Below are 56,131 nucleotides of genomic sequence, written 5' to 3' on the forward strand. Positions count from 1 at the left end.
AACTTGCCTTACAAGAAGCGATTCAATCACTTGGTGAAAGAGAGCGGCTGATCGTGTACTTGCGGTTTTACAAAGATCAAACGCAATCTGAAGTATCAGAACGGCTCGGTATTTCCCAAGTCCAGGTTTCCCGTCTTGAAAAGAAAATTTTGGCTAGTATAAAAGAACAGCTGGAAAAGTAGCTTCTGCACATCGTGCAGAAGCTTTTTTTATTGCCTGTAATTACCAGCATGTTTTCCTGTGCTTTTCCCATACTAAGTACAGAAACCCTTCTTCATAGGAGGAGAGGTGTATTATGCCAGCTATTGTATATATCCGGTTCATCCGGAAGATCACTATTTCTCCAGAATCCGTGATCAAGCTCAAAGATATCGCTCATATCGCGAATGCTGGAGATTATAAGGAACGCATGCTCGACACCGTTATCTACCGTATAACTAAAAAAGACAGCAATATCGTTGTCCTCGATTGTTTCTCGGTATTTCAGCAGCTGATGAAGCTCTTCCCGGAGCATGAACTGCAGCTGATCGGCGCGGAACAAACGATTGTCCATGTCCAGCATGCAAAGAAACGCACTGTATGGCCTCTCGTCATTCTCATCTGGCTGCTTTTGTTCATAGGGTCGGCAATGACGATCATGAATTTTCATTTCGATGTTGCGATGGAGCCGGTGCAGCAGCAGATTCACTTTCTGTTGACTGGAGAAAGGCTTGTGCATCCGCTTTGGCTGCAAATTCCGTACAGCATTGGCATCGGAGTGGGAATGATTCTCTTTTTCAACCATGTATTCAAGAAGCGTTTGAATGAAGAGCCTAGCCCTCTGGAGGTAGAGATGCACAAATATCAGCGTGATATGGATGTTTATGTAGCTTATCACGAAAACGAATTGGAACAGCAGCATGTGGATCGCCACAGTTGAACTGCTGATCGGGCTCAGTGCCGGGCTTGCAACTGGAGCAGGATTTGTTGCTTTTCTGACTGTACTAGGTATTATTCCGAGATTGGTGCAGCTTAGCAAGACACAGAATTTCCTGATTTCATATGAAGCAGGTGTCACTGCCGGCGCTTTCGCCGGAACAATTCTTTCCTTCCACTATTTTCATTTTCATGCGCCGACTCTTCTGATCACGCTTTGGGGTCTTTTGCATGGTATATTCGTCGGAATGCTTGCTGCAGCTTTGACAGAGGTGCTGAATGTATTCCCGATCCTGACTAGACGAATTGGTCTGGATAGTAGTCTGATCTGGTTCTTTATGGCAATCGTCCTGGGGAAAATCACCGGATCCTTGTTCCAATGGCTTTTACTTTCCTACTAACTAAAGAGGTGACATCATGGATTCCAAGTTCAAGAAAGAAAATTACACCGATACAGCAAAAACGTATTATCCGAAAGTCCCATACGTCAGAAATTGTTTAAAAGCTTTCTTAGTCGGCGGTTTTATCTGTCTCATTGGAGAGCTGCTAACTAAATTTTACATGCAAGTCTTTGATATGTCCCAGCAGGAGGCTGGAACGCCTACTGTCACAACATTAATCCTTATATCTGCGATATTGACAGGACTTGGTGTATATGATCGGATCGCGCAATTTGCCGGGGCAGGATCAGCAGTGCCGGTAACAGGATTCGCTAACGCTGTGACAAGCGCTGCCTTGGAATATAAATCGGAAGGTTATGTGCTCGGTGTGGGTTCCAATATGTTTAAACTTGCTGGCAGTGTCATTGTATTCGGGGTTACGTCGGCTTATATTGTCGGCATTATCCGATATATATTCAACCAGCTGATCGGGGGATAAAGAAAATGGTGAAATTAGGCAAGCAATCCTGGACGCTGAATCAACAGGTTTATATTCAAGAAACAGGTACGAGTGTAGGACCCAAGGAATCAAAAGGTCCATTAGGAGATTCCTTCGATAAATCTTATGATAATTTATATTGCGGTGAAGATAATTGGGAAATGGCAGAAAGAAAGCTCTTGCAGGATGCTATCCAAATAACGTTGGAGAAAGCTGGTTTGAAGCAGCAACATATTGATATGTTCATTGCTGGAGATCTTCTGAACCAGAATGTGAGTGCCAATTACACAGCACGTGACATGGATATGAGCTATCTCGGTATGTTCGGAGCTTGCTCCACTAGTATGGAAACGCTGGCTGTAGCATCTCAATTGGTCGATGCAGGAGTGGCAGATCGCATTTTGACGGCTGTCTGCAGCCACAACGCAACAGCAGAGCGTCAATTCCGTTTTCCAACCGAATACGGTAATCAGAAACCAGCTACAGCAACTAGTACAGCCACTGGAGCTGGATGTGCACTAGTAAGCCGTGAAAAGAGTCAAATCCGGATTGAGGGAGCAACGATCGGTAAGGTAGTCGATTTCGGTGCAACGAACGCATTTGACCTTGGAAGCGCAATGGTTCCGGCAGCATATGACACGATCAAGCGGCATTTGAGCGATTTTGGCCGTACACCTGCTGATTATGATCTAATAGTTACTGGTGACTTATCGAGCGTTGGTTCTCCTATCCTAAAGGATATGCTCCGGAGTGATGGAATCAATATTGATGCCGTACATAAGGATTGCGGCAACTTGCTTTATAACAGTGATCAAGGAATGCTCGCCGGGGGCAGCGGTACAGCCTGTTCCGCCATTGTGACGTATAGCCATCTTTTGGATGAGATGCGGAAAGGGACCTACAAACGGATACTTGTTACCGCAACTGGTGCATTAATGAACCCAACACTGATACGTCAAAAGGAATCGATACCAGCTATCGCACATAGTGTCGTACTCGTAAGGGAGGAGGGATAAGCATGGACTTTTTTTGGGCATTTGTAGTCGGCGGCTTGATTTGTGTTCTCGGTCAGCTGCTTTTAGATGTTGCTAAACTGGATGCTGGACATGTGATGAGTACCTTTGTAGTTCTAGGCTGTGTACTGGATGGATTCGACTTGTATGATAACTTACTTTCTTTCGCAGGTGCCGGTGCTTCGGTTCCCATCACTAGTTTTGGACATTCCCTCCTTCACGGTGCAATGGAACAAGCTGACAAACATGGTTTTTGGGGCATTGCACTCGGAATGTTCCAGCTGACATCTGCAGGGATCGCTGCCGCTATTCTTTTCGGGTTCCTAGTGTCTGTAATCTTTAAGCCAAGGGGATGAACCCTTTATGAAGAGAGTAATTCTGATTACAGACGGAGACGCTTATGCAAAGCGAACAATCGACCATTTAGCTAAGAAAATAGGCGGGACGTCTCTATCTTATTTGGCTGATAATCCGATGACAGTGGAGGCTAAATCTATGGTCGATGCTATCCATGCAGCTGAAGCAGAACCGGTTTATGTCCTTCTCGATGATGGAGGTGTACCGGGTGTAGGCAGCGGTGAAATGCTGCTTCAGACGATTTCAGATGATCCCGAAATCAACGTTATTGGTGCATTAGCGGTTGCGGCTCATACGCAAAACCGGGAATGGAGCCGCGTCAACTTCTCTATTGATCAGGATGGGGAGCTGCAGCCATTTGGTGTAGATAAAGAAGGGGTCATTACAGAGGAAATCGGCCGTATCAACGGCGATACGGTGTACCTGCTTGACCAGCTGGATATTCCTTTAGTCGTGGCAATCGGAGATATCGGAAAGATGCACGGAAAAGATGCGATCGAAATCGGCTCCCCAATTACAGAACAAGCGCTTCGTATCATCCTAGAAAGGGAGGGAAGCAGAAATGGCTGATGAGCAAAAAATGCCCATACCAGCAAAGGTCGATGATGTAAATGAGTTTATGAAAGAGCGTGTTGGTGTCGGTGTCTCCTTCGACGTTGGTCACCGCACCTTGATCATTCTTAAGAAAAAAGTAGAAATCTACTACACCACTGGACTTGCTGATGCAGAAGTCGTACAGCGTGTGCTCTCGAAATTGATGAGTATCAATGATGACGAAAGAAATACTAACAAAGTTTCCGAAATCATTGAAAACCGACTGGTACACATGCAAGTGAAGCGGACAGAAAGCATCGATGATTGTGTCGATCAATTCCTTTCAGGATTAATTGTCGTATTCATGGACGGCTGTGATTTTGCTTTTGTTGTCGACACAAGGTCCTATCCGGGCAGACAGCCGGAGGAGCCAGACACGGAGAAGGTCATCCGCGGTCCGCGGGATGGATATACGGAAAATATTATCATCAACACTGCCTTGACGCGCAGAAGGATTCGGGATGAACGGCTGCGACTGGAAATGATGCAGGTAGGAGAAAGATCAAAGACAGATATTTGTATCGCTTATATCGAAGACGTTGCTAACCCAAATTTAGTAAAGCTTATTAAAAAAGAATTGAAGGAAATCGAGATCGACGGACTTCCGATGTCTGATAAATCTGTGGAAGAATATCTTGTAAAACAAGGCAATAGACCATTCCCGCTTGTCAGATACACCGAACGTCCGGACATTGGCGCGGTTCACCTTTTTGAAGGGCATGTCCTTATTATTGTGGATACGTCACCTAGCGTTATCATTACACCGGCGACTTATTTTTCCCATTTGCAGCATGCCGAGGAATACAGAGAATCACCAGCGCCTGGAACATTCATACGCTGGGTCCGTCTCACAGGGATCTTTGTATCATTGTTCCTCCTGCCGTTTTGGTATCTGATCACAGTTCATCCGGAATTGCTGCCAGGAAGCATCGATTTTATCGGTCCCAATAAGGATGACGGACATATACCATTATTTCTGCAAGTCCTCCTTGCAGATCTTGGTATAGAATTCCTCAGACTAGCTGCAATTCATACTCCTACGCCGCTATCCACGGCAATGGGTCTTATCGCAGCTGTCCTGATCGGTGAGATTGCCATTAACGTAGGCTTGTTCACGCCAGAAGTAATTCTTTATGTAGCGGTTTCTGCTGTCGGTTCATTTGTTACGCCTAGCTTCGAGCTTAGTGTTTCAAACAAAATAACAAGAATATTCTTCCTCGTAGCAACAGCAATTTTCGGGGTTCCGGGATTCGTCATCAGCATCACTTTAGCCATCTTGATTCTTGTAGGGACAAAATCACTTAACACACCTTATATGTGGCCGTTCATTCCTTTCAATATGAAAGCACTTCTGGAGATTGCTTACCGGACACCGGTTCCGTTGACAAAATATCGTCCCACCATTACCAACTCTCCAGATAAAACAAGAGCGCCGAATTCTTAGTTGCTAGAAAAATGAGAATATGGTACGTTTACTCTATCTATTTTTTACGACAGTACGGGTAGTGTAGCGTGTGAAGCGAAAGCTCATCTTCTTCCTATGCGGAAAGATGGGCTTTGTTTTATGCCTTATCCGATGAAGCCGTTGTTTGGAGGTTATTGTATGCAGCACCCTTTTGTAGTAAATGATCAGCACATTTTGGAAGTAGGCGGAGTAGATGCCGTCACATTAGCCAAAAAATATGGTACACCATTATTTGTGTACGATGTCGGCGTTATCCGGAAAAATGCTAAGGCATTTGTCGAGGCGTTTGAAACATTGGGAGTCAAAGCTCAAGTCGCATATGCGAGCAAGGCTTTTTCTTCGGTCGCAATGGTGCAGGTAGCGAAGCAGGAAAAACTCAGCTTGGATGTAGTTTCCCGCGGAGAACTGCATACTGCATTGAAAGCCGGCTTTCCGACTGAAAAAATTCACTTGCATGGCAATAACAAGAGCTATGAAGAGCTTTCAATGGCTGTAAAGCATGACATCGGCTGTGTGGTTGTGGATAACTTCCATGAAATTGCCTTATTGGAAGCGGTATTGAAGGAACAAGGAAAGCAGATGGATATCCTGCTGCGTGTTACGCCGGGCATCGAAGCACATACACATGATTATATTTTGACAGGCAATGAGGATTCAAAATTCGGCTTTGATATTAGTAATGGACAAGCTGAGGAAGCGTTTCGTAAGGTAAAGGATAGCGAAGTGATCAGAATGAAGGGGCTGCATTGTCATATCGGTTCCCAGATATTCGAAACCGATGGATTTCTGATGGCAGTAGGCAGGCTGTTCGAGCTTATTAAAGCATGGCAGAATGATTTTGGTTATGAACCTGCAGTACTTAATGTAGGCGGCGGCTTTGGTATCCGTTATACGGAGAACGACGAACCGCTTCCATTGTCAGATTATATCCATGCATTGGTAACACGAATCAAAGCGGAGGCCGAGGAAGCATCAATTGAGATGCCGGAAATCTGGATTGAGCCAGGGAGATCAATTGTTGGGAATGCGGCAGTAACGCTTTATACGATCGGTTCTGTTAAAGAGATTCCTGGTGTACGTAAATATGTGTCTGTTGATGGTGGGATGACGGACAATCTTCGTCCAGCACTTTATAAAGCTGTTTATGAGGCTAAAATTGCTAATCGTGCAGATGAGAAAGCAATAGAAACAGTCTCCATTGCCGGTAAATGCTGCGAATCAGGAGATATGCTGATTTGGGATATCGATTTACCAAAAGCAGAGGCTGGAGACTTGCTCGCAGTTTTCAGTACCGGCGCCTACGGTTACGCGATGGCAAACAACTATAACCGCTTTGGCAGACCAGCGGTTGTCTTTGTCGAAAATGGAGTCGATAGACTTGTCGTCAGAAGAGAAGAAGCTGAGGAACTAACAAGGCTTGATCTTTCTTATGAATAAAAAAATCCTGTATGCATGATGCATACAGGATTTTTTTATTCTTCGTCGAAAACTTCTACAGTTTCCATTGTATCGCCGTTTCTCATGTTGCGAGCGATTTCCAAACCGGAAGTTACTTTACCAAATACAGTATGAACACCGTTCAAGTGCGGTTGTGGCTCGTGTACGATAAAGAACTGGCTGGAGCCTGTATCTTTACCTGCATGCGCCATGCTCAAGCTGCCGGCTTCATGCTTATGAGGGTTTCCTTCTGTTTCACATTTGATTGTTGTACCGCTGCCGCCAGCGCCAGTGCCAGTCGGGTCGCCACCTTGGCTCACGAAGCCTGGGATAACGCGGTGGAACGTTACGCCATTATAGAAACCGGAGTTCGCGAGCTTCTCGAAGTTCGCTACTGTGTTTGGTGCTTCCTCCGGATATAGTTCGAATTCAATTTTATCGCCATCCAGCATTAGGATGTAACCTTTTTTAGCCATTTGCTTGTCCTCCTAGATTAAAATGAGTATGTACTCGTGATGATTCTACCACATAAACCGTCACTCTCGCCAGATTCTGCTTCTATCCTTTGTATGGAGCGAGGGATGTAGGAGAAACTACCATAGAATTCTTTGTTGTAGTCCGGGAGTAAGTATATGGGGAAAATGCGTGAAAGTAAAGTTGACAAAAAACGTAGATAGGTTTTAAATAAGACTACGTACGGCAGGAGTTGAACACAGTTGCAGGATAGTGACAAACAAGAGAAGGTGCTTTTCTGGGTCATGATGGGAGCAAGCTGCTTATTCCTTCTGTCCTTGATCGGAAAGTTATTTTCTTAATGAGGGGTTATTATGCTAATACGATACAAGAAGTCAATGGAAAAAATCGCAATGGGACTTTTATCTTTTATGCCCGATGTAAAAGAAGTAAAAAAATTGCAGCAGACAATTCAGGAATACAATAACAATCCGAATTGGCACTTGTTTCTTTGGAAAGATGAAGATGATATCCTCGGGGCACTGGGAGTCGTGATCGATGAGGATAAGGCCATCGTGCAACATATTTCGGTCGATCCATCTCACCGAGGCAATGGCATCGGCAAGCAGATGGTTTGTGAGTTACGTAACATGTATTCGCCTATGCATCAAGTCACTGCGACGGATGAAACAAAGAATTTCCTTGAGAAATGCGAAACAGAAGCTTAAAATAAAAACCAGCCTCCTAAGAAGGCTGGTTTTCTTTATGCGCTCGGCTTATAGCCAAGCAGCACCTACGATAATTAGAAGAATGAAAAGCACAACGATCAAAGCAAATCCTCCGCCGTAGCTACCCATGGTGAAATTCCTCCTTTATAAAATGTGACTCAGATAAAAGCCAGGATGTCTGAACATTTATCCTACGGTATAAGGTATGTCGGGAATTAAGTCAGGGTATGGGCGGTAGTGAACTTTTTTCGGAAGGAGGAGATTATATGCAAGGATACAGTGTGAAACTGGATGGGTTTGAAGGCCCGCTTGATCTGCTCCTGCATTTGATTAACCAATATGAAATCGATATCTATGACATTCCGGTGGCAGTGATCACCGAGCAATATATGCACTATATACATACGATGCAGCAATTGGAATTGAACATTGCCAGTGAATATTTAGTGATGGCGGCAACGCTTCTTGCAATGAAAAGCAAGCTGCTTCTGCCGAATCAAGCAGCACTCGATGAAGAAGCCGCAATGGAGGAGGAAGATCCTCGAGATGAGCTTATGAATCGCTTGATTGAATATCGTAAGTTCAAGGAAGCAGCGGAAGAATTAAAAGAAAAAGAGCTGTCTGCTGACAAGCTTTATACAAGACCGCCAGCACCGCTTCCGGATAAACCGGAATTGAAACCGCTCGAGCCAGGTGAAGTTACGGTCTATGATATGGTAGCTGCCTTGCAGCGTGTTTTTCGCCGAAGAGAATGGAGCCAGCCGCTCGATACGAAAATCCAGCGTGCAGAAATTTTGCTGGAAGATCGAATGGGAGAGGTACTGCATTCTCTTAAAGCCAGAAAAGAAGGGGTCGATTTCTTTGAATTATTCCCGGAACGAACAAAGCAGCACATTGTCGTCACCTTTATGGCTATATTAGAATTGATGAAAAAACAGCAAATTTTCTGCAAGCAAAAACAGCATTTTGATGAGTTAATCGTATTTGAAATGGGGATGCAAGATGGAAGTACCGTATAACAGTATTCTGGAAGGGCTGTTGTTTGCAGCCGGCGATGAAGGTTTGACAAAGAAACAGCTTATGCATGCATTGGAATTAGGAGAAAAAGAAGTTGAAGAGGAATTGGCAGCACTTAGGGTGGCCTACGAATCTCCAGACCGCGGTCTATCTATTATGGAAATGAAAGGTGCCTACCATCTGACAACAAAATCAGAGCATGCAGCTTATCATCGTAAACTGCTGGATTCTCCGCAAAACAGCAAGCTATCGCAAGCGGCCCTTGAGACGCTGGCAATCATAGCATATAAACAGCCGATCACAAGAATCGAGGTTGAGGAAGTTCGCGGTGTTAAGAGCGAGAGGCCGATTCAGACACTTGTTGCCAGAGGCTTTATAGAAGAGAGCGGCCGCAAGGAAGGCATCGGAAGACCGATCTTATATGTTACGACACTTGCTTTTCTTGCTTACTTTGGTTTACATACATTGGATGACCTGCCTCCTTTACCGGAAGGAACCGATGACCCTGAAGGAGCAGCAGATCTGTTCTTCGAAGATTTTCCAGCCGAATCGGATTGACAAGATTCCCCTAGCTGTACGGGTACATATGCTAGGGCGAGGTGAGTGATCTTGAACAGCAGAAATTATCTGGAAGCATTGTTAGAATGGAGTAAGGCAATGCAAGAACATGCAGGAGAGGCTTTAGAGGAATGGGAACCTGATCTACGTGAACTGCAGCATAACCTGCAGCAGACGCTATCATCTGCAGAAACTATTTCACAGGAAGCTGTGTTACAACTTCGTCAGGATGCAGAGAGATTAGCAGCCCGAGCGGAGCAGGTCAGTCGTCAGAATAGTGTCCGATGGGGTCAGCATAGACTGCCGCCACTTCCTTACCGATTTGATGCATTAGAGCCGCACATAAGCAGAGAGATAATGAAACTGCATTATACAAAACACCATCAATCCTATGTCGATGGACTGAATAAAGCAGAGGAAATGCTGTACGTGAATAGAGGGAACAAAACAAGCTCGGACTATAAGCATTATTTAAGAGAGCAGTCCTTCCATGGTTCTGGTCATTTCCTTCACACGATTTTCTGGTACAATATGTCGCCTAATGGCGGCGGAGAACCTTCCGGACAGCTCGCGCAGCAGATCCGAAAAGATTTTGGATCCTTCCAGAGGTTTAAGGACATGTTCTCCAAGGCTGCAGACAGTGTCGAAGGAGTCGGCTGGGCTATCCTTGTCTGGGAGCCGAGGTCACAACACTTGGCTATTCAGACACTTGAAAAGCATCAATTTTTCAGTTTGGCAGATACAATTCCTTTATTAGTCTTAGACATGTGGGAGCATGCTTATTATCTGCAATATAAAACAGAAAAGAAGCAGTATGTGGAAAACTGGTGGAACGTCGTCAATTGGGCGAATGTGACACAAAGATTTCAAACTGCCAAGCAAGTGAACTGGGCGCCATTCTGAGTGAAAGACCCCTATCCATATGGATAGGGGTCTTTCACTTGTTCATAAGCTTGTCTTCTGTGCATACACTGATGATAGATGACTAAGGGAGGGTTTGAAACATGTTCAAGCGCGTTCTGGTTGTAATGATAGTTATAATCCTCTGTGCGATGCTCCTGCCAGGGCAAGCGGCCGCCAAACCTGGAGTATCTGCAGATGCTGCTATCCTGATGGAGCTTTCTACGGGCAGGATTTTATATGAAAAAAATGCATCTGATCCGAAAAGGATCGCCAGTATCACAAAAATCATGACCGCTATCATCGCTATTGAATCAGGCAAGATGGATGAAGAAGTCCATGTCAGTAAAAATGCAGTATATACAGAGGGATCCTCCATTTACCTGGAGGAAGGAGAGGAAATACCGTTGAAAGATCTTGTATACGGGCTGATGCTTCGATCCGGAAATGACGCAGCCGTAGCCATAGCTGAGCATGTGGGCGGCAGTGAAGAAGGATTTACGCATTTGATGAACGAGAAAGCAGCATGGCTTGGCATGCAGGATTCTCATTTTGATAATCCGCACGGTCTGGATACCGAAACACATCAAAGCTCCGCATATGACATGGCATTATTAACGAAGTATAGCATGCAAAATGAGACCTTCCGTAAGATCAGCGGGACGAAAACATACAAAGCCGATTCTAAGCTGTATGCCTGGGGCAATAAAAATAAGATGCTCACGCGTTATTATGATTACTCTACCGGCGGTAAGACAGGCTATACGAAAAAGGCGGGCCGGACACTTGTTAGTACTGCAGAAAAAGATGGAATGGAACTGGTTGTTGTCACGATAAACGACCCGGATGACTGGCGTGATCATATGAATCTTTTTGAATGGGGATTCGATGAATATGAGCTTACCAAGCTGAAACAGTCTGAAACAGGCACGTCCCTTATTTATCCGCTTTCCGAGCAGGAAAAGAAACAAGCGCATACTATGACCCAGCTCCTGAAAGAGGACAAGCAAAAGGAAAACCAGCAGATTGGTGCCGATGTTTATTATTTGAACGAAAAGAAAATCGGTACAGTGCCAATTTTCGCAGTCCCGCAGACACCGACGCTAGCTGGTTCTACAAAGCAACTTTTTGATGAGCTGGCTGGTGTCCGCTTATGGTGAACTATATATGGGCAATCATGGCGATCGGCGGCATTATTTATGCCATGATCAATGGCACGATGGATGAAGTAAATAAAGCTATCTTCAAAAGTGCAGATGACGCAGTTGTGCTTGCCATCAGTTTGATTAGTGTGATGGTATTTTGGCTCGGAATCACAAAAATAGCAGAAGCCGCCGGACTTTTAAAGGGTCTAGTCCGGCTGGCTAAGCCATTCATTGCTCGATTATTTCCGGACATTCCGAAGGATCACCCGGCAATGGGATATATCCTGTCCAACTTGACTGCCAATTTCTTTGGTTTAGGAAACGCTGCGACACCGATGGGAATCAAAGCGATGGAAGAGATGAAAAAGCTCAGCGGCAGTCCGAAAGCAAGCCGTTCCATGATTACGTTCCTTGCAATTAACACATCGAGTTTGACGCTTATTCCTACGACAGTGCTTGCTGTTCGGATGAAATATGATTCGCAATCACCAACTGAGATTGTCAGCGCAACTTTGCTGGCTTCTATCATCTCATTCATCGGAGCCATTCTGATTGATCGGCTTTTCTATGAAATCAGGCGACGGAAGGAGCGTCATCTATGAGTCTGCTTGCGACCGCCAGCATGTGGATCATTCCTTGTCTCATCCTTGTCGTACTAACTATCGCCACAGCAAAACGACTGCCGACTTACGAACTGTTTGTAGATGGCGGCAAGGAAGGCATCGGTCTGGCTATCTCGATTCTCCCTTTTCTGCTAGGGATGCTTGTCTCGATTGCGATTCTTCGGGCTTCTGGTGCATTGGATGCCATAATCGGTCTGATTACGCCTTTTTTGAGTTTTATCGGAATGCCTGCTGATATTGTCCCTCTGGCGCTTGTAAGGCCGATCAGCGGGACAGCCGCACTCGGGATGACTACCGAGCTGATTGCGACCCATGGACCTGACTCCTTCATTGGCCGGCTGGCTTCGGTTCTTCAGGGGAGTACGGATACGACCTTTTATGTACTGACAGTTTATTTTGGTGCTGTCGGTATCCGGAAGATGGGAGATGCATTAAAAGTTGGACTGTTAGCTGATGTTATTGGTATAATGGCTTCAATCATAGTAGTAACGATTATATTCGGAGCATGAGAGGCGTTGACAACCGTTAACGCTCTTTCTTTTGTTCCTGATGATAAAAAGTGAGGATCAGTACATGGATAAACAAGCAGAACGCCTGCAGAAAGTAATCGCCCACAGTGGCATTACATCAAGAAGAAAAGCAGAGACGATGATTTTGGAAGGCAAAGTTAAGGTTAATGGCAAGGTTGTAAAGGAACTTGGCATAAAAGTAACCGATAGAGACACCGTAGAGGTAAATGGTATACCGCTTGAAAAGGAAAAATCAGTCTATTATATGCTGTACAAGCCACGCGGTGTCATCTCAAGCGTACAGGATGAGAAAGACCGGAAAGTTGTGCTTGATTTAATGCCGGATGTGTTGGAAAGAGTCTATCCGATCGGCCGTCTGGATTATGATACATCAGGCTTGTTGCTTTTGACGAATGACGGAGAATTTGCCAACATGCTCATGCATCCAAGCCAGAAGATTGACAAAGTATATGTTGCCAAAGTTAAGGGCATACCTTCCCCCGAAGAGCTGAAACAGCTGAAACGAGGCATTATGATAGACGGGCATAAATGCAAAGCTGTCTATGCGAAGCTGATGAGCGCTGATAGAAAGAAGAATACGAGCCTCGTTCAAATTATCCTTCATGAAGGACGTAACCGTCAGGTGAGGAAAATGATGGAGAGAATTCAATTTCCTGTTCAGAAGCTGAAGCGCGAAAGATACGGTTTCTTAACACTTGAAGGGCTTCAGCCAGGTGCGTATCGTAAGCTGACTCCTGAAGAAGTACATCGCATTAAACAGGAATACAAAGAAAATCGTAAATAATTTGTCAAAATTGGCAGCCGGCGGACGTGCTATACTTGGCAAAGAGGTGAGGATACGTGACACCTATTCGTAAACGGCGCTTCATTGTACGCCTGACTGTGCTTGCCATACTGGCTTGCTTTGTTTTGATAGCATGCTGGCAGCTGTTGGGAGAAGGGAAGGCGTCAAAAGTGGAAGCAGGACAGCAGACTCCTGATTTCATGCTGAAGGATTTACAGACAGGTCAGGAATTCAAGCTATCCGAAAAGCGCGGCAAAGGTGTTATAGTCAATTTTTGGGCAACCTATTGCGAGCCTTGTAAGCAGGAAATGCCTTTATTTGAAAAGGCATCCCATACATATGAAAATAAGGATGTAATCTTTGCTGCTGTCAATGTGGACGAAAGCAGCGTTGTTATTGAGCGTTTCCTGGATCTGTATAATTTGTCCTTTCCAATCTTATTGGATAATGGACAAGTGATGGAAGCATATGGAGTAGATGCGTTGCCGGCTACGTTTTTCATCTCCGCTGACGGAACAGTCAGCAGGACGGTTTATGGTCCGTTAGAGACGGAGCGGCTGGAGGAATATGTGGATGAGATTGTGCCTTGAGAAAAGAGGCGATGTATTTGCAGAAATGTTCTATTTGTAAGCATGAGAACAATCTGGATAGCGAAAGATGCCATAATTGTGGGAATGTATTGATAGAAAAGCTGGATATGCGCTATGAAGGCGCAGACCGGCGCTCCCAGCAGCGTACCCAGACGATAATTGATAAGATCTGGCGGTTTTTCGCTTCTGTGCGGAACGGAATGTATATTCTTCTGCTGGTATTGCTTATAACGGCGATCGGGACCATTCTTCCACAGCGGGCATACATTCCAATTGGGAGAACACCTCAGGAATTTTACGAATCAGAATATGGTGTGTTTGGGAGTCTGTATCTTGACTTAGGTTTTGATCAGTTATACAGCTCATGGTGGTATATGACGCTGCTCGGATTACTTGGTGCCAGTATCTTGATTGCCAGTATCGATCGCTTTTTTCCGTTATACCGTGCTTTGAAGCTGCAGCCAGTAAAACGCAAGAAACATTTCCTCATACGTCAAGTGTATGTGAGATATAAGGAAATAAGTAATCAGGAGCGCTTGTTGAAGCAAATACGAGGCAGAGGTTATCGGATTCGTCAAGATGGTGAAGATTATCTGGCAGAGAAAAACAGGTTTGCCAGATGGGGACCTTATGTGAATCATATCGGATTGCTGCTAGTGCTGCTGGCTGCTTTTCTCCGACTGTTTCCTTATTTCTATCAAGATGAATTTGTCTGGATAAGAGATGGAGAGACAGCGGTAGTACCCGATACCGATCAATCATTGTTTATCAAAAATGAGCAATTCAGTGTAGATACATACGATAATGACGATCCAAAATTCGAAGCTGCTATCGAACAAGAAGGTAGATCGATTCCGAAAAGCTTCTCAACAGATATCATCGTCTACAAAGCTGAGGATCATATAGCAGGTGAGACCCCTGATTTGGATGTATTGAATCAAATGACGGTGTCTGTGAATCATCCTGGCAAAGCTGCGGGATTTACGATTTATCAATCAGGCTATCAGCTGAATGAATTCAGCAGCTTGACTCTCCGCGCTGAAAATGAAGAAGGTGTAACAGCTGATTTTAAGATCGATACCGAAAATCCCCAAGCAGATTATGAGCTTGATAATGGCTTGCAAGCTAAATTGGTTGATTATTATCCGGATTATCGATTAGACGGGGACAAAATCATCACCGCAACGAAATTTCCTCGTAATCCTGCATTCGTTTTCGATATTTCAGAAGACAATCATACGGAGAGGCTTTTCATAGCAATTGATGAGGCTGTATCGAAAACGGGAACGAACAATTACAGCGTACGTGCAGTGGATTATGATACGCATAATGTAACTGGATTGTCAGTAAAGCGTGATTTGACCTTGCCGGTATTCCTGCTCGGTGGACTCATTTTCATGATCGGTCTTATCCAAGGTCTTTATTGGCAGCATCGCAGAATATGGCTCCAAAGACAAGCAGATGGCTCCTATCTGATTGCGGGACATACGAATAAGCATACGTCCTCCTTTGAAAGAGAAATGGATCGTATCTTTGACATCTATGATAAAGGGGAGAGCAGCTGATGGATAAGTTATCTATTTTAAGCGGACATTTACTGGAAGCTGCTTTTATCAGTTACCTGTTTGGTATCGTTCTATTCACTTGGTCAGCAGCCAAGCAGCGGCATGGCGTCACTGAGCGTATTGCCTGGGGAGTCACTGCTGCCGGGTGGATTGCACAGCTCGGTTTCTTCATCCTTCGGTGGGTGTACAGCGGACATGCACCAGTAAGCAATTTATTTGAATTCATGACTTTCTTTGGGATGATGCTAATTTTGGTGCTGTTGGTCATGTATCGGTTTTATCGCTATCCGCTTTTAGCGGTGACGACATTGGTGATCAGCATTCTGATTATTGGCTGTGCTGCCATGTTTCCGCGTGAGGTGGCACCGCTAGTACCCTCGCTGCAAAGTCATTGGCTGTATATTCATGTAACAACGGCTGCACTTGGAGAAGCAGTACTTGCTGTCAGCTTTTTCGCAGGTTTTCTTTATATCCTACATGAAACGGACCAAGAGAAACCGGATAGAAGGGTATGGCTCATCGAAGCTATAATCGCTCTTATCTTATCGGTTGCAGGGTATATGCTGCTCGCTATTCTTTTCCGAACTTTCGGATATACTGCGACTGTGATGACTGCAGATGCAAGCATCATCTATCAGCTGCCGCCTTTCTTTGTTCCAATTGATATGGTATCTTCACCATTTCCGTTCAAGGTCTCTGTTCCGGACTGGATGCGCGGTGAAAATGCGGCACTGAAGCTTAATACAATCTTCTTATCCTTGCTCTCAGGGTGTGTGTTGTATATTCTCATTCGATTCTTCACTAGAAAAAGGATTGGCGCAGCACTGCAGCCGTTCGTGCAAAGGATGCCAAAGGATATGCTGGATGACATTGGCTATCGTTCAGTAGCAGTCGGTTTTCCTATCTTCACACTTGGCGCCCTAATCTTTGCAATGATTTGGGCCCAGCAGGCATGGGACCGCTTCTGGGGCTGGGATCCGAAGGAAGTATGGGCGCTGATCACTTGGCTTTTCTATGCTGCTTATTTACATATACGTATGCTGAGAGGTTGGCAAGGAATTCGATCTGCCTGGCTTGCAGTTATCGGTTTTTGTATTATCATGTTCAATTTGCTGGCAGTAAACTTGCTTATCGTTGGTTTACACGCGTATGCTTAACCTAAAAAGAGAAAAGGGGAAGGACCATGGAAACAGAAGCACATATTCTTGTAGTAGACGATGAAGAAAGAATCCGCAGACTCGTGCGCATGTATCTGGAGAAAGAAGGCTACACGCTCGATGAAGCTGCTGACGGAGACCAGGGACTTCAAATGGCAAACGAAACAGACTATGACGTTATCTTGCTGGATGTAATGATGCCTGGCAAGGATGGAATCGAAGTTTGCCAGGAAATCCGCAAGGAAAAAGGAACACCGATCATCATGCTGACAGCTAAGGGAGAAGAAGCTGACCGCGTGGAAGGCTTCGAAGTCGGAGCGGATGATTATATTGTAAAACCTTTCAGTCCTCGTGAAGTTGTTTTGCGCGTCAAAGCGTTATTACGACGGTCTTCCACGACTAAGTATTTGCATACCGATGCAAAAGCGAAGGATTTGCTTGTATTTTCCCATCTTACTATCGATAAAGATGCCCATCGGGTGACAGCGGATAACCAGGAAGTAACACTGACACCTAAGGAATATGAACTGCTGCATTTTCTTGCTTCGACACCAGATAAAGTGTACGGAAGAGAAGAGCTGCTGAAGCAGGTTTGGAAATATGAGTTCTTCGGAGATTTGCGTACAGTAGATACTCATGTCAAAAGACTACGGGAAAAACTGAGCAAGGTTTCAGAAGAAGCAGCTAGCATGATAGTGACAGTGTGGGGTGTCGGATACAAATTCGAAGCGGATAAAAGCTGATGCTGTGGGGAAGTGTTGTTAACAAACTATGGCTGACTATCTTGGTTCTTGTGTCAGTCGTCCTTGGTCTGCTTACTTTTCTGCTGCTGGAGTTCTTCGGTAATTTTCATATTGAAGAAGCAGAGGAGAGCCTTATGCAGACAGCTGCGAAGGTGTCTATTTTGCTGGAAGAAATCGATGACCGCAGTACCGTCTACGATACTGCGGAGCGTGTCCAGGATCCGAATTCCCGCATTGCTATCCTTCAGGATGATGAGCTTTGGATATCTGAACCGGATGAGGCGGAGCCATTGCCTGATGTTGACCAGCAATGGCTGCTGGATGATGCTGTATTAAATAAAGCTGTAACAGAAGGAGAAGATGTATCCAAACAGCTTATCTTGCCTAATACCGATAGAAGTGTAATAGTTGTCGGTACTCCACTGCAGGATGGGTCTGGTGCGGTTTATGTCTATCAATCGTTATCTGTTGTAAAAGAGACAGGTAATCAGACGACACAAATCATCCTGCTGGGAGCAGGAATTGCCTTTGTCCTTACAACCGTTTTTGCCTTTTTCTTGTCATCGAGGATCACGAAACCACTTATAAAGATGCAGGATGCAGCACTAAACGTTGCTAGAGGAGAATTCGGGACCAAAGTACCTGTTGTCACACATGATGAGATAGGTATGCTGGCGACTGCTCTTAACAAGATGGGAAAACAGCTGGAATTCAATATTAATGCCCTCAGTCAGGAAAAAGAACATCTTGCCCGCGTGGTTAATGCAATGGTAGATGGTGTTGTCATGATCAACCGGCAAGGTGAACTAACCGTGACGAATCCGCCGGCTGAAGAATTTATCCATGATTGGCAGTTTGAAAATGGCGAAACATTCCATGAAGTGCCAGGCGTCTGGCTTGAAATCATGGAAAGTGTTGTCTCAACTGCATCGGAGGTTACCCGTGAAGTAACGATCCAAGGACGGGAATGGGTGATTATTGCTACACCTCTTTATGATGATGCGGCAATTCGCGGTGCGGTTGCAGTTGTGCGGGATATGACTCAGGAACGCAGATTGAATAAGCTTCGCGAAGACTTTATTACGAACATTACGCATGAACTGCGCACACCAATTTCCTTGCTGCAAGGCTATAGCGAGGCAATTATTGATGATATTGCTGACACTATTGAAGCGAAAAACGAGCTTGCTCAAATCATTCATGATGAATCCTTACGAATCGGAAGGCTCGTCAACCAGTCGCTTGATCTTGCTCGGATGGAAGCAGGCGATACAAATCTAGTAATGGAAGAAGTAGAAATAAATCCATTTCTGGAGCGGATCGTCCGTAAGTTTCAGGGTTTAGCTGATGAACGGGAAATCAAACTGGGACTCGTCAATGCAGTAGATAAACGGACCTACCAGTTTGCTCCCGATGCAATTGAACAAGTACTTACTAATTTAATTGATAATGCGATTACCCATACTGAAAATGCAGGAGCTGTCCAAGTGTTGGTATCTGACGATAAAGATCAGCTTGTTATGATTGTGAAAGACTCGGGAAGCGGGATCCCTGAAGAGGATTTGCCTTTTGTGTTCGAACGATTCTACAAGGCCGATAAATCTAGGACGAGAAAAACTGTCAGAACCGGAAATGGATTAGGACTTGCGATTGCTAAAAATATCATTCAAGCACATGATGGAACAATCAAAGTAACTAGTAAGCTTCATGAGGGGACAACATTCACTATTCGTCTCCCGCGGGATACAAACCTGACATAATATGATAAAATAAGCTGGATTCAAAGCGTACAAGGTGTCGAACAGACTTGATAGGGAACGCGGTGTGATTCCGTGACTGTCCTCGCAGCTGTGATTACCGCCGAAAAGAACATAACCACTGTCCAATTGGATGGGAAGGGTTCTTAGTAGATAAAGGTATCAGTCAGCAGACCTGCCCTGTGTGCTTGTGTTTCACCGCTTCGAGGACTGAGCGGGTGGAGCGGCAGCTTCTAATGCTCTTTCCTTTAATAAAGGGAGGATTTTTTTATGAAAAAAGCACTACATATGTTATCAGCTTTATTGCTGACAGCAGGCGTCCTGGCTGGTTGCGGGACGGAAGAACAGCCGCAGCAAAACCAGCAAGCAGAGCAGCAGGCCGAACAGCAGGTCACAGTAACATTATCTGAAGACGGAGAAGAGATTTCATCCAAGGAAGTCAGCTTTGAGAAAGGCGATATTCTGTTGGATGTGATGAAAGAGAACTTCGACATCGAAGAAGATGGTGGATTTATTACTTCTATTGATGGCCACGCTCAGGATGCAAATACCAACAAATATTGGCTTTTTACCGTGAATGAGGAAATGTCACCAGTCGGAGCGAATGAGGTTGAACTGAAAGACGGCGACGAGGTTATCTTCAATCTGCAGGAATCTTAATGTTTACCACACGTAAGCTGACTCTTTTAGCAATGCTGACGGCACTTGCTGCGGTAGGAAGGATATATGCGAATGTGCTGTTTCCTTTCTTGCCGAACATGCAGCCGATGACGAGTGTCATCATCATTTGTTCGCTTTTGCTTGGCCCGGCTGCAGGTGTCATTATCGCTGTATTGTCCACGCTGTTATCCAATATGATACTAGGAATGGGATTATGGACATTGTGGCAGATGCTGGCTTGGGGACTGATTGGTCTGACTTTCGGTCTCGTGGGCAAGCTATGGAAAAACCCCCCGCTGAGTGTCATGACAGCTGCCAGCGTTTTGGCAGGATATGTGTATGGCTTATTGATATCATTGCCGAATGTGTTCATAATGGAACATTTCCTGGCGTATTATCTTGCTGGTATAAGTTTCGATACGATGCATGCGATCGGCAATGGAATTTTCTTTTTCATCTTATATCCTGTACTGCGCAGGTTGTTCAGCAAGTGGATTCCTGCAGAAGGAAAAAGAACCACTTCCTCTTAACGGGAAGTGGTTCTTCATATATGGGATAATGCATCCTTTGCAATAACCAAATCACTCAGCTTGATCGACTCGGTCGGACACGCTTCAAATGCCTCTGTCACATCCTCCTGCAATTCCTCCGGTACAGAGAAGGTACCAGTATTGCGGTCGAGCAGGACAAATGCGAGACCTTCATCATCATAATCGTATACATCGGGCGCGACAGCTCCGCATGTACCGCAGGCGATACAAGTATCTTGATCGACATATGTATACATTGCCATCCCGCTTTTCCCCCTTCCGCTTTCACCAAAGCTGTTTCTTGCTTTATACTAAGTGTAGCGCGTACCGATACGGAATACAAGCTTACAGAAAGGTTGGTTAGCATGCTTCTGGCATCTATCATAATCCATGCCGCACAGCCCATACGTCAGGAACGGAGCGCGGCATCTATCTATCATCTGCTGCAAGGGAAGCGATCCGCTCAAACATTGCAGGATGCACATATGTACGGTCTTACCCATCTGTTCGGTATCTACCCGAAGCTATCGAGACAGGTATTCGACAAAGTAGCTGCCAATATCATGCAAGAAGAAGGACAGGATAATAAAAAAAATATGCCGTATTTCAATGGTATGGCCTATCAATCACAAACAGAGCCATTTCTGTATCGGCTGCTTCTGCTTGTCCAGCTGCTTTCCAATCAAACAAAAGGGGAGAATCGGTATATACCTGTAACGGATAACCCTGCTATTCAGCATTGGATAAAGCAGTTGTATCGACAGGAACAGCATCGCTTGGATGATTGGCGAAACGGAGTATATGAGGAATTATACGGCTTGCTGGAGGAACTGCCGCAGATACAGGCTGAGTTATTTGTAGATCGATTGACGGGATACCATCATATCGGGTTGACGACTGTACAGCTAGCAGAAAAATATCATGTGCATGATACGGATGTGCTCCTATACCAGACGTCAACTATTCACCATCTCCTGCAGCACGCAGAGACCGATACGGCAGCTTTTCCACACCTTGCTGCTCTTATGGATAGACCCCAGCACAAGATCCGCTCCATAACTTCCACGGCGCAAAAGACACGGACAATGCTTGAACGCGGCATGTCAGTAGAGCAGATTGCGCTTGTCAGAGGGTTGACGGAGAACACGATAAAGGATCATATAGTGGAAATAACTTGGCTTGATGGAGAAGCACTTTCCAGTAAGTTTATTTCTGATACCGATGCTGCTGTCATTTTAGAGTGCGCCATGCAAGCAGGTACTAATAAACTTAAACAAATCCATGCTTTGCTGGAAGATAAATATGACTATTTTCAAATTAGATTGGCTTTAGCTTTGCGGAAAGAGCAGGAGGTGAAAACATGAACGCAGATTTGCAAAAGGCATTGCAGAAGTTCTATGGGTATGACAACTTCCGGACCGGGCAGGAGGAGATACTTGAAAGTGTATTGAAGAATCGTCATACATTGGGAGTTTTACCGACTGGAACAGGGAAATCTATTTGCTATCAGCTACCTGCATTTATGCGGAGCGGACAAGTTATTGTTGTTTCCCCCCTGCTTTCGCTGATGGAGGATCAAGTGAAACAGCTGCGTGCCAGAGGATTCAAGCGGGTAGCTGCACTGAATAGTTTTCTCGATTATGAAGACAAACAGCAGATCATGCGAAAACTCCAGAATTACGATCTGCTTTATGTGTCACCGGAAATGCTCCAAAATGATTATCTGATCAATCGTTTGCAGTCGCTGCATATCCAATTGTTTGTAGTCGATGAAGCACATTGTATTTCCCAGTGGGGGCAGGAATTCCGGACCGATTACCTGCGCCTGGCAGAAGTGATTCGGAATCTAGGCAATCCGCCGGTACTTGCATTGACTGGAACAGCTACTCCAGAAGTCCAAGTAGATATTCAGCACTTGCTTGGTGATTTGGACATGGATAAGCATATCTATCCAATGGATCGGGAAAATATCTCATACTTTATCAGAGAAGTACAAGATCTACAGGAAAAAAATGAAACGATGCTAGCTTTACTTAGAAAGATTCAGGCTCCGACCATTATTTATTTTTCAAGCCGAAATATGGCTGAAAGCACTGCGGCCATAATCCGGGCTAATATGCCGGATATGCCATGTGCTTACTATCATGGAGGCATGGAGAACGAAGACAGGATATTGATTCAGCAGCAGTTCTTAGCCGGTCAGCTGCAGATTATCTGCTGTACAAGTGCATTTGGCATGGGAGTGGATAAAGAAGACGTACGCCTGATAATTCATTATCATTTGCCAAGTGACAAGGAATCTTTCATTCAGGAAGTCGGCAGAGCCGGCCGGGATGGCGAAGAAAGTGTAAGTGTGGTTCTTTATAGTCCGGGAGATTGGCAAATCCCGATCCACCTAATTGAGCAGGACCTTCCGGAGCAAGATTCGATTCAGCAAATGCTGCGTTTCCTTTATCAGCGGTTAAAAGCAGGACAGCTTGAACTGCCTTCCTACGAGCTGCTCATCCAGCATATTCCGATTAGTGAGACGCAATGGCGATTTTTACTTTATCAAATGGAGAAACATGATATAGTAAAGGGAAATCATCTGCATTATAAGGCAAATGCTTGGAAGGATTTCCTGGACCAGATAGAGAAGTTTGTTGGGAACAGGAAAAGACATAAGCTGAAGCAGCTGCAGCGTATGAAAGAATGGGTCTATACGGATTCATGCAGACGACAGGCACTTTTTGCTGACTTCCAATCTGAAGTACGACCAGCAAAAGGCCGATGCTGCGATAATTGCGGCGATACCCTTGCTGATTGGCAGTCGGTTTTGACGAATGTACAGCCGGAGCGTACTGGATGGCGGGAACAGCTGTATCATCTCCTGCAGCAGTAAAACGGAAATGGAAGGATGGACACTTCATGGCAAAGACAGAAGAGAAGGACCAGAATCTGGAGGAACTGGTGGCATCCGTGACACAGTCTCGCGGTGATGAAGAATTACCACCCGAGAAAGAAGAATCGGAGCCAGCAGTTCAGCGTATCGATGTTCTTAATTTACCCCCACGCCGAACAATCCATGACGGACAGCGGACAAGCTTCCGCCTGCGCTGGAATGGAGGTATTGCCAGGTTCATCCTCCTGACGGTTATCGTGCTGGCAGTGATAGTATTTATCCTGCTGTATACGGATGTGCCGCTGTCGATACCAGCCTTATTTTAGTCCATTTTCAGTTTGGACAACGAGGGTATTTTTAACTGAAAGATTAATATACTAACTATACGTACAAATCCTTTCTGTTCGAGACTAAAACCTATCATGAAAATGGACGCTCCCAATGGGGGAGTGCCGCGTACAAAACATAAAGCGAATCATATGCTATCTATATCTAGAGTGGCATCCAAGGGGGAAAAGTGATGAAGTTAGAGCGCGTATCATTAAATCAATTCAAGATCTTTCTTACCTTCGACGATTTAATCGAGAGAGGCTTGACTAAAGAAGATCTGTGGCATGATCTTCCGGGCGTTCATCAGCTTTTTCACGATATGATGTATGAAGCAAGCGATGAATTGGGCTTCGAATTGGAAGGCACACTTCTTGTTCAAGTGCATATTCTTCAAGCGCAAGGGATGCAGATCATCGTAACACAGTATCCGCAGACGGAAGACTTCGAAGAAGAAGAGGATTATATCGAGATGAAAGTGACACTTGACGAAAGCAGGGAGCTTATCTTCTCATTCACAGATTTTGAGGACATCATCAGCGTTTCACGTCAGCTGGACCAGATCGGCATTGAAGATGCCGCTGTGTATTTTATGAACGATCTTTATTATATGGAAATTCGCACGCTGCTCCATCCGGAGGCGCGTGAAAACTTGATTGCAGTCATGTCGGAATTCGCTAACCCGAGTATAGTCACCTCGGTTAGGCTGAATGAGTACGGCAAGAAGATTTTCGATAAGGATGCAATACGGCAGATCTGCACGTATTTTGCATAAGTTGCCGAAGATACCGGAGCATCCGCCGGTATCTTTTTGATTTTTGATTAAAAACACGGTTCTCATTATCTATCTGGCTGCTTTTTTGTTAGAATGGATGTGAAGATTTGATGTGGTAATATCGCTAAACAAGATGGGGAAACATTTAGGAGGTACAGAACAGTGGCCGACAACGCTGCGGAATCTACCAACAACAAGCATAGGGACGTATTAGAATCGACACAGAGAGTCGTACAATCGGCTTTGCAGAAACTTGGCTATCCCGAAGAAGTCTATGAATTACTGAAAGAACCGGTACGGTTAATGACAGTTCGTATTCCCGTTCGGATGGATGATGGCAGTACGAAGATTTTCACAGGGTACCGGGCTCAGCATAATGATGCAGTTGGTCCTACCAAGGGTGGCGTGCGTTTTCATCCGGAAGTAAGCGAAAATGAAGTAAAGGCATTGTCCATATGGATGAGTCTGAAAGCAGGTATCGTCGACTTACCTTATGGAGGCGGAAAGGGCGGTATCATCTGTGATCCCCGCGAAATGAGTTTTCGTGAGCTTGAAGGTGTAAGCCGCGGATATGTACGGGCAATCAGCCAGATTGTGGGGCCGACAAAGGACATACCCGCACCCGATGTGATGACCAACTCACAGATAATGGCATGGATGATGGATGAATACAGCCGGATGGATGAATTCAACAATCCAGGTTTCATTACTGGTAAGCCGATCGTACTGGGAGGTTCACATGGCAGGGAAACAGCTACAGCTAAAGGCGTGACGATTTGCTTGAAAGAAGCTGCCAAAAAGAGAGACATCAGCATCGAAGGAGCACGTGTTGTCATTCAAGGATTCGGAAATGCCGGCAGTTACCTAGCTAAATTCATGCACGAAGCTGGCGCGAAAGTAATCGGTATTTCAGATGCTTACGGGGCGCTTCATGACCCGGATGGTCTGGATATCGACTATTTGCTTGACCGGCGGGACAGTTTCGGTACAGTGACCAACTTGTTTAAGTCTACAATCTCCAACCAGGAATTATTGGAGCTTGATTGCGATATACTTGTACCAGCTGCGGTAGAAAACCAAATCACAAAAGATAATGCACATAATATTAAGGCCCAGATTGTGATTGAGGCAGCAAATGGCCCGACAACGTTCGAAGCGACCAAGATTTTGACCGAACGCGGTATCTTGATAGTTCCGGATGTACTTGCATCAGCAGGCGGCGTGACGGTTTCCTATTTTGAATGGGTGCAGAATAACCAGGGCTTTTATTGGACGGAGCAGGAAGTAGAAGAGAGATTAGAGAAAGTGATGCTGAAAGGGTTCCAAAATGTATATCAGACTGCCCAAACTAGGCGTGTTGATATGCGGCTGGCTGCATACATGGTAGGTGTCCGAAAAATGGCGGAAGCTTCCAGATTCAGAGGCTGGATCTAATCATAGTTGAAATCATGCTCTTATCCTGAAGCGAAAAGGATAAGAGTTTTCTCTTTTCTTGGGAAAAGGGATGGGAAGGAGCAGTATAATGCAAAAAGAACGAGTAATTATTATAGGAGCAGGTCCATGCGGGCTATCCGCAGCAATTGAGCTGCAAAAGGCCGGAATCGAACCGCTTCTTATCGAAAAAGGCAATGTTGTCAATTCAATTTATCAATATCCTACGCATCAGACTTTCTTCAGCTCCAGTGAGCGGTTAGAGGTAGGCGACATAGCATTTGTTACCGAAATGAAGAAACCTGTCAGGAACCAGGCGCTGGCTTATTATCGAACAGTAGCTCAGAGGCAGAATTTGCGTATACATACTTTCGAACGAGTGATGCAAGTGTCTGGAAGCGTTCATGACTTTACGTTAACTACGAAGACGATAAAGGAAGAGGAAAAACAATATAAGGCAGATTATGTAATTGTGGCAACTGGATACTACGATCAGCCTTACTTGATGAAGGTGCCTGGTGAGGATCAGCCGCACGTATTCCATTATTTTAAAGAAGCTCATCCTTATTTCGGAAAAAATGTGACGGTAATTGGCGGAAAGAATTCCGCCGTCGATGCTGTGCTGGAACTTCATAAAGCCGGTGCGAATATTACAGCACTCTATCGTGGCAGTACATATTCCAAAAGTGTAAAGCCGTGGATTTTGCCAGAATACGAATCATTGGCTCGAAATGGATACATCGACCATAGATTCAATGCACATATTAAAGAGATCACCGAAACACAGGTTATATATGAAGTGGAAGGCGAGACTCATTCAGTCGAGGCTGATTTTGTTTTTGCAATGACTGGGTACCGGCCTGATCTGAAGTTGCTACAAAGCATGGGTATTTCAATTCATCCAGAAACAGGAAAGCCTAACTATGATCCTGAAACGATGGAGTCAAACGTACCGGGTATTTTTATTGCGGGTGTAATCGCAGCTGGGAATAATAATAATGAAGTATTCATTGAAAATGGACGTTTCCATGGTGGACAGATTGCCCAATCAATTGCATCTCGCAGCAACTGAAAGGAAGGAAATAAATGATAAAAGGGAAAGTCGTATTGATTACTACTGGTGGCACAATTGCCAGTGTACCAAACGAAGAGAGCGGAAAACTTGCTTCCGGAGAAATGACTGGCGAGGAATTGCGCAGCCAAATTGACCTGCCGGATCATATTGAAGTCAAAGTGGTGAGTGCACTTCAAAAACCAAGTATGCATATCACATTTGATGACTTGCTTTCATTAAAAGATATGATCGAACAGCAATTAGAGGATCCAGAAGTAAAAGGGATTGTGGTTACGCATGGAACGGATTCTCTGGAAGAAACGGCTTATTTTCTGGATTTGACCATAACGGATGCCCGGCCAGTTGTAGTCACAGGTTCACAGCGAGCTATCCATGAACTAGGTTCCGATGTGTTCATCAATCTGCGGCATGCTGTTCTGACAGCTTATGATGATCAATTGCTGGAATGCGGAACTGTTGTTGTTTTCAATGAGCGTATTTTCCCAGCAAAATATGTTAAGAAAGAGCATGCCTCTAATATCCAAGGCTTCAATGCTTTTGGATTCGGATATTTAGGTATTATCGACAATGATAAAGTGTATCTTTATCAAAAACCGGTCAAACGGAATACGTATGAGCTGAAAAGCAAGCTGCCTGATGTGGATATTGTTAAGTGCTATCTGCAGGCGGACGGTAAATTCGTGAAAGCAGCGCGTGAAGCAGGCGTAAAAGGTATTGTTCTGGAAGGTGTAGGCCGAGGACAAGTTGCTCCGAATATGAAAGACGAAATTCTTCACGCCTTGCAGGCGGGTGTTAAAATTATCCTTACGACTGCATCTGAAGAGGGTAATGTATACACAACCTACGATTATGAAGGCAGTGCCTATGATCTGTATAAGGCTGGTGTTCTGCTAGGAAAGGATCAAGATAGTAAGAAGGCTCGTATCGAGCTTGCTGTAGCTTTGGCATCTGATCAGACAGATAGACTTCTATAGACCGCATGATTTATTTCCTGTTTCTTTCCAGTAACATATTCCAAAAAAATAGAGCACATGGTACGATAAGGAAAGATTGTTTGTTGGAAGAGGTGCTATCATGCTTACCATCCTTTCCGCAGCTATTGCACCAGCCCTCGCGCTCCTCACCTTCTTCTATTTGAAGGATCGTCTGGAGCCCGAGCCGCTCAGCATGGTGTTGCGGACTTTCCTATATGGCGCTTTGCTTGTTTTTCCGATCATGTTCATTCAATATGCGATGAAAGCAGAAGGAATAAGTGCGAATCCGATTGTTTATTCATTCTTCACTGTCGGATTCATGGAAGAGTTCTTTAAATGGTTCATCTTCCTGTATACCGCTTTCAGGCATACTGAAATGGATTCGGTTTATGATGGGATCATTTATGGTGTCAGTATCAGCCTAGGTTTTGCTACAGTAGAGAATGTGCTCTATTTATTTGCTCACGGAGTAGACTATGCGTTCACGCGAGCACTCTTCCCGGTATCTTCCCATGCGCTTTTTGGAGTATTGATGGGATATTACCTCGGCAGAGCTAAATTCGGCAGCTATCATCCTCGATTGCGTATTTTTGCAGCGATGCTGATTCCATTTTTGCTGCATGGATTATACGATTATATATTGTTGATTGTAACTTTTAATTGGATATACGTTCTTGTACCTTTCATGATCATCCTTTGGATAATCGGACTTCGTAAAGTGCGGGCAGCAATCCAGCATCCTATCGAACAGATACAAACAACGAAATAAAAGAGTCGGGCAGTGCATCTGCTTGACTCTTTTTTTATTGCATAATATGGGCGCACGAGAAGAAAGCTATTGGTATCAGATCATAGTAGGTTGGAGGAAATGAACAATGGAAAGTAACAAGTTTCGGCTTTGCAAATTGTTTTGTGCTGGTCTGATCCTGATAGGCGCAATACTATCGGCACCTGTGCAGACTAGTGCCTTTTCCGAACAGGTGATCCAGCATGGAGCCACAGGTGACGACGTAGTGGAACTGCAAGCCCGCTTACAATATGCAGGATACTATAACAAAACAATTGATGGTGTTTTCGGGTGGAGTACGTACTGGGCATTACGCAATTTCCAATATGAGTTCGGAATGGAGATTGATGGTGTTGCAGGTCAGCAGGCAAAAGACAAGCTAGCTTCCATTACGAAGTTTGATAAAGCCTTCGTTATGCGCCAAATCCAAGAAGGTAATACATTCACCTATTATGGCGGGACTCCTCAGGAAAATCAGGTGAAGAAGCGCGGTAATGGAGGGAATGGAGGCGGTGGTAATGCAAATGCGCCAAATACGTCTGCAGTCAATGTTCCGAATGGATATTCACAGAATGATATAAAATTAATGGCAAATGCCGTTCATGGAGAAGCACGAGGAGAACCGTATGTTGGTCAGGTTGCAGTAGCAGCAGTCATTCTGAATAGAGTAGAAGATGCTTCATTCCCGAACACAGTTTCTGGTGTGATTTTTGAGCCGAGAGCCTTCACAGCTGTTGCCGATGGCCAAATATGGCTCACACCAGATGAAACAGCAGAACAAGCTGTACTGGATGCAATCAACGGTTGGGATCCGTCTGGTGGAGCGATTTATTACTTCAATCCGAACACGGCTACTTCGCCATGGATTTGGGGAAGACCTCAGATTAAAACGATCGGTGAGCATATTTTCTGTATGTAGAAAGGAGAGCGAAGAATGTACAAATGGGTGATAATAGGTGTTCTGGCTTTGGCACTCACAGGAACAGCTTTTTGGGGCTATAATGAACGGCAGGAAAAAAATGATATCAAGATGCAAGCAGAGAATAATTATCAGCGTTCCTTCCACGAGCTGACGTACCGGATTGACACGCTGCACGACAAGATTGGATCGACGCTGGCGATGAACTCAAGGGATTCCCTGTCTCCTCAGCTAGCGGAAATCTGGCGTTTATCTTCTGAAGCACATACAGATGTCGGTCAGCTTCCGTTAGCACTATTACCGTTTGAAAAAACAGAGAAATTTTTAACGAACATAGGTGATTTTACGTATAAAACAGCGGTGCGGGATTTGGATAAGGAACCATTGTCTGAAGAAGAAATGCAACGTTTGGAGAAGCTGCATGATAATGCGGGACAAATCAAAGATGAACTGCGAAATGTCCAGAATACGGTGCTGGGAGATAATCTGCATTGGACCGATGTGGAGCTTGCGTTATCAGATGATGATCCAGATCACTCAGATAATACAATCATCTCAAGTTTCCAAACAGTAGAGGATACTTCAGGCGGATTTTCAGAAGAAAAAGATTTCAATAGCGGTGCGTTGCCTGCCTCCAATGAAGAGCATAAATTCGAAGGAGTGACAGGAGAACGTATCAATCAAAAACAGGCAAAGACTGTAGCAGCAAAAGCTTTTGATTTGAAAACGATCAGCGGCATTGAAGGCGGAAAATCAGGTAAAGGTTCTGATGTACCGCTTTATAGTCTCTCCTATCAAAAAGACGGCGAAAGCGGCTATGCGGATATAAGTCAAAAAGGCGGCCATGTTCTCACGCTTATGATGCAGCGGGATCGAGAGGAGCCGAAACTCGGATTACATGATGCCCAGCAAAAGGCACAAGATTTCCTGGAAGAGCAGAAGTTGACTGAAATGGAAATGGTACAGAGTAGTCAGTATGATTCTGTCGGTATCTTTTTCTTTGTACCTGTCCAAAACGATGTGCGTATTTATGCAGATATTGTTCAAGTAAAAGTGGCGCTCGATAACGGGGATATTCTAGGCTATAATGCCCGTGACTATTTTATGAATCACCATGAGCGGGATTTACAGAAACCAAAGCTAACGGAAGACCAAGCAACAGAAAAACTAAATCAAAACGTTAAGGTTCAGGAAACACATCTTGCTTTGATTGAAAACGATACACACGAAGAAACGCTAGTCTATGAAATCATGGGTACACGGAATGACGACGAAACTTATCGCATTTATGTGAATGCCGATACAGGAAGAGAAGAGGAAATCGAGAAACAGACAACAACTGAAGCGCGTTTCTTGCAAAGCACGTAAAGGGGAAAGGCAAACAGCCTTCCCCTTTTTGATTATTTTTGCAATAATAGGAATAAAGAACGATTCAGGGGAAGAGGAGAGGCGTTTGCTGAAAATTGGTAGTACTTTAGTATTAGAAAAAAAGGATATATCAAAAAATGAGGAATGGTCGCGTTATCGAGCGAAAGTAATCGACTTAGCTGATGATACAATTTATATAGACTATCCGATAAATGAACAGACAAAACGGACAGATATCTTTCCGGTAGGTACAGCTTTCAGAGCATTGTATGTCACAGAAGAGGAGAGCGCATTCACGTTTGGGACATCAATCCAAGGCAGGGAAATGATGAAGGTGCCGGCATTGAAACTGACAATGCCAAAGGAAAACGATATCCGGAAAATACAGCGCCGTCAGTATGTACGGATTTTGACGACTACGGATGTCGCACTTCATAGTGATGAAGCGGGAATCGCTCCAATCTCATCCATTACGCTTGATGTTAGCGGTGGCGGTCTATCCGTACTGCTCCCAGAAAAACATGGTTTCAAGGAAAGAATGAGCGTGACGCTTTATCTTGCATATTCCCTGCAAAAAGAAGGGGCTTCCTTTTTGACTGCATCCGGAAGCATCGTCCGAATCGTCCGTAATGAAAAAACCGGAAAAATCATCGCTAGTATTCAGTTCGATGAAATTCTGGAACGGGACAGACAAGCAATCATCCGTTTCTGCTTTGAGCGTCAGCGGGAACAGCGGAAAAAAGGGCTCCGGATCAGGTAGACTTCAAATAGACCAAGCCGCTATCCTGTGTTATGCTTTATTAGGTTTTATTCCAAGATTATGAAGAGAAAAAGGATTGAATTGAATGAATTCGAAAACTATCGCTATCGCAATTGATGGACCTGCTGCTGCAGGTAAAAGTACGGTATCTAAACTAGTAGCTAAGAAATTAAAATTTGTCTACGTGGATACTGGCGCTATGTATCGAGCGCTTACACTGACTGCACTCGAAGCTGGAGCTAATCTGGAATCCGAGAAAGCTTTACTTTCCTTGCTGCAAGGTATAGATATTGTCTTAATGCAGCATGAAGACGGTCAAAAAGTATTTGTAAACAGTAAAGATGTAACCGAAGCTATCCGCACAAATGAAGTAACAAATAATGTATCCATTGTCGCTAAGCATGCACTGGTACGCGAAGAAATGGTAAAACGTCAGCAGAGACTTGCAGCTGATAATGGAATTGTCATGGATGGCCGTGATATTGGGACTCGGGTCCTTCCTGATGCTGAAGTGAAGATTTTTATGATCGCTTCTGTCCAGGAACGTGCAGAGCGCCGTTATAAAGAAAATATCTCCAAAGGATTCGAGGCGGATCTGGAGCAGCTGAAAGAGGAAATACGTCTTCGTGACAAGCTCGACTCCGAAAGGGAAGCATCTCCGTTAGTAAAAGCGGCAGACGCTGTTGAAATTGATACAACTTCGCTATCGATTGATGGTGTTGTAGAAAAAATCCTCAAAGCCGTACACGAGGCTCTCGGAAGATAAGGAGTAGGGATTATGTCATTATATACCATAGGTAAAATGATCCTCAGTGCCGCCTTTTACCCGATGTTCCGTATAAAAGTGTATGGCAAGGAACATGTTCCTAAGGAAGGACCGGTTTTGGTCTGTTCCAATCATATTTCCAATTTTGACCCGCCCATATTAGGTATTACATGTCCACGTGATATAGCTTTCATGGGTAAAAGTGAGCTTTTTAAACCCAAGCCACTTGGCTGGCTCATGAAAAATCTAAATGTTTTCCCAGTAAAACGCGGTATGCAGGATCGAGGAGCGCTGCGTGTAGGTCTGGATATTCTGGCAGAAGGCAAGACGATGGGGCTGTTTCCAGAAGGAACAAGAAGTAAGGACGGAAAACTCGGCAGTCCGCTTCCTGGAATAGGTTTCTTTGCCATGCGCTCGGAAGCAAAAGTTGTACCTTGTGCGATTATCGGCTCCTATAAAGGGGTAAAAGCATTGAAAGTCATCTATGGCCCACCAATCGATATGGAAGAGCTGAAAGAGCGTAAAGCACCAGCTAAAGAAGTATCAGAAGTGATCATGGATGAGATTCAACTTCTAATAAACAAGCATGTCGGATAGATGCCCTATCACTTGACAAATATCTTCAAATGTTAGAAGTTAGAAAAAAGGACATTTCTATGTTTTTTTACTTATGTTTTGTCTCGTAAACTGAAGGAGGTCTCTTTGATGGATGAAATGAATGAGCAAGCTACGGATTTCAAGGAATTGTCTGTAGGCGATACTGTAACCGGTAAAGTGGTGAAAGTGGAAGATAAACAAGCTTTGGTAGACATTGGCTACAAAGTGGAAGGTATCCTGCCAATCAGCGAATTATCCAGTCTTCATGTTGAACACGCTGCTGATGCAGTGAGTGAAGGTGAAGAATTAACACTAAAAGTGAAAAAAGTAGATGACGAAGAAGTCGTTCTATCCAAGCGTGCAGTTACTGCTGAGCTTGCGTGGGATGACCTGGAAGCGAAATTCGAATCCGGAGAAATCTTCGAAGCAGAAGTCAAGGAAGTCGTTAAAGGCGGTCTTGTTGTAGATGTGGGCCTTCGCGGTTTCATCCCTGCTTCACTCGTAGAAACATATTTTGTTGAAGAGTTTGAAGGATACAAAGGCAAACCGCTTACGCTTAAAGTGGTCGAGCTTGACCGTGAACAGAACCGCGTCATCCTTTCTCACCGCGCAGTAGCCGAGGAAGAGGAAGCTTCCAAGAAGCAGGAAGTGCTTGACAGTTTAGAAGCTGGTCAGGTAATTGACGGTACTGTACAGCGTTTGACTGACTTTGGTGTCTTCGTCAGCATCGGTGGCGGAATTGACGGTCTCGTACACATTTCTCAGCTTTCACATGAGCATGTGGAAAAAGCATCTGATGTCGTGACAGAAGGTCAAGAGATCAAAGTCAAAGTACTTGGTGTCGACAAAGAAAACGAGCGCATCAGTCTATCCCTGAAAGAGACACTCCCTGGACCATGGGAGAACATCAGTGACCGTGCACAATCAGGGGATGTACTAGAAGGCGAAGTGAAGCGCTTAGTGAGCTTCGGAGCTTTCGTTGAAGTATTTCCTGGTGTTGAAGGCCTTGTACACATTTCCCAAATCGCTAACCGTCACATCGGTACGCCGCAGGAAGTGCTTGAGCCAGGTCAAACAGTGCAAGTGAAAGTTCTTGAAGTCAACGAAAGCGAAAAACGCATGAGTTTGAGCATCAAGGAATTAGAACAAGATGAAAATGATGCTGTCATCAAAGAATATGAAAAAGAAGAAGAGCATTCCGGCTTCCAGCTTGGAGATATTCTCGGTGACAAATTGAATAAGTATAAGCAATAAAAATTAAAAGACCAAGGCTGTCCTCTGGACAGCCTTGGTCTTTTTTTGTCATCCGTGTATAGTTTCACTCCTCACTTGTCATAATGCAGATAAAAGGAGGAGTGAAAAATGGACGGATTCTACTTTTTTTGGGCTACGTGGATAAGCTGGATCTTGGTAACCTTTTTCATGCGTCACTCATTGGCACGGGTACTTTTTGCATTTGCCATACTGCTTACTATTTCATTATCTGGTTTTTCCTTTAATTTTGCCGGCCATCGGATCTTTGCTACTGTTTTTCTGCTTGCTGTTATTGGCTTCCTATTTATTTTTGCCAGTAAGCGAGTGGGACGCGGAACATTTGGAAGTATTTGCTTAGGAATCGCTTATGCGGGAATGCTGCTTTGGGAGCTGACAAATCCAGTCGCACTGCTTATTCCGCGTATTCTTCTGTTCTCGCTGACATTATTTGCACTTGTCATTTATCTGACTCGGAATTTCCATTTACAGATTGGCATTATATCCTTAGGATTTTCCATCGGGGAAGTGGTTTATCTTTTACTATTAGATATTTATGGTCTCCAGCAAGATGCCGGCAGCTTTAAAGCTATGGATGTAATGGGAATAGTACTGCTGTTATTAATCTCGGCAAAGCTGCTTAGCATGCTTAGAAAGTATCTTCGAAATAAGTCGAAATGGACGCCCGGACGAACATGATGTCGAAAAATATTGTGTCCCTATGATGCTTTTGCTAGAATAAAACAGTTAGGTTGCAACAGAAGAACCAGCACATAAAGGAAAGTAGGAAAGGATGTTCCTTTCATGAGGAAATCAGTAGTTGCCATTGTAGGCAGACCAAACGTAGGAAAATCAACCATATTCAACCGTCTAGCCGGGGAAAGGATCTCCATTGTGGAAGATACACCTGGTGTGACACGTGACAGAATTTATACGGAAGCTGAATGGCTGAACCAGCCGTTTAACATAATTGACACCGGTGGTATCGAAATCGGAGATGCACCATTTCTAGTGGAAATCCGTGAACAGGCGGAACTTGCCATTGCGGAAGCAGATGTCATCATTTTCATGGTGAACGGACGCGAGGGTATCACAGGGGCGGACGAAGAAGTAGCTAAAATTCTATTCCGTTCTAATAAACCAGTTGTACTGGCTGTCAATAAAGTGGACAATCCTGAAATGCGAGATCAGATTTATGAATTTTACAGCCTTGGCTTTGGGGAACCATTCCCGATCTCTGGTACACATGGTTTAGGTCTAGGTGATTTGCTTGACGCAGCTGTCCAGCATTTCCCAGAGCGTGCTGAGATGCAGGAAGATGAAGAGACAATTCATTTCAGCTTGATCGGAAGACCAAATGTCGGTAAATCCTCTCTTGTTAATGCGTTGCTGAATCAAGAGCGTGTAATCGTAAGTGATGTTGCAGGAACGACGCGTGATGCAGTCGATTCATCTTTCACAAGAGAAGATCAAGACTTTGTTATCATCGACACCGCAGGTATGCGAAAACGCGGAAAAGTATATGAAACAACAGAAAAATACAGTATCCTCCGTGCGTTAAAAGCAATTGAACGATCTGATGTCGTCCTTGTGCTTATTAATGCGGAAGAAGGCATCATCGAACAAGATAAAAAAATCGCTGGTTATGCCCATGACGCAGGTAGGGCGGTTGTAATCGTCGTCAATAAATGGGATACGGTCGAATCAGATGAGAAGAAGATGAAAGAATTCGAAGATGAAATTCGGGCGCATTTCCTTTACCTGGATTATGCACCGATCGTCTTTTTATCTGCTAAGACAAAAAAGCGGATACACACACTAATGCCTGCAATTTTGACGGCAAGTGAAAACCACGCGAAACGTATCCAGACAAATGTATTGAATGATGTCATCATGGATGCTTTGGCAATGAATCCAGCTCCGACATACAAAGGCCAGCGTCTAAAAGTGCTTTATGCTACCCAAGTGGCAGTCAAGCCGCCAGCTTTTGCTGTATTCGTCAATGATCCGGAACTGATGCATTTCTCTTATGTTCGTTTCTTGGAGAACAGAATCAGAGAAGCATTTGGATTCACCGGTACACCAATAAAGATTTTCCCTAGAAGAAGATCATAAACAGGGACGAGGAGGATTTATATGACACAACAGATAGCAGCAGTACTCGGTGCCGGCAGCTGGGGAACAGCCCTAGCCATGGTTTTGGCGGACAATGGACATGATGTGAGACTCTGGTCTCATAATCCGAATCAGGTTGCTGAAATTAACGAGAAGCGCCAGAATGAGAAATACCTGCCTGGAGTGACACTACCTGAGGCTATTACTGCTTCTGCGGATATAGAAGAGGCTGTACGTGATGCAGCTGCTGTCATCCTCGTCGTACCTGCAAAAGCAACTCGTGAAGTAGCGGCGAAGCTTGCGGGACACATTCCTGCTGAAGCCGTTATTGCGCACGCTACAAAGGGAATAGAGCCAAAAACAAGTAAACGTGTCTCTCAAATGATCGAGGAAGAACTGGAGCATGTTACACATCGTCCTGTCGTCGTTTTGTCTGGTCCGAGTCATGCAGAGGAAGTAGCGAAAAGACAGCCGACTACGCTAAGTGCCTCTTCTGTCGAAATGGAAGAAGCTAAGAAGGTTCAAGAGCTGTTCATGAATGAAAATTTCCGTGTTTACACCATCACGGATATGGTCGGTGTGGAACTTGGCGGTTCCTTGAAGAATATCATTGCACTTGGAGCAGGTATTTCAGATGGTCTGGGTTATGGGGATAATGCAAAAGCGGCATTGATTACAAGAGGACTCGCTGAAATCGCCCGCCTTGGAACGAAGCTTGGAGCAAATCCGCTCACGTTCATTGGTTTATCCGGTATGGGAGATCTTATTGTGACATGTACGAGTGTCCACAGCCGCAACTGGCGCACTGGTAATATGCTCGGTAAAGGCATGACATTGGATGAAGCACTTGCTCAGATGGGTATGGCTGTAGAAGGTGTTCGAACAACGGAAGCAGTTGCTGAGCTTGCTGATAAAGCTGGTGTTGATATGCCTATCACCAAAGGAATCAACCAGGTACTCTTCCATGGTGCGAAAGCGAAGGACATCGTTGATCAGCTTATGACACGTTTGCCGAAGCATGAAATGGATGATCTTCAAGATGTTCTGAATGCCCGCTAACGTTTTTTCTCTTCTTGCATATACTGTTTCGTAGCTAATCTGCAAGGAGGAATGAACGTGGCAGACTTTCAAAAGAACTTGATTGATCAGATTCAGAAAAAATCGAATGTAAAGGCTGATGATATCTACAAGGTAGCAAACTCTGTTAAAAGTGCGAACTTCCAAGACGAAGCAACGGTGCGTGGTTTGGTGAAGCAATTGGCTGCAATGGCAGGCAAGCCGCTTACACAGGCGAAAGAAGATAAAATCGTCAAAGCGATCATTGGCAACAATATGCCGGCTGATATGAACACACTTAGCAAATTATTCAAAAACTAACTGTGGCAATTGGGCAGAACAACTTACCATTCCTTGCCCTTTACGCATAAACTAACTCGCACCAGCATATTTTTCTAGGTTGCCTTGGGTATATTTAGTCTATTTCAAGAAGAAGCGTCTGCTTCTTCTTTTTTTTATTGGCATGAACCCTTAATGCAGTGCATAGATTATCCGCAGAGGGCAATATGCTGTTCGTCCTTTCCTGCAAAACCGCCCTTTAATGCCAGCAGGCAAGGAATCCATTATTTCTAGCATATTTGGATAGGACAACATCATAAACTGCTAGTGTATGTAGCTAAGACTGTCCATGCATCGAAAGTAGATCGGGAGGGGATCTTTTGGAAAGAGTAGATATTTTTAAAGATATCTCGAAACGGACAAACGGCGATATCTACCTTGGGGTGGTAGGGGCCGTCCGAACTGGGAAATCGACTTTTATCAAGAAATTCATGGAATTGGTTGTCCTGCCTAACATGGAGGATGAAGCAGAGCGGGCCCGTGCCCAGGATGAATTGCCGCAAAGTGCAGCAGGCCGGACAATCATGACGACAGAACCGAAATTCGTTCCGAACAACGCTGTCTCCCTTCAAGTGGACGAAGGTCTGGAAGTAAGTGTCCGGGTCGTCGATTGTGTAGGATATACAGTGGCAGGTGCGAAAGGTTTTGAAGACGAGAATGGACCGCGCATGATCAACACACCGTGGTATGAGGAACCTATTCCATTCCATGATGCTGCCGAGATTGGAACGCGTAAAGTGATTCAAGAGCACAGCACCATTGGTGTCGTCGTGACGACAGACGGTTCAATCGGTGAAATTCCACGCACCGACTATGTGGAGCCGGAAGAGCGTGTTGTATCTGAGCTGAAGGAAGTTGGCAAGCCATTTATCATGGTGATCAATTCAGTAACACCGCATAACCAAAACACCGAGCTGCTTCGCCAGGAATTGAGTGAAAAATATGATATCCCAGTACTCGCGATGAGTGTTGAAAGCATGACGGAACATGATGTTTATAACGTGCTGCGTGAGTCGCTGTATGAATTCCCGGTCCTGGAAGTAAACGTCAATTTACCGAGCTGGGTAATGGTGCTCAAGGAAGACCATTGGCTTCGTTCCAATTACCAGGTTGCCATCCAGGAAACGGTCAAAGATATCAAACGCCTTCGTGATGTTGATCGTGTTGTGGGATACTTTGATGAATATGATTATATCGAAAGAGCGAATCTTGCTGGGATGGAACTGGGCGAAGGAGTAGCAGAGATAGATTTACATGCTCCAGATGCTTTGTATGATCAAGTACTGAAAGAGATTGTCGGCGAAGAGATCCGCGGTAAAGATCATCTTCTGCAGCTGATGCAGGATTTCTCTCATGCGAAACGCGAATATGATCAAGTATCCGATGCACTGCATATGGTAAAACAGACAGGCTATGGCATTGCTGCACCAAGTCTTCAGGATATGGCTTTGGATGAACCTGAAATCATTCGTCAAGGCTCCCGCTTCGGTGTTCGGCTGAAGGCTGTCGCGCCAAGTATTCACATGATCAAAGTAGATGTCCATTCCGAATTTGCACCGATCATCGGCACGGAGAAGCAAAGTGAAGAGCTGGTTCGATACTTGATGCAGGACTTCGAGGAAGATCCGCTTTCAATCTGGGATTCAGACATCTTCGGTCGCTCACTTAATAGCATCGTCAGAGAAGGTATTCAAGGTAAGATTAGCTTGATGCCGGAAAATGCCAGATATAAATTGAAAGAAACTCTGGAAAGAATCATTAACGAAGGATCGGGCGGTTTAATAGCGATCATTCTATGAGCGGCAAATGAGCCGCTTTATTTTTTTTGTCAAATATTATGCTGTAAAGCGATAAATTTAAGGATTTCTGGCGTTTTGTGTTGAATTATGACGCTAAGTCGTATATTATAAGCGTTGATATCGCAACATGAGCGGTATTGGTAGGTATAAAACCTATCTTTATGGTGAACAAATGATAGCAAATGCTATTGTCTTACTGTTCAAGGTAATGTCAGGGAGGTGTAATTATGAATAAAACAGATCTTATCAATACTGTTGCTGAGAAAAGCGATCTTTCTAAAAAGGATGCTACGAAAGCTGTTGACGCGGTTTTCGATTCAATCATGGATTCTCTTAAACAAGGTGACAAAGTACAATTGATCGGTTTCGGTAACTTCGAAGTACGAGAGCGTGCTGCACGTAAAGGCCGTAACCCGCAGACTGGGAATGAAATCGAAATCCCGGCGAGCAAAGTGCCAGCGTTTAAAGCCGGCAAGGCCCTTAAGGATAACGTGAAGTAATTACATATGGGCTAGGATGAGGGATGCCTGAATACATCAGGCATCCCTCATTTTTATTTGACAAGCTTACATACAAGACGAATCAGGACATGCTATGTTATAATACTTTTTATACAGTTTGAAATACGAAAAAGGGCGCAGGTGATTGTTTTGTCCTATGCATCCATGGAAGAGCTACACACACTACGAAATAAAATAGAGAAGCGCATGCAGCAGGATTATCTGGACAAGAATACAGAAGCGCCATTCTTGGACGAGAATAAACTGTTGCTATTGCAGACGCTATTTGGTCAAACGAACCTGCCCGATAAGCAGCAGACAGACTATACAATTACCATTATGCTGATCCAGATGGCGCTGGATACGCACGATAAAGTGATTGTTACTACGAAATCCGACGAGACAGCTGATGAACGGAAGAACCGACAGCTGACCGTTTTAGCCGGTACTTATTACAGTGCGCTGTATTATCAGATACTTGCTGGGTTGGAAGACATTGATATGGTGGCCGTATTAGCTACCAGTATCAAGGAAATCAATGAACAGAAGATGTCACTCCATTATGATGCGACAACGTCTGAAGCATTTTTCAAAAAGCTTGGACAGCTGGAGGGCTGCTTGTTCCGAACAGCAGCTTCCCGTTTTATTGATACAGCAAGACTTGATTCGCTGGATGACTATTGCTTGATAAGCAGATTGCAGCAGGAAGTCAGAGAAGGGAAGCAAACGTCCCTTCTCGTGAAGCTTGCTTCAATCATCGAAATGGAAAAGAGCGGACTAACTGTGATGCAAGTGATACAACAGGAGATAGAAGCTGCTAAACGTAGGCTACTAGCAGGGCTGGTTACACTGCCGCCAGCTTTTGCGAAGCTATCCCGTAAGCTGCTGCTTCAGGGGAATCGGCAGGAAGAGTTATTTCTGGAAGAAGGGTAATTATGGCACAAGAAACGAAAGAACAGCGTGTACATCACGTTTTCGAAAAGATATACGATCGCTATGATTTTATGAACTCTGTCATTTCCTTCAGGCGTCACCGTGCTTGGAGACGGAGTGTGATGAAGAAAATGCAGGTACAGCCAGGAGATGCAGCATTAGATGTATGCTGTGGAACTGGTGACTGGTCCTTTTCTCTTGCTAAGGCTGTTGGTCCGAAAGGGCAGGTTACAGGTCTTGATTTCAGCAAGAATATGCTTTCAGTAGCAGAAAAGAAAAACACGGAAAAGTCAGTTGAGCAGCTATCGTTCACTTGGGGAAATGCGATGGAGCTGCCGTTTGAGGATAATTCTTTTGATTTCGTGACCATCGGCTTCGGCCTGCGGAATGTTCCTGATTATCTCCAAGTACTGAAGGAGATGTATCGAGTTGTCAAGCCTGGTGGCAAAGTGGTTTGTCTGGAAACATCCCAGCCGACAATGTTCGGTTTCAAACAAGTATATTATTTTTATTTCAAACGAATCATGCCAGTTTTAGGTAAGCTTCTGGCGAAAAGTTATGATGAGTACAGCTGGCTGCAGGAGTCTGCAAAGGATTTTCCAGGCAAGAAGGAGCTTCGCGGACTTTTCCAGCAAGCCGGACTGACGAATGTGAAGATTAAGACATATACAGGCGGCGTAGCAGCTATGCATATGGGAGAAAAGCCGGCGGTCAGGGACTGACTGGTAATAAGTCTGGACGGATGAAGGTGATATGAATGAAATTACCGATGATCTACTCATATATAAAAAAGGACTTGGACAGAATCGAAGATGCGATGACCAACACGATTCGCGCAGAGCATCCTGTCCTGGAGGATGCGTCGGTACAGCTTCTCCGTGCTGGTGGCAAGCGGATACGGCCGGTTTTCGTTTTACTGAGCGGTAAGTTTGGCACGTATGAACTGCCCCGGATACAAACGGTGGCCGTCGCACTCGAATTGATCCATATGGCTTCGCTTGTCCACGATGATGTTATTGACGATGCGGAACTCCGACGAGGAAAACCGACCGTAAAGGCGAAATGGGACAATAAAGTGGCCATGTATGCAGGTGATTATATCTTCGCTCGTTCCCTGGAATACCTTTCTAAGTTGGAAGAGCCAAGGGCACACCAGATTCTTGCTCATACGATTGTCGAGCTGTGTGTCGGTGAAGTGGAACAGATTCGTGATAAATATCGGATTGAGCAGCACTTGAAGGATTATCTTCGACGCATACGCCGTAAGACAGCGATTCTCATCGCAGCAAGTGCCCGGCTCGGCGCGATTGCATCCGGTGCACCGCTCGAGCATGAGCGCGCTTTGTACCGGTATGGGTACTATGTGGGGATGAGCTATCAGATCATTGATGATGTGCTTGACTTCACTGCATCCGAAGCTGATTTGGGCAAGCCTGCCGGAGGCGATTTACTGCAGGGGAATATGACACTTCCAGCTTTATTGGCATGCGAAGATCGCTTCTTCAAAGAGCGGCTTACGCAAGCGTTTCGCAATCCCGAAGCTTTGGATCAGGAAACTTTGCAACCATTTATCCAGCACATTAAAACTTCAGACAGCATCAAGCGATCGTTGGAAATCAGTGACCGCTACTTACAGAAAGCATATCAGGAATTGGATAAATTGCCGCCAACAAGAGATCGTAATACACTGAAACAAATTGCTAGACATATAGGTAAGCGCAGCTCCTGATTGTAAAACGCTTACATTACTGGTATGATGACAGTAAAGTTCATAAAAGGGAGCTAGAATTAGTATGGAAAAGACATTTCTGATGGTTAAGCCGGATGGCGTACAACGTGGATTGATTGGTGAAATCGTAACAAGATTTGAAAAGAAGGGCTTAAAGCTTCTGGCAGGCAAGATAATGGTTGTGACAGAAGAGCAAGCGAAGATGCATTACATAGAACATGAAAGCAAACCTTTCTTCGGTTCGTTAATTAGCTACATTACATCCGGTCCTGTATTTGCAATGGTTTGGGAAGGCAAGGATAGCGTCGCACTGACAAGAAGTATGATTGGGGCGACTAAACCAACAGATGCAGCACCAGGTACGATCAGAGGCGATTACGCAGTTGAAATGAGCCGTAACCTTATCCATGGTTCTGATAGTGTGGAAAGTGCTGAACGTGAAATCGCAAATATGTTTAAAGCCGATGAACTTGTTTCTTATGAACAAGCAACAGCGAAATGGTTATATGAATAATTGAAAAATGCAGGCAAACATGCCTGCATTTTTTTTGTTATTTTCTTCTACCAACAAACCTATATATGCAGTAAAATAGAACTAGATACATATAGACAGGGGAACATGACGTGGCAACAGATTATGATTACTTTGTACAGCAAATCAAAACAAATACGGGTATCGATTTATCTCAATACAAAGAAGCACAGATGCTAAGGCGTCTGACGACTCTTCGGGAAAAGAGAGGCTTCAAGGATTTTAAGGCGTATTCCCATGCAATCAGTGGTGACGCAGCTCTAATGGACGAATTCCTTGATAGGATGACCATTAATGTGTCAGAATTCTACCGTAACTATCAGCGGTGGGAAGTATTAGAGCGCCGCATCCTTCCTGATCTGCTTAAGAAGAAGAAGCCGCTGAAAATATGGAGTGCTGCTTGCTCTACTGGTGAAGAGCCATACACATTAGCTATCCTTTTGGATCGTTATGCTAAAGGAACTTCCTACACAATTCACGCAACTGACTTGGATCAACGTGTGCTAGAAACCGCTAAGGTTGGTAAGTATAACGAAAGGGCATTGAAAGAAATGCCAGCGGCAATTAAATCCACTTATTTCAACCAAGACGGATCTGTATTCCAAATAAAAGATGAATTGAAGCAGCATATCCAATTCAAACAGCATAATCTGCTGGCGGATGCTTATGATACGAACTTCGATTTGATTATTTGCCGGAATGTGCTTATTTACTTCACAGAAGAAGCAAAGGCAGATATCTATCATAAATTCAGTAAATCACTGGCACATAATAGTTATCTTTTTGTCGGAAGTACTGAGCAGATATTTAACCCAAACGTTTATGGCTTAGGAGCAGTCGATACATTCTTCTATCAAAAACAAAAAACAGACTAGGATACTTCCTAGTCTGTTTTCCTATTCTTTGATGCGTATTATCTTCGATACATGTCGATTGACGAATGCTGGAAGAAAGAAAGAGATGGCAAATACTAAAGAAAAAGCGATAATCCATGCGCGCAGCCAGTTCGAAAACTGGAATGCATGTAATCCTGAATTAACAGCTGTTAATGTGAAAGATATGATAGCGGTCATAATGGCAGCAGTGACAGCACTGCAAAGAACGCGGTGAATTTTCGAATTGACAATCATGTTCGTGCTCCTTCTTGTAACTAATCTCCAATAATTATATATTATCTTCAAAAGTTGTCAAATGAACTAAATGACGTATAATGAGGCTAAAGCTGCAAGGAGGGGGCAGAATTCTGAATGGATGAAATTGATTATGAATTGCTTTTGCAGATGGCAGTAACAATTGGAGACGCAGCTAGAATTACTGATATCCCTATAAGGAAGCTTAGATACTGGGAAGATAAAGGTTATATCGATAGTGTAGAGGAAAAGACCAATACTACTAGACGATTCGATTATTATATGATCAAGAAAATTATTCTTATGAAGGAATTGCTAGAAGACGGTTATACTGTGGAAGCTGCCTCTAACAAAGCGGAAGCCCGTCTTAGCACTCTGCGTCATGTATTCGATGAACACAGCAGAAAATAATGATAAGATACAGCTCGAAAATATTGTCAGAATAGTTCCCACTTAAGAAACAAGTTATGTTATAGTAAATAAAATTACAAAGAACAGAGACAACGGAGGAATATACATGCGCTACTTAACTGCAGGTGAATCACATGGTAAACAGCTTACAACAATTGTAGAAGGTGTTCCTTCCTATTTACCGTTGACTACCGAAGACATCAACGAATCCTTGCTTGAAAGACAAAAAGGCCATGGCCGAGGCAAGCGAATGCAGATTGAAAAAGATTTGGTCGACATTGTAGGCGGTGTCCGTCATGGATATACACTAGGTTCGCCTATCGCACTTGTTATACATAATGATGATTTCAAGCACTGGATTGATGTAATGGGTGAGGATCCAGTCGAAGATCCTCAAGCTGTCCGTCGTATCGTTTCACGTCCGAGACCCGGACATGCAGATTTAAATGGAGCCTTAAAATACGGCCATCGCGACATGCGGAATGTACTGGAGCGTTCATCGGCTCGTGAAACAGCAGCGCGCGTTGCAGCTGGTGCTGTAGCTAAAAAACTCCTAGCTGAATTGGATATCAATATTGTCGGCTATACAAAAGAAATCGCCGGCATTAAAGCAGTTGAGTTTCCTGATTATACATATGAAGAAAGAGACAATAAATCGAAGGCATCGTCTGTACGGTGCCTTGATTCGCAAGCTGCAGAACAAATGGTAAATGCGATTGATCAAGCAAAGAAAGACGGAGATTCTATTGGCGGTGTCGTGGAAGTCTTTGTAGAAGGACTGCCAGCAGGCATCGGTTCTTATGTTCACTATGACCGGAAGCTTGATGGACGTATTGCAGGAGCTGTAGCGAGCATCAATGCATTCAAAGGTGTTGAATTCGGAATCGGCTTTGAAGCAGCCAGACTGCCAGGCAGCCAAGTGCATGATGAAATTGCATGGGACAAAGAACATGGCTATTACCGCAAAACGAACCGTCTAGGTGGATTGGAAGGCGGTATGACAACAGGTATGCCACTAGTTGTCAAAGGTGTTATGAAACCGATCCCTACTCTTTATAAACCGCTTCAGAGCGTGGATATAGAAACGAAGGAGCCGTTCAATGCGAGTATCGAACGTTCAGATAGCTGTGCCGTTCCGGCAGCAGCTCTAGTAATGGAGCATGTAGTCGCATTCGAGATTGCAAAAGCGATCTTGGAACAATTTCCTCATGATCAGTTTCCAAAGCTTCAAGAAGCGATAAAAAATTACCGAGAAGAAATCCGGGTGTTTTGATGGAACAGATTACAGTAAAAGCGAGTCAGTCGAGTTACAAAGTTTCTGTAGGCGCAGGTATCAGACATAAATTGTCTGAGTTCCTGCCCAAGTCCTATCAAAATGTATTTGTAATAAGCGATACGAGCATTGCTCCTCATTATCTGGATGATTATGTATCCTCACTTCTGCCGGATGCAAAGATTACAAAGAAAATCATCGAGCCAGGGGAAGCAGCGAAAAGTAAGGACATGTATTTCGATATATTGGATAGTATGTTCGAGGCAGAACTTGATCGAAAAGCGCTTGTTCTTGCTTTAGGTGGAGGCGTTATCGGTGACTTGGCTGGGTTTGTGGCAAGTACATATATGCGAGGAATCGATTTCGTTCAGCTGCCGACAACCATCCTTGCCCATGATTCGAGTGTCGGTGGTAAAGTTGCGATCAACCATGAAACTGGTAAAAATCTGATTGGGAGCTTCTATCCTCCTGTTGCTGTCGTCTACGATGTTGACACTATTACCACACTTCCGGAAAAGGAAGTGCGAAGTGGCTATGCTGAGCTGATAAAGGAAGCTTATATCGGAAACGCTGATTTCCTTAGCCAACTGCTTGAACGAAAAAAACTCGACAAAGAAAATGAGGAACAGCTGATCCAGGATCTATCTCTAGGAATCCGAGTGAAAACGAAAATCGTTGAGGCGGATGAAAAAGAAAATGACCTGCGCAAGTTTCTTAACTTAGGTCATACACTTGGTCACGCAATTGAAGCTGAAGCAGGTTATGGCACATTCACTCACGGTGAAGCAGTCGCGATCGGAATGCTGTTTGCTTTGGAATTGAGTGAGAAAAGATTCGGAGCTGATTTGCGTTTAGATGAATACCGCAGCTGGATGGAACGAAACGATTATCCTATGCACTTACCTGATCTTTCTGCAGAAAGACTTCTCATAAGAATGCAAATGGATAAGAAATCGGAGAACAAGGAAGTCCATATGGTGCTGCTTCGGGAAATTGGAGATCCAGTGACGGAAAAAGTCGATCATGACAAGCTTCATAATGCTGTCACATCGTTTCTTGAGAGGATGAGGAGAGCATGATACGAGGTTTCAGAGGAGCCACAACTGTAACAGAGAACGAAGAAAAGCAAATTATTGAAGCTACTGCGGCAATGCTGGATGAAATGGTCTCCAAGAATACTATAGTTCCAGAGGATGTTGTCCAAGTACTCATTTCGGCAACTCCCGATTTGACAAAAACATTCCCGGCAAAAGCATTGCGAGTTTTTCGTGAGGATTGGACATACGTACCTGTTATGTGTATGCAGGAGCTTTCAATCGAAGGCGGCTTGCCAAAATGCATCCGCGTGATGCTGACAGCACGCACTGACTTGGCGCAGCAGGACATTCATCACGTTTATCGTGAGGAAGCAATTAAGTTACGTCCCGACTTAAAGGAGGAGCATCAATGAGAGCAAAACAGATTTTGAATGAATTGACAGCTTACAAACCAGGAAAACCGATGGAAGAGGTTCGGAAAGAATTTGGATTGGACCGAATCGTGAAACTCGCATCTAATGAAAATCCATACGGCTTTTCAGCTAAGGTAAAAGAGGCTTTGCCGACATTCGCTGATGAACAGGAGATCTATCCGGATGGATATGGTACAGCGTTGAAGGAAAAATTGGCGAAGCGTTTTAATGTGGGCTTAGATCAACTTGTTCTCGGAGCAGGCTCTGATGAGATTATTATGATGCTTTGTCGTACTTTCCTTGCGCCAGGCCTGAACACTGTTATGGCGCATCCGTCTTTCTCTCAATACCCTCATCATGCCCTGATTGAAGGAGCAGAGGTCCGAGCTATTGAAACGAAGAACGGATTCCACGACCTTCCAGCAATGCTAGAAGCAATTGATGAGAAAACAGGGGTTGTTTGGCTATGTACACCGAACAATCCAACAGGAAACCATATTGCCAAAGCGGACTTTGAAAACTTCCTTCGCCAAGTTCCGAAAGAGGTTCTGGTAGTTGCGGATGAGGCTTATGTCGAGTTTCTGGAAACAGATGACTACTTTGATACACTAGCTGCTTTGAGCGATTATCCGAATCTGATAACGCTCCGTACTTTTTCTAAAGCGTATGGACTTGCTGCATTGCGTGTTGGGTACGGAATCGGTCATCCGGAAGTTATCCATAAGATTAACGTTGTAAGAAGTCCGTTCAATAATACGACAATTGCACAAAAAGCAGCGATTGTAGCACTTGACGACCAGGAGTTCATCAAGGACTCCATCGCAAAAAATAACCAAGTGAAACATAGCTTCCTAGCATTCTGTGATGCTCACCAAATCAAATATTATGAATCTCATACAAACTTTGTTTTGATATACGATCTACCTGTTAGTGGAGATGCTGTCTTCCGGCATATGCTTTCCAAAGGCTTCATCATCCGTTCCGGCGATGCCCTTGGTATTCCAAACAGCGTCCGAATTACAATCGGTAATGAGCAAGACATGACAGAATTCACTGTATTGCTTGATCAATTCCTGACTAGCGTGAAAGAAAGCTAAGATGGAGACGGTCGTTATCGCGGGACTAGGTTTGATCGGCGGCTCGCTTGCCCGTAATATCCAAATGCACAAGCAAGTTCATCTTATAGGAGTAGATCAAAGGGAAAGTACCCTTGAGTATGCCTTAAAGCATGAAATCATTGATGAAGCGTCGTCTTCTTTCCAAGAAGCTGCACATAAGGCAGATATAATTATACTTGCTGCCCCAGTTTCCAAGTCTGTAGAGCTGCTCCAAGATCTTGATAACATGAAGCTTGAAAAAGACGTGCTTGTAACGGATGTTTCTTCGGTTAAAGGACCGATCTTCCAGCAGGCTGCGTCACTACAGTCCGACAAAGTCTTTTTCGTAGGCGGCCACCCAATGGCAGGTTCCCATAAACACGGAATTGAGGCTTCAAAAGCTCATTTGTTTGAGAATGCCATTTATGTTCTGACACCTGTCCAGCGGGCTAAAGAAAGCGATATTAAGCGGGTGGAAAATCTGCTTGATGGTACGAAAAGCACCTTTATCACATTATCTGCAGAAGAGCATGATGAGATGACAGGAGTTGTTTCTCATTTCCCTCATTTGATTGCATCTGCTTTAGTACAGCAGGCAAAGAAATGGGAAGCCAAACATAGTTTCTTGCCGAAGCTCGCTGCGGGAGGATTCCGTGACATTACCCGGATTGCCTCGAGCAATCCCGGTATGTGGCAAGACATCTTCTTTCAGAACAAAGAAAAGATGGGGATCCTGCTTGACGACTGGATAGAGGAAATGCAGGCTTTCCGAAAGCTTTTAGCAGAAGATCAGGGACAGCAGATTCATACCTATTTGGAAGAAGCGAAGCAATATCGTGACGGCTTGGAACCTCGGAAAAAAGGAGCAATCCCAGGCTACTACGATTTGTATGTCGATATAACTGATAGGCCAGGGGCATTGCAAAAAGTACTCACCATTGTCGCCGATGCAGGTTTGAGTATCGTAAATATCCATATACTCGAGCTTCGTGAGGGGCTGACAGGTGTTCTTCGCCTCAGCTTTTCAGAGCAAAAAATCCAGCTGAAGGCTAAAGGTGTACTGGAAGTTTTCGGCTATGAAGTCAAGATAGAAGATTGAAGGTGAAAGCAGTGACAGATGTACGACTACAACCGACAGCGAAGGGACTTTCCGGATCAATTACAGTTCCGGGCGATAAATCGGTTTCTCACCGAAGCATCATTTTTGGGGCTTTGGCTAAAGGAAAAACTACTGTCCGTCATTTCTTGACTGGAGAGGATTGTCTTCGAACGATAGATGCTTTCCGGGCGCTCGGCGTCTCGATTGAGCAGGACGGAGACATCGTTATCATCGATAGCGCGGGAAAAGACAGCTTCAAAGAACCGAACGTTCCGATATACTTTGGAAATTCTGGAACAACAGCTCGGCTTCTGCTCGGTGTTTTTGCGGCCTTGCCATTTCATATAACAGCATATGGAGATGCATCACTTACCAAACGGCCGATGGATAGAGTTGTTATTCCTTTGCGTCAGATGGGTGCGAAAATTAATGGACGGGAACAAGGAAAGTACTTGCCATTGGCCATTGATGGACAAAAGCTCTCGGCTCTTACATATCATACACCAGTCAAAAGTGCACAAGTGAAATCTGCTTTGCTGCTTGGAGGTTTGTTAGCGGATGGCGAAACGCGGATTTCAGAAGATGTCAAGACAAGGGATCATACCGAACAGATGCTTGAAAGCTTTGGAGCAAGTATTGATGTAGCAGGAACGACTGTCGCGGTTCAAGGCGGTCAGCAGCTCGTTGCTACAGATGTCTATGTTCCCGGAGATATTTCCTCGGCTGCTTTCTTCCTCGTTGCCGCATGTCTCGTGCCCGGAAGTGAAGTCGTACTAACGAATACTGGTTTGAACGACACACGTACAGGTATTTTGGATGTGCTGAAGCAAATGGGTGCCGATATGGAAATAAATGAGCATGATATTCAGGCTGGAGAGCGAATCGGAGATATCACGATACGATATCGTCCTTTGAAAAGTACAGAGATTGGCGGGGACATTATCCCTCGGCTTATCGATGAGCTGCCAATCTTGGCATTACTGGCAACTCAGGCTGATGGGGAAACAATCATTAAAGACGCGGAGGAACTTCGGTACAAGGAAACGGATCGCATCGAAGCAATTGCAGCTACACTGCGGAGCTTTGGTGCAGAAGTGGAATCAACGCCGGATGGGATAAGAATTCCTGGAAATCAATCTCTTAAAGGTGCAACTGCTGATTCTTTCGGTGATCACCGGATTGGAATGATGATTGCTATTGCGAGTTTGATTGCAAAAGGGGAAACAATTCTTGGTGATGCAGATAGCATCAATATCTCTTACCCTACATTTTTTGAGGATCTCCGTGCACTGCAAAATTGAATATGTCTGATTCCCAACCGGGAATCAGACTTTTTTGCTGTTCTAAAGCTATTGCTTTAGGTTACACTGAAGACAGATGGAAAAGCCGAGAGGCGTGTAAATAGAAGGAAGTGTTAAAAAATGGAAGAAATAAGAAAAGCAATAACGCATATGGAAAATGATCAGCCGCAAGAAGCAGTAGATACATTGGAGGCTTATTTACCAGGTGCCAATGAAGAAGAAAAGTTCACGATAGCTGAATTATATATGCAATGGGGTATGCATGAAGAAGCAAAAGCAGTCCTGCTTCAGCTTGAGCAAATGTTCCCGGATGAGATGGAGCTTAAAATGATGTTAGCTGAGCTTTTCATTGATTTGAATGAAGATCAGGAAGCAATTGATAAGCTTGATCAAATTGTGGAGGATGAGGACTATTTTGTCCCAGCTCAGATGCAGCTTGCTGATTTGTATGAAGCGCAAGGGTTATTTGAAGTAGCAGAGCAAAAACTGTTGGCAGCAAAGCGATTCGATCCTTCCGAGCCAGTCATCGATTTGGCGTTAGGGGAGCTTGCTTTATCGACTGCTTCTTATTTAAAAGCAATCACTTATTATGAAAAAGTTTACGAAAAGCAGCCTGTCATGGGTGATATCGATATCGCACTTCGCCTCGCGGAAGCTTATGCAGCTACAGGTGAATTCGAGAAAGCATTGACTTACTATCAGGAAACAGACGTTAATGACGTGGAACAGCTGTTCAGCTTCGGCTTTACTGCCTTCAAGCTATCCAGATACGATATTGCCATCAGTACTTGGGAAAAGCTCCTCAAAGAGGAAGCGGACTATCTTTCTGTCTATGAGTATCTTGCTAAAGCCTATGAAGAAGAGGGTTTGACGGAAAAGGCATTCGAAACTGCTGAAAAAGGATTGTCGTTGGATGAGTACAATCAGAAACTCTATTTCACTGCAGGCCGTCTTGCCAGACAGCTCGGTAAAAATGATCGCAGCTATTTCCTGATTCGTCATGCGATTGCGCTCGACCCAGGGTATAAAGAAGCGATACTCTATTTGATTGAGAATTTCAAGTTGGATGAAGACCACGAGGCAATCATCGAGTTATTGACGCATATCTTGGAAACAGATGAAGAAGATGCAGCATACCGTTGGGAGCTTGCACGTGCCTATAATGAAACTGAAAGCTTTGATGAGGCATTAAAGGCATACGGGGAAGCATATACTAACTTCAAAGATGATAGCGATTTTCTAAAAGAATATGGATATTTCCTATTGGAAGAAGGGAGGATGCAAGAGGCTGTCGAAATACTAAAAGAGTATCTTCGTCTGGAGCCATCAGATATCGAAGTAGAAGAGAATATCAACCGGCTCTTGTCTCAATAAATGCATTGAATTGAAATCATTTCGCTTTCTGGGAGGGGGCACATATGAATATTTCCGTTACCATGCAGGATAAGAAGACGTTCATTCGCTGGTTCTTAGATAATTACCAATTGAAGCGCAGGGAAAGTGTCTGGATCTTGAACTACTTGATCAATCATGATTCGTTTCTTGATAATGTGCATTTCATCCGTGAAGCAAGGTTCAGTCCCAGAGGAATCATCATATCCGCCCATTGTTCCGAAGAAGTACCGTTCCGCTTTTACAAGGACAACATCGTTACAACAGATGCAGAGAAATCATTCCATGATATTCGTATGAACAAGAAAGACCCGGTCTATATTCAACTCAATTTCAAGAACTCCCATCAAAGCATGGAGTATGTTGCAGTTCTGGAAGACAATCCTTTCTTGCCGGAAGATCATTACGTGACAAAAGAGGACCGGCAGCTGGCAACGAAGCTTCTGGATGCTTCGCATTATCAATACAAGAAGAAGAAGCTGCAAGAAGCAATTGATTTGGCTCTTGATAAGAGAGATGAAAGTAAATTTCAGTTGCTGAGCAGGGCGATGCGTCAATTAAAAGAAGAAGCCGAAGATAAAATCGAAAACACATAAATAGATGCGCTTTGACAGCGCATCTATTTTTTTATCTTTCTTGTTAAAAGTATCAATAGAAAAGAAGGTTTCTGCTAAAATAAAGTGACTGCTTTTATTCGAGCAAATCGGAATACATAATTGAAATGAAAGGATAAGCACATCATGTATCATCTTTTATTCCATCGTTACAGCATCATGTTATTGTTTATCATCAATCTTTTTGGAACGATATACGGGTATATGTGGTATGGTTGGCAGCTTGAAATTACGCCAGCTATTTTCCTGCCTTTTGTTCCGGACAGCCCAACAGCAAGTCTCTTTTTCACCATTTTTCTAGGTTTATTTTTGATTGGAAAACAGAATGGTTATATCGAAGCGCTGGCAGTTGTTTCATTATTTAAATACGGCATATGGGCTGTTGTGATGAACCTTCTCACTTTAGCCGTGAATGGTACACTTTCCTGGCAAGGGTATATGCTGATTGCCTCCCATTTAGCGATGGCTGTACAAGGCATTTTGTATGCACCGCTTTATCGAGTAAAACTGCGGCATCTTGCAGTGGCTGCTATCGTGGTCTTGCATAATGATATTATCGATTATGTTTTCGGTATGATGCCGATTTACGGTAATCTGATGGAATATATGCAAGTGATAGGTTATTTCACTTTCTGGCTGAGTATTGTATCTATCTTAGTCGGTTATTTTGTCACACAGCGGAACTCATTAAGAAACAAATACTAATAAGGCGAATACCGACATACGCAAGTGCTTAATTGCATAGGCTGTAGGAACATCTAAAAAAGAGGGGATGCTTATGAAAAAGCTGCTTCTCGTCATTGTTCTGACAGCCTCTTTTTTTGTACTTGCTAACCTTGCTGAATTGCTGCTGCAACCGCATACAGAGGCACTGTCGTCATCTTCCGACAAAATTGGTCAAACGTTTGATCAACAATATGAATCGCTGCCTGCACATTTGTATAGTGTTTCTGTGCCTGATAAAAACAGTTATGGAACAGGACGGTTCTGGGGAATACTTGGTATTAGTGCAAGCATTGTAGGGACACTTGTGTATGTTGGCTATAAAAAGTATCGAGCTGAAAATGACAAAAGTGTGAACAACGATCCTAATAGTTGATTTTTTTCGAATTTTTGACTAAAATTGACCTTAATAAGTTCCAAATAATTTTACGGAGGAATGTATATGTCACTAGGTGCTTATATAATCTATATAGCACTTCTTCTGATTATCCCTTTATGGGCTCAATCGAAGGTGAAAAGCACGTATAAGAAGTATTCGAAAGTTGAAACGTCATCTCTTATGACTGGTGCGCAGGTCGCAAGAAAGATTTTAGATGATAATGGTATATATGATGTGCAAATCGAAGAAACACGCGGTATGTTGTCTGACCATTATGACCCACGTCACAAAGTTGTCCGTCTATCTACAGACAACTATCATGGTCATTCTATGGCAGCAGCAGCCGTTTCCGCCCACGAGGTAGGACACGCAATCCAGGATGCAGAAAGTTACGGATTCCTCAAATTCCGTACTGCGCTTGCACCAGCTGCTGCATGGGGGAACAACCTTTCCTTTATGCTTATCATTGCAGGGGCGATCTTCCAAGCTTTTAGTCTAATTGGTTTCGGTATTGCGCTATTCAGTATCGCAGTATTGTTCCAGATCGTCACACTGCCGGTGGAGTTCAACGCATCGAACCGTGCGATGACGCAGCTCGTTTCAACGGGTATAATCCGGAACGATGAAGAACGCTCTACGAAGAAAGTATTGAACGCGGCAGCAATGACTTACGTTGCAGCGGCTCTAGTAGCTGTAGCTGAGCTTGTGCGCTTCATCCTTATGTTCTTTGTCGGTAATAACGAAGAGTAATAAAAGGCATCCCGAGGGATGCCTTTTATTGTTCTTGTATGACTTTGATGAGTTCTCGTAGATAGTCGGGCAGATCAGGCGGTCGTCTGCTGCTGACAATATGACCGTCCACAATAACTGCTTTATCATGCCAGATGGCTCCGGCATTCGTCATGTCATCTTTAATTCCTGGCGTGCTCGTGACATTAACACCTTCCAAAATACCTGCAGAGATCAACACCCAGCCGGCATGGCAAATTTGACCAATCGGTTTCTTATGGGAGTGGAAATGCCGGGTGATTTCCAATACGCTATGATAGCGGCGTAATTTATCTGGTGACCAGCCGCCTGGGACAAGCAAAGCATCATAATCAGTCGGAATGACTTCATCAAACGTTACATCTGATGTAGCGGGAACACCATATTTGCCTTTGTAGGTAGTATTGGCAGCTTCACCTGCCAAATGAACTTCCGCTCCAGCCTCACGAAGTCTCAAGATGGGATACCATAGCTCCAGATCCTCAAAATCTTCACTCACAAATGAAAGTATTTTCTTACCAGTAAGCTCCATCATCTCACCTCTTTCTTTTATTCCTTTTCACTTTACCAATTCACTCGTATAAATGCATGCAATACGCTAGTCTGTGTGATAAGGCTTTTTGTTTTCGTCGAGTGTAAAGCCTTCTCCCATTACATCATGTACCTCGCTAAGGGCGACGAAGGCATGTGGATCTACTGCGGTGATGATTGCTTTCAGTCTGACAATTTCGTTCCGTGCAACGACACAATACAGTACATCGCGCTTTTCACCAGTAAAGCTGCCTCTGCCATCAAGAACAGTAACACCTCGGTCCATTTGCTTTAGTATCTGATTGGCGATATCTGCACTCTGACTGGAAATGATGGTGGCGCCTCTTGCCGAGTAGGCACCTTCTTGAATGAAGTCGATGACTCTCGCCCCAACGAAGACTGCAACGAGTGTATACATCCCCCGGATCAGATCAAGATAGGTAAGGACTGATGTGACAATAACAACAGCATCAAAGAGAAACATTGTGCGTCCCATGGTCCAGCCAGCATACTTGTTAGCCAAACGGGCAATGATGTCAACTCCGCCGGTAGTACCTCCGAATCGGAAGATGATACCGAGACCGACACCGATGAACACCCCAGCTAAAAGCGAAGCAATCAGTAAATCATTCCCTAAATTAATATGGAA

The 56,131-nt window shown here is 44.3% G+C and carries 67 protein-coding genes and 1 riboswitch (1 of these 68 running past the window's edge); of the genes, 61 read left to right on the plus strand and 6 right to left on the minus strand.

The window, feature by feature from the left end:
• The 9 genes from AE2B122_RS19075 to lysA form a co-directional block, all read left to right on the plus strand.
• The coding region (locus AE2B122_RS19075; RefSeq protein WP_254593395.1) for a sigma-70 family RNA polymerase sigma factor at positions 1-182 on the plus strand (182 nt) is incomplete at its 5' end.
• Between the two features lie 113 nt (positions 183-295).
• A complete protein-coding gene (locus AE2B122_RS02540; RefSeq protein ID WP_095217963.1) occupies positions 296-919 on the plus strand; it encodes a stage V sporulation protein AA in 624 nt (207 codons plus the stop codon).
• Complete coding sequence (locus AE2B122_RS02545) at positions 900-1,316, plus strand: stage V sporulation protein AB (protein ID WP_095217962.1); 417 nt, start codon at positions 900-902, stop codon at positions 1,314-1,316. The genes AE2B122_RS02540 and AE2B122_RS02545 overlap by 20 nt, the downstream gene beginning before the upstream one ends.
• A gap of 16 nt (positions 1,317-1,332) precedes the next feature.
• Complete coding sequence (gene spoVAC / locus AE2B122_RS02550; protein WP_095217961.1) at positions 1,333-1,794, plus strand: stage V sporulation protein AC; 462 nt, start codon at positions 1,333-1,335, stop codon at positions 1,792-1,794.
• A 5-nt stretch (positions 1,795-1,799) separates the two neighbouring features.
• Entirely contained in the window at positions 1,800-2,810 is a 1,011-nt protein-coding gene (gene spoVAD, locus AE2B122_RS02555) for a stage V sporulation protein AD (RefSeq protein ID WP_095217960.1), read from the plus strand.
• 2 nt (positions 2,811-2,812) lie between these two features.
• Complete coding sequence (gene spoVAE, locus AE2B122_RS02560) at positions 2,813-3,163, plus strand: stage V sporulation protein AE (RefSeq protein ID WP_095217959.1); 351 nt, start codon at positions 2,813-2,815, stop codon at positions 3,161-3,163.
• Between the two features lie 7 nt (positions 3,164-3,170).
• Positions 3,171-3,734: a stage V sporulation protein AE gene (locus tag AE2B122_RS02565; RefSeq protein ID WP_095217958.1), complete on the plus strand. Its 564-nt coding sequence runs from the start codon at positions 3,171-3,173 to the stop codon at positions 3,732-3,734.
• Complete coding sequence (locus tag AE2B122_RS02570; RefSeq protein ID WP_095217957.1) at positions 3,727-5,202, plus strand: spore germination protein; 1,476 nt, start codon at positions 3,727-3,729, stop codon at positions 5,200-5,202. The genes AE2B122_RS02565 and AE2B122_RS02570 overlap by 8 nt, the downstream gene beginning before the upstream one ends.
• A 159-nt stretch (positions 5,203-5,361) precedes the next feature.
• Positions 5,362-6,660 (plus strand): diaminopimelate decarboxylase, encoded by a 1,299-nt coding sequence (gene lysA, locus AE2B122_RS02575; protein WP_175073007.1) that lies wholly within the window; start codon positions 5,362-5,364, stop codon positions 6,658-6,660.
• Between the two features lie 35 nt (positions 6,661-6,695).
• On the opposite strand, the gene AE2B122_RS02580 is transcribed toward lysA, so the two are convergent.
• A complete protein-coding gene (locus tag AE2B122_RS02580; RefSeq protein WP_038561014.1) occupies positions 6,696-7,136 on the minus strand; it encodes a peptidylprolyl isomerase in 441 nt (146 codons plus the stop codon).
• A 351-nt stretch (positions 7,137-7,487) separates the two neighbouring features.
• Here AE2B122_RS02580 and AE2B122_RS02585 point away from each other — a divergent pair, with 351 nt between their 5' ends.
• Complete coding sequence (locus AE2B122_RS02585; protein ID WP_095217955.1) at positions 7,488-7,841, plus strand: GNAT family N-acetyltransferase; 354 nt, start codon at positions 7,488-7,490, stop codon at positions 7,839-7,841.
• A gap of 48 nt (positions 7,842-7,889) precedes the next feature.
• Here the strand turns inward: AE2B122_RS02585 and AE2B122_RS02590 are convergent, their stop codons facing one another.
• Positions 7,890-7,970: a YjcZ family sporulation protein gene (locus AE2B122_RS02590; protein WP_038561009.1), complete on the minus strand. Its 81-nt coding sequence runs from the start codon at positions 7,968-7,970 to the stop codon at positions 7,890-7,892.
• Positions 7,971-8,107: 137 nt separating this feature from the next.
• Here AE2B122_RS02590 and AE2B122_RS02595 point away from each other — a divergent pair, with 137 nt between their 5' ends.
• The 14 genes from AE2B122_RS02595 (at position 8,108) to AE2B122_RS02660 (ending at position 20,400) form a co-directional block, all read left to right on the plus strand.
• Complete coding sequence (locus AE2B122_RS02595) at positions 8,108-8,860, plus strand: segregation/condensation protein A (protein ID WP_095217954.1); 753 nt, start codon at positions 8,108-8,110, stop codon at positions 8,858-8,860.
• A complete protein-coding gene (scpB, locus tag AE2B122_RS02600) occupies positions 8,844-9,416 on the plus strand; it encodes an SMC-Scp complex subunit ScpB (protein WP_095217953.1) in 573 nt (190 codons plus the stop codon). Before AE2B122_RS02595 ends, scpB begins: the two co-directional genes overlap by 17 nt.
• A gap of 45 nt (positions 9,417-9,461) precedes the next feature.
• Positions 9,462-10,319: a superoxide dismutase gene (locus tag AE2B122_RS02605; RefSeq protein WP_371809485.1), complete on the plus strand. Its 858-nt coding sequence runs from the start codon at positions 9,462-9,464 to the stop codon at positions 10,317-10,319.
• A 101-nt stretch (positions 10,320-10,420) separates the two neighbouring features.
• Positions 10,421-11,476: a D-alanyl-D-alanine carboxypeptidase family protein gene (locus tag AE2B122_RS02610; protein WP_095217952.1), complete on the plus strand. Its 1,056-nt coding sequence runs from the start codon at positions 10,421-10,423 to the stop codon at positions 11,474-11,476.
• Positions 11,470-12,063, plus strand: a complete 594-nt coding sequence (locus AE2B122_RS02615; protein WP_095217951.1) for a nucleoside recognition domain-containing protein — start codon at positions 11,470-11,472, stop codon at positions 12,061-12,063. Before AE2B122_RS02610 ends, AE2B122_RS02615 begins: the two co-directional genes overlap by 7 nt.
• Positions 12,060-12,593, plus strand: coding sequence for a spore maturation protein (locus tag AE2B122_RS02620; protein WP_095217950.1), 534 nt, complete (start codon positions 12,060-12,062; stop codon positions 12,591-12,593). Before AE2B122_RS02615 ends, AE2B122_RS02620 begins: the two co-directional genes overlap by 4 nt.
• Positions 12,594-12,657: 64 nt before the next feature.
• Positions 12,658-13,398, plus strand: coding sequence for a pseudouridine synthase (locus AE2B122_RS02625; protein WP_095217949.1), 741 nt, complete (start codon positions 12,658-12,660; stop codon positions 13,396-13,398).
• Positions 13,399-13,454: 56 nt separating this feature from the next.
• On the plus strand, positions 13,455-13,988 hold the full coding sequence (resA, locus tag AE2B122_RS02630) for a thiol-disulfide oxidoreductase ResA (RefSeq protein ID WP_095217948.1): 534 nt from the start codon (positions 13,455-13,457) through the stop codon (positions 13,986-13,988).
• A gap of 17 nt (positions 13,989-14,005) precedes the next feature.
• Entirely contained in the window at positions 14,006-15,553 is a 1,548-nt protein-coding gene (locus tag AE2B122_RS02635; protein WP_175073008.1) for a cytochrome c biogenesis protein ResB, read from the plus strand.
• Positions 15,553-16,710, plus strand: a complete 1,158-nt coding sequence (ccsB, locus tag AE2B122_RS02640) for a c-type cytochrome biogenesis protein CcsB (RefSeq protein ID WP_175073009.1) — start codon at positions 15,553-15,555, stop codon at positions 16,708-16,710. Before AE2B122_RS02635 ends, ccsB begins: the two co-directional genes overlap by 1 nt.
• A 26-nt stretch (positions 16,711-16,736) precedes the next feature.
• Positions 16,737-17,453, plus strand: coding sequence for a response regulator transcription factor (locus AE2B122_RS02645; protein ID WP_038560981.1), 717 nt, complete (start codon positions 16,737-16,739; stop codon positions 17,451-17,453).
• Positions 17,453-19,213 carry an ATP-binding protein gene (locus AE2B122_RS02650; protein ID WP_095217945.1) on the plus strand — a complete coding sequence of 587 codons (1,761 nt, stop codon included), beginning with the start codon at positions 17,453-17,455 and terminating at the stop codon, positions 19,211-19,213. Before AE2B122_RS02645 ends, AE2B122_RS02650 begins: the two co-directional genes overlap by 1 nt.
• A 15-nt stretch (positions 19,214-19,228) precedes the next feature.
• Positions 19,229-19,408: riboswitch (cobalamin riboswitch) on the plus strand.
• A 72-nt stretch (positions 19,409-19,480) separates the two neighbouring features.
• Positions 19,481-19,870, plus strand: coding sequence for a DUF4430 domain-containing protein (locus AE2B122_RS02655; RefSeq protein WP_217468067.1), 390 nt, complete (start codon positions 19,481-19,483; stop codon positions 19,868-19,870).
• A complete protein-coding gene (locus AE2B122_RS02660; RefSeq protein WP_175073010.1) occupies positions 19,870-20,400 on the plus strand; it encodes an ECF transporter S component in 531 nt (176 codons plus the stop codon). Before AE2B122_RS02655 ends, AE2B122_RS02660 begins: the two co-directional genes overlap by 1 nt.
• A gap of 14 nt (positions 20,401-20,414) precedes the next feature.
• Here the strand turns inward: AE2B122_RS02660 and AE2B122_RS02665 are convergent, their stop codons facing one another.
• On the minus strand, positions 20,415-20,663 hold the full coding sequence (locus AE2B122_RS02665) for a ferredoxin (protein ID WP_095217943.1): 249 nt from the start codon (positions 20,661-20,663) through the stop codon (positions 20,415-20,417).
• Positions 20,664-20,765: 102 nt separating this feature from the next.
• Between AE2B122_RS02665 and AE2B122_RS02670 the strand changes: the two genes are divergently transcribed.
• The 25 genes from AE2B122_RS02670 (at position 20,766) to AE2B122_RS02790 (ending at position 44,189) form a co-directional block, all read left to right on the plus strand.
• The gene (locus AE2B122_RS02670; RefSeq protein WP_175073011.1) at positions 20,766-21,764 is read left to right on the plus strand and encodes a helix-turn-helix domain-containing protein; all 999 of its coding nucleotides are present in this window, start codon (positions 20,766-20,768) and stop codon (positions 21,762-21,764) included.
• On the plus strand, positions 21,761-23,281 hold the full coding sequence (locus AE2B122_RS02675) for an ATP-dependent DNA helicase RecQ (protein WP_175073012.1): 1,521 nt from the start codon (positions 21,761-21,763) through the stop codon (positions 23,279-23,281). Before AE2B122_RS02670 ends, AE2B122_RS02675 begins: the two co-directional genes overlap by 4 nt.
• Positions 23,245-23,607, plus strand: coding sequence for a hypothetical protein (locus AE2B122_RS02680; protein ID WP_095217940.1), 363 nt, complete (start codon positions 23,245-23,247; stop codon positions 23,605-23,607). Before AE2B122_RS02675 ends, AE2B122_RS02680 begins: the two co-directional genes overlap by 37 nt.
• Positions 23,608-23,801: 194 nt before the next feature.
• Positions 23,802-24,383: a genetic competence negative regulator gene (locus AE2B122_RS02685; RefSeq protein ID WP_095217939.1), complete on the plus strand. Its 582-nt coding sequence runs from the start codon at positions 23,802-23,804 to the stop codon at positions 24,381-24,383.
• Positions 24,384-24,545: 162 nt separating this feature from the next.
• Complete coding sequence (locus tag AE2B122_RS02690) at positions 24,546-25,817, plus strand: Glu/Leu/Phe/Val dehydrogenase (RefSeq protein WP_095217938.1); 1,272 nt, start codon at positions 24,546-24,548, stop codon at positions 25,815-25,817.
• 88 nt (positions 25,818-25,905) lie between these two features.
• Entirely contained in the window at positions 25,906-26,886 is a 981-nt protein-coding gene (locus AE2B122_RS02695) for a YpdA family putative bacillithiol disulfide reductase (protein WP_095268785.1), read from the plus strand.
• 14 nt (positions 26,887-26,900) lie between these two features.
• Positions 26,901-27,863: an asparaginase gene (locus tag AE2B122_RS02700; protein WP_095217936.1), complete on the plus strand. Its 963-nt coding sequence runs from the start codon at positions 26,901-26,903 to the stop codon at positions 27,861-27,863.
• A gap of 100 nt (positions 27,864-27,963) precedes the next feature.
• Positions 27,964-28,632: a glutamic-type intramembrane protease PrsW gene (gene prsW / locus AE2B122_RS02705; RefSeq protein ID WP_095217935.1), complete on the plus strand. Its 669-nt coding sequence runs from the start codon at positions 27,964-27,966 to the stop codon at positions 28,630-28,632.
• A 106-nt stretch (positions 28,633-28,738) separates the two neighbouring features.
• Positions 28,739-29,569, plus strand: a complete 831-nt coding sequence (sleB, locus tag AE2B122_RS02710) for a spore cortex-lytic enzyme (RefSeq protein WP_095268786.1) — start codon at positions 28,739-28,741, stop codon at positions 29,567-29,569.
• Positions 29,570-29,584: 15 nt separating this feature from the next.
• Positions 29,585-30,937, plus strand: coding sequence for a germination protein YpeB (gene ypeB / locus AE2B122_RS02715; protein WP_095268787.1), 1,353 nt, complete (start codon positions 29,585-29,587; stop codon positions 30,935-30,937).
• 85 nt (positions 30,938-31,022) lie between these two features.
• A complete protein-coding gene (locus tag AE2B122_RS02720; protein ID WP_175073013.1) occupies positions 31,023-31,697 on the plus strand; it encodes a flagellar brake protein in 675 nt (224 codons plus the stop codon).
• A gap of 85 nt (positions 31,698-31,782) precedes the next feature.
• Entirely contained in the window at positions 31,783-32,463 is a 681-nt protein-coding gene (gene cmk, locus AE2B122_RS02725) for a (d)CMP kinase (protein ID WP_095217931.1), read from the plus strand.
• 12 nt (positions 32,464-32,475) lie between these two features.
• Complete coding sequence (locus tag AE2B122_RS02730) at positions 32,476-33,060, plus strand: 1-acyl-sn-glycerol-3-phosphate acyltransferase (RefSeq protein ID WP_095217930.1); 585 nt, start codon at positions 32,476-32,478, stop codon at positions 33,058-33,060.
• A gap of 108 nt (positions 33,061-33,168) precedes the next feature.
• Positions 33,169-34,314 (plus strand): 30S ribosomal protein S1, encoded by a 1,146-nt coding sequence (rpsA, locus tag AE2B122_RS02735; RefSeq protein WP_175073014.1) that lies wholly within the window; start codon positions 33,169-33,171, stop codon positions 34,312-34,314.
• 108 nt (positions 34,315-34,422) lie between these two features.
• Positions 34,423-35,010, plus strand: a complete 588-nt coding sequence (locus AE2B122_RS02740; protein WP_175073015.1) for a hypothetical protein — start codon at positions 34,423-34,425, stop codon at positions 35,008-35,010.
• A gap of 105 nt (positions 35,011-35,115) precedes the next feature.
• Positions 35,116-36,426, plus strand: a complete 1,311-nt coding sequence (gene der / locus AE2B122_RS02745; protein ID WP_095217927.1) for a ribosome biogenesis GTPase Der — start codon at positions 35,116-35,118, stop codon at positions 36,424-36,426.
• A 21-nt stretch (positions 36,427-36,447) separates the two neighbouring features.
• A complete protein-coding gene (locus AE2B122_RS02750) occupies positions 36,448-37,485 on the plus strand; it encodes an NAD(P)H-dependent glycerol-3-phosphate dehydrogenase (protein WP_141230048.1) in 1,038 nt (345 codons plus the stop codon).
• 51 nt (positions 37,486-37,536) lie between these two features.
• A complete protein-coding gene (locus AE2B122_RS02755) occupies positions 37,537-37,803 on the plus strand; it encodes a stage VI sporulation protein F (RefSeq protein WP_371809487.1) in 267 nt (88 codons plus the stop codon).
• 338 nt (positions 37,804-38,141) lie between these two features.
• A complete protein-coding gene (gene spoIVA / locus AE2B122_RS02760; protein WP_095217924.1) occupies positions 38,142-39,620 on the plus strand; it encodes a stage IV sporulation protein A in 1,479 nt (492 codons plus the stop codon).
• Positions 39,621-39,847: 227 nt separating this feature from the next.
• Positions 39,848-40,120, plus strand: a complete 273-nt coding sequence (locus AE2B122_RS02765) for an HU family DNA-binding protein (protein WP_038560918.1) — start codon at positions 39,848-39,850, stop codon at positions 40,118-40,120.
• Between the two features lie 150 nt (positions 40,121-40,270).
• Positions 40,271-41,053: a heptaprenyl diphosphate synthase component 1 gene (locus AE2B122_RS02770; RefSeq protein ID WP_175073016.1), complete on the plus strand. Its 783-nt coding sequence runs from the start codon at positions 40,271-40,273 to the stop codon at positions 41,051-41,053.
• Positions 41,054-41,055: 2 nt separating this feature from the next.
• Entirely contained in the window at positions 41,056-41,775 is a 720-nt protein-coding gene (gene menG, locus AE2B122_RS02775; protein ID WP_095217922.1) for a demethylmenaquinone methyltransferase, read from the plus strand.
• A 35-nt stretch (positions 41,776-41,810) separates the two neighbouring features.
• Positions 41,811-42,782 carry a heptaprenyl diphosphate synthase component II gene (gene hepT, locus AE2B122_RS02780; RefSeq protein ID WP_095268790.1) on the plus strand — a complete coding sequence of 324 codons (972 nt, stop codon included), beginning with the start codon at positions 41,811-41,813 and terminating at the stop codon, positions 42,780-42,782.
• Between the two features lie 64 nt (positions 42,783-42,846).
• Positions 42,847-43,296 (plus strand): nucleoside-diphosphate kinase, encoded by a 450-nt coding sequence (ndk, locus tag AE2B122_RS02785; RefSeq protein ID WP_175073017.1) that lies wholly within the window; start codon positions 42,847-42,849, stop codon positions 43,294-43,296.
• 110 nt (positions 43,297-43,406) lie between these two features.
• A complete protein-coding gene (locus AE2B122_RS02790; protein WP_095268792.1) occupies positions 43,407-44,189 on the plus strand; it encodes a protein-glutamate O-methyltransferase CheR in 783 nt (260 codons plus the stop codon).
• Between the two features lie 21 nt (positions 44,190-44,210).
• Here the strand turns inward: AE2B122_RS02790 and AE2B122_RS02795 are convergent, their stop codons facing one another.
• A complete protein-coding gene (locus AE2B122_RS02795) occupies positions 44,211-44,444 on the minus strand; it encodes a DUF2798 domain-containing protein (protein ID WP_095217919.1) in 234 nt (77 codons plus the stop codon).
• 117 nt (positions 44,445-44,561) lie between these two features.
• On the opposite strand from AE2B122_RS02795, the gene AE2B122_RS02800 reads away from it, so the two are divergent.
• The 12 genes from AE2B122_RS02800 to AE2B122_RS02855 all read left to right on the plus strand — a co-directional run bounded on the left by AE2B122_RS02800 (position 44,562) and on the right by AE2B122_RS02855 (position 54,933).
• Positions 44,562-44,855: a MerR family transcriptional regulator gene (locus tag AE2B122_RS02800; RefSeq protein WP_095217918.1), complete on the plus strand. Its 294-nt coding sequence runs from the start codon at positions 44,562-44,564 to the stop codon at positions 44,853-44,855.
• A 106-nt stretch (positions 44,856-44,961) separates the two neighbouring features.
• Positions 44,962-46,128 (plus strand): chorismate synthase, encoded by a 1,167-nt coding sequence (aroC, locus tag AE2B122_RS02805; RefSeq protein WP_175073018.1) that lies wholly within the window; start codon positions 44,962-44,964, stop codon positions 46,126-46,128.
• Positions 46,128-47,207 (plus strand): 3-dehydroquinate synthase, encoded by a 1,080-nt coding sequence (gene aroB / locus AE2B122_RS02810; RefSeq protein WP_175073019.1) that lies wholly within the window; start codon positions 46,128-46,130, stop codon positions 47,205-47,207. Before aroC ends, aroB begins: the two co-directional genes overlap by 1 nt.
• Positions 47,204-47,578 (plus strand): chorismate mutase, encoded by a 375-nt coding sequence (gene aroH, locus AE2B122_RS02815; RefSeq protein ID WP_175073020.1) that lies wholly within the window; start codon positions 47,204-47,206, stop codon positions 47,576-47,578. The genes aroB and aroH overlap by 4 nt, the downstream gene beginning before the upstream one ends.
• Positions 47,575-48,675: a histidinol-phosphate transaminase gene (gene hisC, locus AE2B122_RS02820; protein ID WP_175073021.1), complete on the plus strand. Its 1,101-nt coding sequence runs from the start codon at positions 47,575-47,577 to the stop codon at positions 48,673-48,675. Before aroH ends, hisC begins: the two co-directional genes overlap by 4 nt.
• Before the next feature lies 1 nt (position 48,676).
• Positions 48,677-49,774, plus strand: coding sequence for a prephenate dehydrogenase (locus AE2B122_RS02825; RefSeq protein ID WP_175073022.1), 1,098 nt, complete (start codon positions 48,677-48,679; stop codon positions 49,772-49,774).
• 11 nt (positions 49,775-49,785) lie between these two features.
• Entirely contained in the window at positions 49,786-51,075 is a 1,290-nt protein-coding gene (gene aroA / locus AE2B122_RS02830; RefSeq protein WP_175073284.1) for a 3-phosphoshikimate 1-carboxyvinyltransferase, read from the plus strand.
• A 120-nt stretch (positions 51,076-51,195) separates the two neighbouring features.
• A complete protein-coding gene (locus AE2B122_RS02835; protein WP_175073023.1) occupies positions 51,196-52,449 on the plus strand; it encodes a lipopolysaccharide assembly protein LapB in 1,254 nt (417 codons plus the stop codon).
• Between the two features lie 44 nt (positions 52,450-52,493).
• Positions 52,494-53,063 carry a ReoY family proteolytic degradation factor gene (locus AE2B122_RS02840; RefSeq protein WP_175073024.1) on the plus strand — a complete coding sequence of 190 codons (570 nt, stop codon included), beginning with the start codon at positions 52,494-52,496 and terminating at the stop codon, positions 53,061-53,063.
• A 144-nt stretch (positions 53,064-53,207) separates the two neighbouring features.
• Positions 53,208-53,786: a DUF1405 domain-containing protein gene (locus tag AE2B122_RS02845; RefSeq protein WP_175073025.1), complete on the plus strand. Its 579-nt coding sequence runs from the start codon at positions 53,208-53,210 to the stop codon at positions 53,784-53,786.
• Between the two features lie 73 nt (positions 53,787-53,859).
• On the plus strand, positions 53,860-54,180 hold the full coding sequence (locus AE2B122_RS02850) for a sporulation protein YpjB (protein WP_175073026.1): 321 nt from the start codon (positions 53,860-53,862) through the stop codon (positions 54,178-54,180).
• A gap of 66 nt (positions 54,181-54,246) precedes the next feature.
• A complete protein-coding gene (locus AE2B122_RS02855) occupies positions 54,247-54,933 on the plus strand; it encodes a zinc metallopeptidase (protein ID WP_095217909.1) in 687 nt (228 codons plus the stop codon).
• A gap of 25 nt (positions 54,934-54,958) precedes the next feature.
• Here AE2B122_RS02855 and AE2B122_RS02860 read toward each other — a convergent pair whose 3' ends face one another.
• Both AE2B122_RS02860 and AE2B122_RS02865 read right to left on the minus strand, forming a co-directional pair.
• Complete coding sequence (locus AE2B122_RS02860; RefSeq protein ID WP_095217908.1) at positions 54,959-55,483, minus strand: type 1 glutamine amidotransferase domain-containing protein; 525 nt, start codon at positions 55,481-55,483, stop codon at positions 54,959-54,961.
• A 66-nt stretch (positions 55,484-55,549) separates the two neighbouring features.
• Positions 55,550-56,131 carry the 3' portion of a YitT family protein gene (locus AE2B122_RS02865; RefSeq protein WP_095217907.1) on the minus strand. Its footprint extends 291 nt past the window's final position, so 582 of the gene's 873 nt are visible here — the last part of the coding sequence; the start codon falls outside the window, past its right edge; the stop codon is at positions 55,550-55,552.

It is taken from the genome of Terribacillus sp. AE2B 122, assembly GCF_902497585.1.
Lineage (GTDB): Bacteria > Bacillota > Bacilli > Bacillales > Amphibacillaceae > Terribacillus > Terribacillus saccharophilus_A.

Excerpts from the sequence above, each read along its gene's own strand:
- AE2B122_RS02540 (WP_095217963.1), top strand. The coding sequence starts at position 296 with ATGCCAGCTATTGTATATATCCGGTTCATCCGGAAGATCACTATTTCT.
- AE2B122_RS02545 (WP_095217962.1), top strand. The coding sequence starts at position 900 with ATGTGGATCGCCACAGTTGAACTGCTGATCGGGCTCAGTGCCGGGCTT.
- spoVAC (WP_095217961.1), top strand. The coding sequence starts at position 1,333 with ATGGATTCCAAGTTCAAGAAAGAAAATTACACCGATACAGCAAAAACG.
- spoVAD (WP_095217960.1), top strand. The coding sequence starts at position 1,800 with ATGGTGAAATTAGGCAAGCAATCCTGGACGCTGAATCAACAGGTTTAT.
- spoVAE (WP_095217959.1), top strand. The coding sequence starts at position 2,813 with ATGGACTTTTTTTGGGCATTTGTAGTCGGCGGCTTGATTTGTGTTCTC.
- AE2B122_RS02565 (WP_095217958.1), top strand. The coding sequence starts at position 3,171 with ATGAAGAGAGTAATTCTGATTACAGACGGAGACGCTTATGCAAAGCGA.
- AE2B122_RS02570 (WP_095217957.1), top strand. The coding sequence starts at position 3,727 with ATGGCTGATGAGCAAAAAATGCCCATACCAGCAAAGGTCGATGATGTA.
- lysA (WP_175073007.1), top strand. The coding sequence starts at position 5,362 with ATGCAGCACCCTTTTGTAGTAAATGATCAGCACATTTTGGAAGTAGGC.
- AE2B122_RS02580 (WP_038561014.1), bottom strand. The coding sequence starts at position 7,136 with ATGGCTAAAAAAGGTTACATCCTAATGCTGGATGGCGATAAAATTGAA.
- AE2B122_RS02585 (WP_095217955.1), top strand. The coding sequence starts at position 7,488 with ATGCTAATACGATACAAGAAGTCAATGGAAAAAATCGCAATGGGACTT.
- AE2B122_RS02590 (WP_038561009.1), bottom strand. The coding sequence starts at position 7,970 with ATGGGTAGCTACGGCGGAGGATTTGCTTTGATCGTTGTGCTTTTCATT.
- AE2B122_RS02595 (WP_095217954.1), top strand. The coding sequence starts at position 8,108 with ATGCAAGGATACAGTGTGAAACTGGATGGGTTTGAAGGCCCGCTTGAT.
- scpB (WP_095217953.1), top strand. The coding sequence starts at position 8,844 with ATGGAAGTACCGTATAACAGTATTCTGGAAGGGCTGTTGTTTGCAGCC.
- AE2B122_RS02610 (WP_095217952.1), top strand. The coding sequence starts at position 10,421 with ATGTTCAAGCGCGTTCTGGTTGTAATGATAGTTATAATCCTCTGTGCG.
- AE2B122_RS02615 (WP_095217951.1), top strand. The coding sequence starts at position 11,470 with ATGGTGAACTATATATGGGCAATCATGGCGATCGGCGGCATTATTTAT.
- AE2B122_RS02620 (WP_095217950.1), top strand. The coding sequence starts at position 12,060 with ATGAGTCTGCTTGCGACCGCCAGCATGTGGATCATTCCTTGTCTCATC.
- AE2B122_RS02625 (WP_095217949.1), top strand. The coding sequence starts at position 12,658 with ATGGATAAACAAGCAGAACGCCTGCAGAAAGTAATCGCCCACAGTGGC.
- ccsB (WP_175073009.1), top strand. The coding sequence starts at position 15,553 with ATGGATAAGTTATCTATTTTAAGCGGACATTTACTGGAAGCTGCTTTT.
- AE2B122_RS02645 (WP_038560981.1), top strand. The coding sequence starts at position 16,737 with ATGGAAACAGAAGCACATATTCTTGTAGTAGACGATGAAGAAAGAATC.
- AE2B122_RS02650 (WP_095217945.1), top strand. The coding sequence starts at position 17,453 with ATGCTGTGGGGAAGTGTTGTTAACAAACTATGGCTGACTATCTTGGTT.
- AE2B122_RS02655 (WP_217468067.1), top strand. The coding sequence starts at position 19,481 with ATGAAAAAAGCACTACATATGTTATCAGCTTTATTGCTGACAGCAGGC.
- AE2B122_RS02660 (WP_175073010.1), top strand. The coding sequence starts at position 19,870 with ATGTTTACCACACGTAAGCTGACTCTTTTAGCAATGCTGACGGCACTT.
- AE2B122_RS02665 (WP_095217943.1), bottom strand. The coding sequence starts at position 20,663 with ATGGCAATGTATACATATGTCGATCAAGATACTTGTATCGCCTGCGGT.
- AE2B122_RS02670 (WP_175073011.1), top strand. The coding sequence starts at position 20,766 with ATGCTTCTGGCATCTATCATAATCCATGCCGCACAGCCCATACGTCAG.
- AE2B122_RS02675 (WP_175073012.1), top strand. The coding sequence starts at position 21,761 with ATGAACGCAGATTTGCAAAAGGCATTGCAGAAGTTCTATGGGTATGAC.
- AE2B122_RS02680 (WP_095217940.1), top strand. The coding sequence starts at position 23,245 with ATGGCGGGAACAGCTGTATCATCTCCTGCAGCAGTAAAACGGAAATGG.
- AE2B122_RS02685 (WP_095217939.1), top strand. The coding sequence starts at position 23,802 with ATGAAGTTAGAGCGCGTATCATTAAATCAATTCAAGATCTTTCTTACC.
- AE2B122_RS02695 (WP_095268785.1), top strand. The coding sequence starts at position 25,906 with ATGCAAAAAGAACGAGTAATTATTATAGGAGCAGGTCCATGCGGGCTA.
- AE2B122_RS02700 (WP_095217936.1), top strand. The coding sequence starts at position 26,901 with ATGATAAAAGGGAAAGTCGTATTGATTACTACTGGTGGCACAATTGCC.
- prsW (WP_095217935.1), top strand. The coding sequence starts at position 27,964 with ATGCTTACCATCCTTTCCGCAGCTATTGCACCAGCCCTCGCGCTCCTC.
- sleB (WP_095268786.1), top strand. The coding sequence starts at position 28,739 with ATGGAAAGTAACAAGTTTCGGCTTTGCAAATTGTTTTGTGCTGGTCTG.
- ypeB (WP_095268787.1), top strand. The coding sequence starts at position 29,585 with ATGTACAAATGGGTGATAATAGGTGTTCTGGCTTTGGCACTCACAGGA.
- cmk (WP_095217931.1), top strand. The coding sequence starts at position 31,783 with ATGAATTCGAAAACTATCGCTATCGCAATTGATGGACCTGCTGCTGCA.
- AE2B122_RS02730 (WP_095217930.1), top strand. The coding sequence starts at position 32,476 with ATGTCATTATATACCATAGGTAAAATGATCCTCAGTGCCGCCTTTTAC.
- rpsA (WP_175073014.1), top strand. The coding sequence starts at position 33,169 with ATGGATGAAATGAATGAGCAAGCTACGGATTTCAAGGAATTGTCTGTA.
- AE2B122_RS02740 (WP_175073015.1), top strand. The coding sequence starts at position 34,423 with ATGGACGGATTCTACTTTTTTTGGGCTACGTGGATAAGCTGGATCTTG.
- der (WP_095217927.1), top strand. The coding sequence starts at position 35,116 with ATGAGGAAATCAGTAGTTGCCATTGTAGGCAGACCAAACGTAGGAAAA.
- AE2B122_RS02750 (WP_141230048.1), top strand. The coding sequence starts at position 36,448 with ATGACACAACAGATAGCAGCAGTACTCGGTGCCGGCAGCTGGGGAACA.
- AE2B122_RS02755 (WP_371809487.1), top strand. The coding sequence starts at position 37,537 with ATGAACGTGGCAGACTTTCAAAAGAACTTGATTGATCAGATTCAGAAA.
- AE2B122_RS02765 (WP_038560918.1), top strand. The coding sequence starts at position 39,848 with ATGAATAAAACAGATCTTATCAATACTGTTGCTGAGAAAAGCGATCTT.
- menG (WP_095217922.1), top strand. The coding sequence starts at position 41,056 with ATGGCACAAGAAACGAAAGAACAGCGTGTACATCACGTTTTCGAAAAG.
- hepT (WP_095268790.1), top strand. The coding sequence starts at position 41,811 with ATGAAATTACCGATGATCTACTCATATATAAAAAAGGACTTGGACAGA.
- ndk (WP_175073017.1), top strand. The coding sequence starts at position 42,847 with ATGGAAAAGACATTTCTGATGGTTAAGCCGGATGGCGTACAACGTGGA.
- AE2B122_RS02795 (WP_095217919.1), bottom strand. The coding sequence starts at position 44,444 with ATGATTGTCAATTCGAAAATTCACCGCGTTCTTTGCAGTGCTGTCACT.
- AE2B122_RS02800 (WP_095217918.1), top strand. The coding sequence starts at position 44,562 with ATGGATGAAATTGATTATGAATTGCTTTTGCAGATGGCAGTAACAATT.
- aroC (WP_175073018.1), top strand. The coding sequence starts at position 44,962 with ATGCGCTACTTAACTGCAGGTGAATCACATGGTAAACAGCTTACAACA.
- aroB (WP_175073019.1), top strand. The coding sequence starts at position 46,128 with ATGGAACAGATTACAGTAAAAGCGAGTCAGTCGAGTTACAAAGTTTCT.
- aroH (WP_175073020.1), top strand. The coding sequence starts at position 47,204 with ATGATACGAGGTTTCAGAGGAGCCACAACTGTAACAGAGAACGAAGAA.
- hisC (WP_175073021.1), top strand. The coding sequence starts at position 47,575 with ATGAGAGCAAAACAGATTTTGAATGAATTGACAGCTTACAAACCAGGA.
- AE2B122_RS02825 (WP_175073022.1), top strand. The coding sequence starts at position 48,677 with ATGGAGACGGTCGTTATCGCGGGACTAGGTTTGATCGGCGGCTCGCTT.
- AE2B122_RS02835 (WP_175073023.1), top strand. The coding sequence starts at position 51,196 with ATGGAAGAAATAAGAAAAGCAATAACGCATATGGAAAATGATCAGCCG.
- AE2B122_RS02840 (WP_175073024.1), top strand. The coding sequence starts at position 52,494 with ATGAATATTTCCGTTACCATGCAGGATAAGAAGACGTTCATTCGCTGG.
- AE2B122_RS02845 (WP_175073025.1), top strand. The coding sequence starts at position 53,208 with ATGTATCATCTTTTATTCCATCGTTACAGCATCATGTTATTGTTTATC.
- AE2B122_RS02850 (WP_175073026.1), top strand. The coding sequence starts at position 53,860 with ATGAAAAAGCTGCTTCTCGTCATTGTTCTGACAGCCTCTTTTTTTGTA.
- AE2B122_RS02855 (WP_095217909.1), top strand. The coding sequence starts at position 54,247 with ATGTCACTAGGTGCTTATATAATCTATATAGCACTTCTTCTGATTATC.
- AE2B122_RS02860 (WP_095217908.1), bottom strand. The coding sequence starts at position 55,483 with ATGGAGCTTACTGGTAAGAAAATACTTTCATTTGTGAGTGAAGATTTT.